The 57671-nt window shown below is 59.4% G+C and carries 51 protein-coding genes and 1 pseudogene (2 of these 52 running past the window's edge); 22 read left to right on the plus strand and 30 right to left on the minus strand.

The features are described 5' to 3' along the window. Positions 1–330 carry the 5' portion of a nucleoside deaminase gene (locus WNZ14_RS09675; protein ID WP_342868352.1) on the minus strand. 117 nt of this gene lie to the left of the window's left edge, so only the first 330 of its 447 coding nucleotides appear in the window; the start codon lies at positions 328–330; its stop codon lies off the left edge, out of view. Between the two features lie 200 nt (positions 331–530). Here WNZ14_RS09675 and WNZ14_RS09680 point away from each other — a divergent pair, with 200 nt between their 5' ends. From WNZ14_RS09680 to WNZ14_RS09690, 3 genes and pseudogenes are all read left to right on the plus strand, one after another. Further along, on the plus strand, positions 531–2048 hold the full coding sequence (locus WNZ14_RS09680) for a pseudouridine synthase (RefSeq protein WP_342868353.1): 1518 nt from the start codon (positions 531–533) through the stop codon (positions 2046–2048). After that, positions 2029–2577 (plus strand): annotated as a pseudogene (rsmD, locus tag WNZ14_RS09685) (16S rRNA (guanine(966)-N(2))-methyltransferase RsmD); the annotation flags it as partial. The gene WNZ14_RS09680 and the pseudogene rsmD, both read left to right, overlap by 20 nt. Positions 2578–2641: 64 nt before the next feature. Then, the gene (locus WNZ14_RS09690) at positions 2642–3520 is read left to right on the plus strand and encodes a patatin-like phospholipase family protein (protein WP_342868354.1); all 879 of its coding nucleotides are present in this window, start codon (positions 2642–2644) and stop codon (positions 3518–3520) included. Positions 3521–3523: 3 nt separating this feature from the next. On the opposite strand, the gene WNZ14_RS09695 is transcribed toward WNZ14_RS09690, so the two are convergent. From WNZ14_RS09695 to WNZ14_RS09705, 3 genes are read right to left on the minus strand one after another with little or no spacing between them, the layout of a single operon-like run. After that, positions 3524–4978, minus strand: coding sequence for an MATE family efflux transporter (locus WNZ14_RS09695; protein ID WP_342868355.1), 1455 nt, complete (start codon positions 4976–4978; stop codon positions 3524–3526). Next, complete coding sequence (locus tag WNZ14_RS09700) at positions 4975–5391, minus strand: VOC family protein (RefSeq protein WP_342868356.1); 417 nt, start codon at positions 5389–5391, stop codon at positions 4975–4977. Before WNZ14_RS09700 ends, WNZ14_RS09695 begins: the two co-directional genes overlap by 4 nt. A 26-nt stretch (positions 5392–5417) precedes the next feature. Continuing rightward, a complete protein-coding gene (locus tag WNZ14_RS09705; protein WP_342868357.1) occupies positions 5418–7235 on the minus strand; it encodes a monovalent cation:proton antiporter-2 (CPA2) family protein in 1818 nt (605 codons plus the stop codon). A gap of 102 nt (positions 7236–7337) precedes the next feature. On the opposite strand from WNZ14_RS09705, the gene WNZ14_RS09710 reads away from it, so the two are divergent. The 6 genes from WNZ14_RS09710 (at position 7338) to lpxK (ending at position 12948) form a co-directional block, all read left to right on the plus strand. Further along, complete coding sequence (locus WNZ14_RS09710; protein WP_342868358.1) at positions 7338–8672, plus strand: TldD/PmbA family protein; 1335 nt, start codon at positions 7338–7340, stop codon at positions 8670–8672. Further along, positions 8672–9481: a 3'(2'),5'-bisphosphate nucleotidase CysQ gene (locus WNZ14_RS09715; RefSeq protein WP_342868359.1), complete on the plus strand. Its 810-nt coding sequence runs from the start codon at positions 8672–8674 to the stop codon at positions 9479–9481. Before WNZ14_RS09710 ends, WNZ14_RS09715 begins: the two co-directional genes overlap by 1 nt. Before the next feature lie 66 nt (positions 9482–9547). Beyond that, complete coding sequence (locus WNZ14_RS09720) at positions 9548–9796, plus strand: DUF4170 domain-containing protein (protein WP_342868360.1); 249 nt, start codon at positions 9548–9550, stop codon at positions 9794–9796. 19 nt (positions 9797–9815) lie between these two features. Further along, positions 9816–10586 (plus strand): lysophospholipid acyltransferase family protein, encoded by a 771-nt coding sequence (locus WNZ14_RS09725; RefSeq protein ID WP_342868361.1) that lies wholly within the window; start codon positions 9816–9818, stop codon positions 10584–10586. Continuing rightward, entirely contained in the window at positions 10583–11926 is a 1344-nt protein-coding gene (waaA, locus tag WNZ14_RS09730; protein ID WP_342868362.1) for a lipid IV(A) 3-deoxy-D-manno-octulosonic acid transferase, read from the plus strand. Before WNZ14_RS09725 ends, waaA begins: the two co-directional genes overlap by 4 nt. Next, positions 11920–12948, plus strand: a complete 1029-nt coding sequence (gene lpxK / locus WNZ14_RS09735; RefSeq protein WP_342868363.1) for a tetraacyldisaccharide 4'-kinase — start codon at positions 11920–11922, stop codon at positions 12946–12948. Before waaA ends, lpxK begins: the two co-directional genes overlap by 7 nt. Before the next feature lie 11 nt (positions 12949–12959). Here the strand turns inward: lpxK and WNZ14_RS09740 are convergent, their stop codons facing one another. Both WNZ14_RS09740 and mutL read right to left on the minus strand, forming a co-directional pair. Further along, positions 12960–13184, minus strand: coding sequence for a DUF2093 domain-containing protein (locus tag WNZ14_RS09740; protein WP_342868364.1), 225 nt, complete (start codon positions 13182–13184; stop codon positions 12960–12962). Positions 13185–13279: 95 nt separating this feature from the next. Continuing rightward, positions 13280–15121: a DNA mismatch repair endonuclease MutL gene (mutL, locus tag WNZ14_RS09745; protein WP_342868365.1), complete on the minus strand. Its 1842-nt coding sequence runs from the start codon at positions 15119–15121 to the stop codon at positions 13280–13282. 231 nt (positions 15122–15352) lie between these two features. Between mutL and WNZ14_RS09750 the strand changes: the two genes are divergently transcribed. Next, positions 15353–17095: a response regulator gene (locus tag WNZ14_RS09750; protein ID WP_342868366.1), complete on the plus strand. Its 1743-nt coding sequence runs from the start codon at positions 15353–15355 to the stop codon at positions 17093–17095. A 144-nt stretch (positions 17096–17239) separates the two neighbouring features. Continuing rightward, the gene (locus WNZ14_RS09755; RefSeq protein WP_342868367.1) at positions 17240–18586 is read left to right on the plus strand and encodes an EAL domain-containing protein; all 1347 of its coding nucleotides are present in this window, start codon (positions 17240–17242) and stop codon (positions 18584–18586) included. On the opposite strand, the gene WNZ14_RS09760 is transcribed toward WNZ14_RS09755, so the two are convergent. Further along, the gene (locus WNZ14_RS09760) at positions 18576–19493 is read right to left on the minus strand and encodes a LysR substrate-binding domain-containing protein (protein ID WP_342868368.1); all 918 of its coding nucleotides are present in this window, start codon (positions 19491–19493) and stop codon (positions 18576–18578) included. The two genes, WNZ14_RS09755 and WNZ14_RS09760, sit on opposite strands and share 11 nt — an antisense overlap. A gap of 85 nt (positions 19494–19578) precedes the next feature. Here WNZ14_RS09760 and WNZ14_RS09765 point away from each other — a divergent pair, with 85 nt between their 5' ends. The 3 genes from WNZ14_RS09765 to WNZ14_RS09775 all read left to right on the plus strand — a co-directional run bounded on the left by WNZ14_RS09765 (position 19579) and on the right by WNZ14_RS09775 (position 23755). Continuing rightward, positions 19579–21150 (plus strand): trimethylamine methyltransferase family protein, encoded by a 1572-nt coding sequence (locus WNZ14_RS09765; protein ID WP_342868369.1) that lies wholly within the window; start codon positions 19579–19581, stop codon positions 21148–21150. 28 nt (positions 21151–21178) lie between these two features. Further along, positions 21179–21622, plus strand: coding sequence for a hypothetical protein (locus tag WNZ14_RS09770; RefSeq protein WP_342868370.1), 444 nt, complete (start codon positions 21179–21181; stop codon positions 21620–21622). 66 nt (positions 21623–21688) lie between these two features. After that, positions 21689–23755: an NADH:flavin oxidoreductase gene (locus WNZ14_RS09775; RefSeq protein ID WP_342868371.1), complete on the plus strand. Its 2067-nt coding sequence runs from the start codon at positions 21689–21691 to the stop codon at positions 23753–23755. 345 nt (positions 23756–24100) lie between these two features. Here the strand turns inward: WNZ14_RS09775 and WNZ14_RS09780 are convergent, their stop codons facing one another. From WNZ14_RS09780 to WNZ14_RS09800, 5 genes are all read right to left on the minus strand, one after another. Continuing rightward, complete coding sequence (locus WNZ14_RS09780) at positions 24101–24991, minus strand: SMP-30/gluconolactonase/LRE family protein (protein WP_342868372.1); 891 nt, start codon at positions 24989–24991, stop codon at positions 24101–24103. Next, positions 24988–25626 (minus strand): 2-dehydro-3-deoxy-6-phosphogalactonate aldolase, encoded by a 639-nt coding sequence (locus WNZ14_RS09785; RefSeq protein WP_342868373.1) that lies wholly within the window; start codon positions 25624–25626, stop codon positions 24988–24990. The genes WNZ14_RS09780 and WNZ14_RS09785 overlap by 4 nt, the downstream gene beginning before the upstream one ends. Continuing rightward, complete coding sequence (locus WNZ14_RS09790; RefSeq protein ID WP_342868374.1) at positions 25623–26555, minus strand: 2-dehydro-3-deoxygalactonokinase; 933 nt, start codon at positions 26553–26555, stop codon at positions 25623–25625. Before WNZ14_RS09790 ends, WNZ14_RS09785 begins: the two co-directional genes overlap by 4 nt. Further along, complete coding sequence (locus tag WNZ14_RS09795; protein WP_342868375.1) at positions 26552–27322, minus strand: SDR family oxidoreductase; 771 nt, start codon at positions 27320–27322, stop codon at positions 26552–26554. Before WNZ14_RS09795 ends, WNZ14_RS09790 begins: the two co-directional genes overlap by 4 nt. 261 nt (positions 27323–27583) lie before the next feature. After that, complete coding sequence (locus WNZ14_RS09800; protein ID WP_342868376.1) at positions 27584–29212, minus strand: long-chain-fatty-acid--CoA ligase; 1629 nt, start codon at positions 29210–29212, stop codon at positions 27584–27586. Between the two features lie 315 nt (positions 29213–29527). Here WNZ14_RS09800 and WNZ14_RS09805 point away from each other — a divergent pair, with 315 nt between their 5' ends. Continuing rightward, positions 29528–30262, plus strand: a complete 735-nt coding sequence (locus tag WNZ14_RS09805; protein WP_342868377.1) for a LuxR C-terminal-related transcriptional regulator — start codon at positions 29528–29530, stop codon at positions 30260–30262. A 40-nt stretch (positions 30263–30302) separates the two neighbouring features. On the opposite strand, the gene WNZ14_RS09810 is transcribed toward WNZ14_RS09805, so the two are convergent. The 3 genes from WNZ14_RS09810 to WNZ14_RS09820 are packed head-to-tail and all read right to left on the minus strand — an operon-like array spanning position 30303 to position 34681. After that, positions 30303–31964 carry a CRTAC1 family protein gene (locus WNZ14_RS09810; protein WP_342868378.1) on the minus strand — a complete coding sequence of 554 codons (1662 nt, stop codon included), beginning with the start codon at positions 31962–31964 and terminating at the stop codon, positions 30303–30305. Then, positions 31961–33397: a di-heme oxidoredictase family protein gene (locus tag WNZ14_RS09815; protein ID WP_342868379.1), complete on the minus strand. Its 1437-nt coding sequence runs from the start codon at positions 33395–33397 to the stop codon at positions 31961–31963. Before WNZ14_RS09815 ends, WNZ14_RS09810 begins: the two co-directional genes overlap by 4 nt. A gap of 60 nt (positions 33398–33457) precedes the next feature. Beyond that, on the minus strand, positions 33458–34681 hold the full coding sequence (locus tag WNZ14_RS09820) for an ROK family transcriptional regulator (protein WP_342868380.1): 1224 nt from the start codon (positions 34679–34681) through the stop codon (positions 33458–33460). A gap of 212 nt (positions 34682–34893) precedes the next feature. Here WNZ14_RS09820 and xylF point away from each other — a divergent pair, with 212 nt between their 5' ends. From xylF to WNZ14_RS09835, 3 genes are all read left to right on the plus strand, one after another. Next, positions 34894–35928 carry a D-xylose ABC transporter substrate-binding protein gene (gene xylF, locus WNZ14_RS09825; protein ID WP_342868381.1) on the plus strand — a complete coding sequence of 345 codons (1035 nt, stop codon included), beginning with the start codon at positions 34894–34896 and terminating at the stop codon, positions 35926–35928. 86 nt (positions 35929–36014) lie between these two features. Beyond that, a complete protein-coding gene (locus tag WNZ14_RS09830; RefSeq protein WP_342868382.1) occupies positions 36015–37316 on the plus strand; it encodes a sugar ABC transporter permease in 1302 nt (433 codons plus the stop codon). After that, a complete protein-coding gene (locus tag WNZ14_RS09835) occupies positions 37313–38089 on the plus strand; it encodes an ATP-binding cassette domain-containing protein (RefSeq protein WP_342868383.1) in 777 nt (258 codons plus the stop codon). The genes WNZ14_RS09830 and WNZ14_RS09835 overlap by 4 nt, the downstream gene beginning before the upstream one ends. A gap of 426 nt (positions 38090–38515) precedes the next feature. Here the strand turns inward: WNZ14_RS09835 and WNZ14_RS09840 are convergent, their stop codons facing one another. From WNZ14_RS09840 to WNZ14_RS09880, 9 genes are all read right to left on the minus strand, one after another. Beyond that, positions 38516–39409: a LysR family transcriptional regulator gene (locus WNZ14_RS09840; RefSeq protein WP_342868384.1), complete on the minus strand. Its 894-nt coding sequence runs from the start codon at positions 39407–39409 to the stop codon at positions 38516–38518. A 6-nt stretch (positions 39410–39415) separates the two neighbouring features. After that, positions 39416–40270, minus strand: coding sequence for a formyltetrahydrofolate deformylase (purU, locus tag WNZ14_RS09845; protein ID WP_342868385.1), 855 nt, complete (start codon positions 40268–40270; stop codon positions 39416–39418). Between the two features lie 106 nt (positions 40271–40376). After that, positions 40377–41804 carry a gamma-aminobutyraldehyde dehydrogenase gene (locus tag WNZ14_RS09850; protein WP_342868386.1) on the minus strand — a complete coding sequence of 476 codons (1428 nt, stop codon included), beginning with the start codon at positions 41802–41804 and terminating at the stop codon, positions 40377–40379. A gap of 17 nt (positions 41805–41821) precedes the next feature. Next, positions 41822–42637, minus strand: a complete 816-nt coding sequence (locus WNZ14_RS09855; protein ID WP_342868387.1) for an ABC transporter permease — start codon at positions 42635–42637, stop codon at positions 41822–41824. Further along, the gene (locus WNZ14_RS09860) at positions 42627–43583 is read right to left on the minus strand and encodes an ABC transporter permease (protein WP_342868388.1); all 957 of its coding nucleotides are present in this window, start codon (positions 43581–43583) and stop codon (positions 42627–42629) included. Before WNZ14_RS09860 ends, WNZ14_RS09855 begins: the two co-directional genes overlap by 11 nt. Next, positions 43580–44569, minus strand: a complete 990-nt coding sequence (locus WNZ14_RS09865) for an ABC transporter ATP-binding protein (RefSeq protein WP_342868389.1) — start codon at positions 44567–44569, stop codon at positions 43580–43582. The genes WNZ14_RS09860 and WNZ14_RS09865 overlap by 4 nt, the downstream gene beginning before the upstream one ends. Before the next feature lie 141 nt (positions 44570–44710). Then, positions 44711–45877 carry an ABC transporter substrate-binding protein gene (locus tag WNZ14_RS09870; RefSeq protein WP_342868390.1) on the minus strand — a complete coding sequence of 389 codons (1167 nt, stop codon included), beginning with the start codon at positions 45875–45877 and terminating at the stop codon, positions 44711–44713. A gap of 183 nt (positions 45878–46060) precedes the next feature. Continuing rightward, entirely contained in the window at positions 46061–46783 is a 723-nt protein-coding gene (locus WNZ14_RS09875) for a hypothetical protein (RefSeq protein ID WP_342868391.1), read from the minus strand. Positions 46784–46793: 10 nt separating this feature from the next. Continuing rightward, positions 46794–48677 carry a VWA domain-containing protein gene (locus WNZ14_RS09880; protein WP_342868392.1) on the minus strand — a complete coding sequence of 628 codons (1884 nt, stop codon included), beginning with the start codon at positions 48675–48677 and terminating at the stop codon, positions 46794–46796. 114 nt (positions 48678–48791) lie between these two features. Between WNZ14_RS09880 and WNZ14_RS09885 the strand changes: the two genes are divergently transcribed. Continuing rightward, positions 48792–49517, plus strand: coding sequence for a LuxR family transcriptional regulator (locus tag WNZ14_RS09885; protein WP_342868393.1), 726 nt, complete (start codon positions 48792–48794; stop codon positions 49515–49517). 8 nt (positions 49518–49525) lie between these two features. Here WNZ14_RS09885 and WNZ14_RS09890 read toward each other — a convergent pair whose 3' ends face one another. The 6 genes from WNZ14_RS09890 to WNZ14_RS09915 form a co-directional block, all read right to left on the minus strand. Further along, the gene (locus WNZ14_RS09890; protein WP_342868557.1) at positions 49526–50434 is read right to left on the minus strand and encodes a LysR substrate-binding domain-containing protein; all 909 of its coding nucleotides are present in this window, start codon (positions 50432–50434) and stop codon (positions 49526–49528) included. Positions 50435–50590: 156 nt separating this feature from the next. Further along, on the minus strand, positions 50591–50881 hold the full coding sequence (locus WNZ14_RS09895) for a hypothetical protein (RefSeq protein ID WP_342868394.1): 291 nt from the start codon (positions 50879–50881) through the stop codon (positions 50591–50593). 127 nt (positions 50882–51008) lie between these two features. Beyond that, the gene (locus tag WNZ14_RS09900) at positions 51009–51746 is read right to left on the minus strand and encodes a type 1 glutamine amidotransferase domain-containing protein (RefSeq protein WP_342868395.1); all 738 of its coding nucleotides are present in this window, start codon (positions 51744–51746) and stop codon (positions 51009–51011) included. A 24-nt stretch (positions 51747–51770) separates the two neighbouring features. Further along, a complete protein-coding gene (locus WNZ14_RS09905) occupies positions 51771–52331 on the minus strand; it encodes an antibiotic biosynthesis monooxygenase (protein WP_342868396.1) in 561 nt (186 codons plus the stop codon). After that, entirely contained in the window at positions 52331–52717 is a 387-nt protein-coding gene (locus tag WNZ14_RS09910; protein ID WP_342868397.1) for a GFA family protein, read from the minus strand. The genes WNZ14_RS09905 and WNZ14_RS09910 overlap by 1 nt, the downstream gene beginning before the upstream one ends. A gap of 1 nt (position 52718) precedes the next feature. Beyond that, positions 52719–53366: an NADPH-dependent F420 reductase gene (locus WNZ14_RS09915; RefSeq protein ID WP_342868398.1), complete on the minus strand. Its 648-nt coding sequence runs from the start codon at positions 53364–53366 to the stop codon at positions 52719–52721. A gap of 91 nt (positions 53367–53457) precedes the next feature. On the opposite strand from WNZ14_RS09915, the gene WNZ14_RS09920 reads away from it, so the two are divergent. The 3 genes from WNZ14_RS09920 to WNZ14_RS09930 form a co-directional block, all read left to right on the plus strand. Continuing rightward, positions 53458–54414 carry a LysR family transcriptional regulator gene (locus tag WNZ14_RS09920; RefSeq protein ID WP_342868399.1) on the plus strand — a complete coding sequence of 319 codons (957 nt, stop codon included), beginning with the start codon at positions 53458–53460 and terminating at the stop codon, positions 54412–54414. 88 nt (positions 54415–54502) lie between these two features. After that, entirely contained in the window at positions 54503–55963 is a 1461-nt protein-coding gene (locus tag WNZ14_RS09925) for an MFS transporter (protein WP_342868400.1), read from the plus strand. A gap of 166 nt (positions 55964–56129) precedes the next feature. Beyond that, a protein-coding gene (locus tag WNZ14_RS09930) for a DEAD/DEAH box helicase (protein ID WP_342868401.1) crosses the window boundary here: on the plus strand, positions 56130–57671 show its 5' portion. 630 nt of this gene lie beyond the right edge of the window; the window shows 1542 of its 2172 coding nt (coding positions 1–1542); it begins with the start codon at positions 56130–56132; the stop codon falls past the right edge of the window.

A 57671-nucleotide genomic window follows, 5' to 3' on the forward strand; every position in this document is an offset into this window, starting at 1 on the left:
TGTTACCGCCCCGCCTTTCTCATCTTCCGCCCCGAAATAGAGCCGCCGCAATCTGGCAAATGAGATCGCCGCAGCACACATGGTGCAGGGCTCCAGCGTGACATAGAGATCGGCATCTGGCAGCCGTTCGCTTCCAAGTGTTTCAGCCGCTTGCCTTATCGCCAGAATTTCGGCGTGGGCGGTGATATCGTTGAGCTCGCGGGTGCGATTGCCTGCTCGCGCCAGGATAACGCCGTCGCGCACGATTACGGCTCCCACCGGGACTTCGCCGCGGCCAGCCGCTGCCTGCGCCTCTTCAAGCGCCAGATCCATATATCCGTTGCTGATCATCAAACGTTCCGCCGCAACACAACCATGCATGAAACCCCTTAACCCGGCACGTCCAACCTGATAGACAGCGATCTAAGCGGCCATACCCCATGACAACAGAACCGATCTGTCGAGCGACGTATCGCCAAACCAAACATGTTACAGTGCGCGTGTGATCCTGAAGGAACACGAAACGCGCTGTAGAGGCAGGCAGACAACAAATGACAGAACAAGACAAGCCCAAACGCGGCAATCCAAAACCGGCCAAGGCCGCCCCGGCCCCCGACAGCGCCCCCGAAAGCGGCCGCATCGCCAAGATTCTGGCGCGTGTGGGTGTCGCATCACGCCGCGATGTCGAGCGCATGGTTGCCGAGGGTCGTATCAAGGTCAACGGCAAGATCCTCGAAAGTCCGGCCATCGTGGTTTCCATGTCCGACCGGATTGAGGTCGATAACGAGCTGATCGGCGGTATCGAGCGCACCCGGCTTTGGGTTTACAACAAGCCCGCGGGCCTCGTGACAACCAACAAGGATCCCGAAGGCCGCGAGACCGTTTTCGACCGGTTGCCCAAGCATTTGCCGCGTGTCCTCACCGTCGGCCGGCTTGATATCAACACCGAAGGGCTGTTGCTTCTGACCAATGATGGCGGTCTGGCCCGGACACTGGAATTGCCGCAGACCGGCTGGCTGCGCCGGTACCGCGTTCGCGCCTATGGCGACATCGATCAGGCACGGCTTGATGAACTTAAAGACGGTATCGCGGTCGAAGGCGTGCTCTATGGCGGCATTGAAGCAACGCTTGACCGCAAGCAGGGCCACAATGTCTGGATTACAATGGGTCTGCGCGAAGGCAAGAACCGCGAGATCAAGAATGTGCTCGGAGCGCTTGGCCTCGATGTGAATCGGCTGATCCGTATTTCCTTCGGACCCTTCCAGCTTGGCGATATCCGCGATGGCGAAGTTGTCGAGATCAAGAGCCGTACCCTGCGTGAGCAGTTGGGCGAGCGTATGATCGAGGAATCGGGCGCCAATTTCGATGCGCCCCTGAGCGAACATGTTGCCGCGCCGAAAGCTGAAGCCAAACCCAAGCTAGCAGCCAAGCCGGCCCAGCGCGAATGGATTTCAAGTTCGGAGAAAACCGAACGTGCCCGCGCCCGGCTGGATACAAAGCCTGGTCGTCCCGACCGCGACGGCAAGTCTTTCGGCAAGGATCGTGACCGGGATCGGGCACCCGACCGCGAACGTGGCGATCGCAAGCCTTTTGGCGCGCCGAAAGGCGACAGGCCGAGCGGAGGCCGCAACGAGGAACCTGGTGGCAAGCCCGCCAAGCGCAGCTTCGTGCAGCGCAGCCGCGCCACCAATGTCTGGATGGCGCCAGGCGCCCGTCCGGTCAACGAGAACAAGAAGGACGAAGCCGAGCGCGGCGGAGAGCGGCCCGCCCGCAAGCCTGCTCGCTCGGATGAGCGCGCCGAAACACGTCGTGGCAGCTTCCCCAAGGGGCGCGCCAAGCCGCGTCCGCCAAGAGAGGCTGATGAAGCGCGCCCGGCTCGGGATTTCAAGAAACCAGGCGGCAAGCCGGGCATGAAGCCGTCCGGTAAACCAGCTGGCGCTAGGGCTTTCGATGGCCTGTCAAAGGGAGCGGGCAAGCCTGCAACTGGCGGCCGGCCATCTTCAGACAACCGCAGCGGCAAGCCGTCTTCGGGCAAGGGACGTGGACCTGGTGCGGATCGTCGGCGGTGAATTCCGCGGCAGGGGGCTGGCCGCACCAAAAACGCAAAGCATCCGGCCGACAACCGACCGGAGTCGCGAAAGCCTGTTCAATATCCTGAGCCACGCTTATGCGGAGGCGCTTGACGGTACGCGCGTGCTGGATCTGTTTGCAGGAACCGGCGCGGTCGGGATCGAGGCACTGTCTCGCGGCGCTCGCTCGGCATTGTTTGTGGAAAGCGGCGTCGAGGGCAGGGGCATCATCCAGAAGAACATTGAAACGCTTGGACTGCAGGGCCGAGCGAGGCTTTTCCGGCGCGACGCCACCAAACTTGGCGCGGCTGGCACAATGGGACCTTTTGACCTGGTCTTTGCCGATCCGCCCTATGGTCAGGGCCTGGGCGAAAAGGCGCTTGCCTCGGCTGCGAGGGGAGGCTGGATCAGTGCTGGTGCCCTGATCGTGCTCGAGGAAGAGGCCGCCGCCGAACCCCTGCTGGAACCAGGCTTCAAGCTGCTCGACAGTCGCGCGTTTGGTGACACGGTGATGCGGTTCTTTCGCTATGATGCAACTGCGTCGCTTGATGATCGATCGTTGGCGGAAGCACCCACGGAAAGCGGTTCGGAAAATGAGTGAAACGAAGATAGCTGAACCAGACCTGCCGGTCCGTTTTTCTGAGCCGACTGTTGCGGTTGCCTTTGGCGGCGGCGGCGCGCGGGGCATCGCTCATATTCATATCATCGAAACGCTCGATGCGATGGGCATCAAGCCGGTGGCGATTGCCGGATCCTCGATCGGTGCGATCATGGGCGCTTCTATGGCCTCTGGTTTGTCAGGTGAGGAAATCCGTGCCCACACTTTGGAGACCATGGGAAAACCGTCGAGTGCCTTCGGCCGCATGTGGAAGGCGGCCCGGCCCCGCGGCGTCAAGGACGCCATGGAAGGCGGTCTGCGTCTTGGCCAATTCAATGTCGAGCGCATCCTTGATGCGTTCTTGCCCGATACGGTGGCGCGGCAGTTCGAAGACCTGATCATTCCAACCAAGATCATGGTGACCGATTACTACGGGCACTGCGAAGTCGTCTGCACGCAAGGCGAACTGCGCCCGGCGATTGCAGCATCTGCCGCGATCCCGGCGGTATTTCGGCCGGTAATTCTCGACAGCCGGATCATGATAGATGGCGGCATCTTCAATCCGGTGCCGTTTGACCAGTTGGCAGGTCTCGCCGATATCATCATCGGCGTCGATGTGGTTGGCCTGCCTGCGGGAGTTCCCGGACAACCGCCAGCAACCATCGACATGATGTTCGGTGCAAGCCAGTTGATGATGCAATCGATCATCGAAATGAAGCGCCGTGCCTATCCGCCACAGATTCTTCTCAGGCCGGAAGTTCACCAGTTCCGCGTTCTGGATTTCCTCAAGGCCAAGGAAATCCTGGCGGAATCCGAAGGCGTCACCGAGCAGCTCAAACGTGATCTCGACGCAGCGTTCGCTTTTTTCAAATAAGCCTTACAGTGTCGACGCCTTGCCGCTGGTAAAGGCGGACTGTCCAGCTGGCGGCGTATGCACGACAATCTGGCCAGGACCGCCGGCGTCCCTGTCTTCGATTTTCGTGATGACACGGAAGCAGACGACGATGGAAGCCAAACCGAAAACCACGGCGCCGAGACCGTAACCGGCCAGCGCGCCCGGCGCCCCGTACCAGAGCGAACCGAGCCAGACGAACGGGATCACGCCAAGCGTCGAGCGGCTCCAGTTGAACACGGTTGAGTACAGCGCATAGCCCAGATTGTTGAATGCGGCATTGGCCACGAACAGCATGCCGTTGAAGACGAAGCTGCCGGCCACAAACAGACAGAAGAAGACGATAACGTCCCGGGCCTCGCCCGTTGCGCCGAACAAATCGGCAATCTGATTGCGAAACAGCGCGAGCACAGCCCATGTGACAAGCGTGTAAATCGTGATGAAGAGCAGACTGTCCCGCATGGTCGAGATCAGACGGTCATAGCGCTTGGCGCCGTAGTTCTGGCCAAGAATGGGCCCGACAGCGCCCGAGAGTGCGAACAACGCTCCGAAGGCAACCGGTATCAAGCGCCCGACAACAGCCCAGCCGGCAACAGCGGCATCGCCGTGCTGTGCCATCGTGGTTGTCACGAAGGTATTGCCCACTGGAGTTGCGATCTGCGTCATCAAGGCGGGCAGCCCGATGGCCAGGAAGGGCCGGAACTCGCGCTGAATGATTGCCAGTGAAGGCATTGCCACAAGATTGTGTATCTTCAAAAGCGCATAGAGGCCGATGCCGACCAGCGCAAAACGCGAGATCACCGTGGCAATGGCAGCGCCATGTATGCCGAGATCAAAGCCGAAGATGAAAATCGGATCGAGCACCGCAGTGAGCGCACCTGCGCCGAGCGTCACATACATCGCCCGCTTGGCGTCGCCGACTGCGCGCAGCACGGCCGACAGACACATGCCAATCCCCAGAATGGGCAATGACGGCAGCACGATCTGCATGAATTCCGTCGCAAGCGTCGCAGTGTTTCCCCGCGCGCCCATCATCAGCACCAGGTCACCCAGGAACGGATAGGTGAAGCCCACGGTCACCGTCATGATAATGATCATATAGGTGATGGATGCGCCTGCGATCTCGCGCGCCTCGCTGCGATTGCCGCGGCCAAGGGCGCGTGCTGTCAGAGCGGTTGCCGCGATCGAAAGCCCGATCGCGATGGAGGTGGAGAAGAACAGCAATGTTCCGGCATAGCCAATAGCTGCCGCGAGTTCCTGCTGCCCGAGCAGCGAAATATAGAACAGGTTGAGCGCGTCGACGATAAAGACTGCGACCAGCCCGATCGAGCCGGTGGCTGTCATCACCACGACGTGCCGCATGGTGGAGCCAGTGACAAACTTTCCCTGTTCGCGGCGAGCGGCGAGCGGCTCGGTCGCTGCCGGTTTTTCGCCGGTCATGCGGCGAAGACCTGGCCAAGATCGGCGAAGCCTTTGAATTCGAGAGCATTGCCGGAAGGGTCACGCAGGAACAGCGTCGCCTGCTCGCCCGGTTGGCCTTCAAACCGCACCGTTGGCTTCATGATCCAGTCAATGCCCTCCGCAGTCTCGAGCCTGGCGGCCAGCGCCTTCCAGTCCTCCATCTGCAGCACCGCGCCGAAATGCGGGATCGGGACCGAATGACCATCGACCGTGCCCGAAGCAGCGCCGCTACCAGCATCTGCACGTACATGGCCTGACATCTGGTGGCCGAAAAGGTCGAAATCGATCCAGTTGTCCGTATAGCGTCCCATCGGGCAGCCGAGCACTTCGCCATAAAAACGGCGGGTCTCATCTATATCTCTGATCGGGAAGGCGAGGTGGAACGGCGTCATCGTGTCTCTTTCTTTCAACCTGACCGTCACGCAGGATCTGACAGGGTGATATCGTCTTTGAGCGGTTTGTCCAGACGCTCGGATTCGCGTTTGGGCTTGATCAATGGTTCCGGTGTGACCGGCCTTGTATGCAGTTTCTCCCGTCCGGCCAGCAGGCCTTCCACAGCCTGAATGGCCAGCCGCTCCTCATCTCGGTGACGAACATCCTGGCTGATGGCCGCCGCCTGGTCTTCCGACGTCCCCAGCGCTTCAAGTGTCTTGCGGCCAAACAGCATTCCGGATTCGAAAGTTTCCCGCGCCTCGTAATCTACGCCTCTGGCGCGCAACGACAAGGTGTGCGTCCTGTCATAAGCCCGTGCAAAAATCCGCGCATTCGGGAATTCCGCCTGAATCATGTCCACAATCTTGTCGGTGATCTCCATTTTGTGGGTACAGACGGCAACGATCTTGGCCCGCCGGATGCCTGCTGCCACCAGCACATCCTTTCGAGTGCCGTCACCGAAATAGATCTTGAAGCCGAACTTCGAGGCTGAGCGGATGCGATCGGCAGACTGGTCTATGATGGTAACGTCTGATCCGCCGGCAAGCAGGATTTGCGATGCAATCTGGCCGAAACGCGAAAACCCGATCATCAGGACATCGGAGCCCGCACCCGCAAAGTCCTCGTCCATCTGCTCGTCGGTCGATTCTCGCATCAGCCGTTTTGCCAGTAAAGCCGCCAGCGGTGTAAGCGCCATCGAGATGGTGACGATCGCCACAAGCAAAGAAGCCGTTGACGGAGTGAAAACCCCGGCTGCTGCCGCAGCACTGAAAATGACAAAGCCAAATTCGCCGCCTTGCGGCAAAAGACCGGCGATCTGGACACTGTTGTTGTGGCTTGAGCCGAAGGCCCGGCAGGCGCCGTAGATCACAAGCCCCTTGATCATCATCAGCACAGGCACGGCAATAACGATAACGCCCAGGTTGTCTGCAATCACAGTGAGATCGAGCGAGAGGCCCACTGCCATGAAGAACAGACCGAGCAGAATGCCGCGGAAAGGTTCGATATCGGCTTCAAGTTCATGTCTGTAGGACGATTCAGCCAGCATCACACCGGCGATGAAGGCGCCGAGCGCCATCGACAGGCCTGCGACCTGCATCAGCGATCCAGAGGCCAGCACCACAAACAGTGCAGCCGCGATCATCGCTTCCTTGGCCCCGGTTCCGGCGATGAGCTGGAATAGGGGGGTGAGCAGATAGCGACCGGCAACCAGCAAAGCGAGGATTGCGCCGATGGTAATTGCGATGTCGGTCAGGATGGAGCCGCCGCCGTCGCTTGTTGCAGGTGCAACCAGTGGAACCAGGGCCAGGATCGGTACGATTGCGATGTCCTGAAACAGCAGAATCGAAAACGACTGTTGCCCGTACCGTGTGTTGAGATCGCCTCGTTCCTCGAGGATCTGGATGCCGAATGCCGTCGATGATAGCGCCAGCCCGAAGCCGATCACGACAGCAGCCGCCCAGGCCTGCCCGCCGAGCGCAACGGTTACGCCCACAATGGCCATAGCCGAAACCAGAACCTGCACCAGCCCAAGCCCGAAGATATCTCGTCGTAATTGCCACAACCGCGATGGCTTGAGCTCAAGCCCGATGATGAACAGCAGCAGCACCACACCGAGTTCGGCAAAATGCAGGATTTCCTCGCCATCGGTTATGATCCTGAGCAGTGGGCCGATCACAATGCCGGCGGCAAGATATCCGAGAACCGTTCCAAGCCCGATTTTCTTGAACAGCGGTGCAGCAACAACCGCTCCGCACAGCAGCACGAGGCCTTCAGTGTAAAAGGTGGCTTCGACTGCAGCCATTCACAGCGCTCCTTTGTCGTTTAAAGGTCGGCACGGACCATGTTGGGCTTGATGCTTGACCGCCGGGACAATACATGAGAGCCAAGCGAAAGGCCAAAAAACATGAGTGATACACAACAATCCGAAAGCTTGCTGGCGACAGCTGAGCGTCTGATCGGGCGCGCCCGTTCCGCAGGCGCCGATCAGGCCGATGCGCTGGTGGTTCGTAGCCACTCCCGGTCGGCTTCGGTGCGCAATGGACAGGTTGAGAACACACAGTCCGCCGAATCAGATGATTTCAGCCTTCGCGTATTCGTGGGCCAGAAAGTCGCCACCGTTCACGCCGGGCAGGGGATTGATGAAGCCGCACTGGCCGAACGCGCAGTGGCCATGGCGCGCGTGTCTCCCGAAGATCCCCATGCCTGCCTCGCAGACGCAGACATGCTGGCCAAGACCTGGCCCGATCTCGATCTCTATGATCCGACCGAGCCTTCCGCCGAGAGCCTGATAGAGGCAGCGACGGTAGCCGAAGCAGCAGCGCTGTCGGTTCCCGGCGTTGCAAGCTCAATTGGCGCTGGCGCAGGCACCGGGCTTTTCGGCATGGTCCTGGCCACCTCGCACGGGTTTTCGGGCGCTTTCGAGCGCTCCGGCTTCTCCCGCTCCGTCAGCGTGATTGCCGGCGAAGGCGTCAAGATGGAGCGCGATTACGATTTTGACAGCCGCGTCTTCTTTGCCGATCTGGATGATTCCGCAGAGATTGGCCGGCGTGCCGGCGAGCGTGCCGCCGCGCGGGTCAATCCGCGCAAGGTCAAGACCGCCTCGAACGTCACCGTGGTTTTCGACCCGCGCGCTTCCCGTGGCCTGATCGGCCATCTGGTCTCAGCCATCAACGGTGCATCCGTCGCCCGCAAGACATCCTTCCTCAAGGACATGACGGGCAAGAAGGTGGCGATTGACGGTCTAACGCTGGTCGACAATCCGTTTGTCCCTCGCGGTTCCGGCTCGCGTCCGTTCGACGGCGAAGGCGTCTCGACTGGTCCCTTGACAATGGTCGAAGACGGCGTTTTGCAGCAATGGTACCTGACCACTGCCGTGGGGCGTGAACTGGGCCTTAAGAGCAATGGACGCGCGAGCCGCGGCGGCCCCTCTTCAACCAATGTCATCATCAATCCCGGCCCGCAAACGGCAGAAGAGCTGATTGCTTCGGTCGGCAACGGGTTTTATGTCACCGAATTGATCGGCCAGGGCGTTAACGGCGTAACTGGCGAATATAGCCGCGGCGCATCGGGCTTCTGGATTGAAAACGGCAAACTCACCTTTGCGGTCTCCGAGGTGACCATCGCGTCCAACCTCAAGGACATGTTCAAGCGCATGACGCTTGCCAATGACATCGACGCCAAATTTTCGATCGCAGCGCCGACCATCGCCGTCGAAGGCATGACCCTTGCTGGTGATTGATGAATCCTGAGGCCAGGCCATATGCCGATGACCTTGCCCTGATGGTAGAGGCTTCGCGTCTGGCCGCAGACATTGCCATGTCACATTTTCGCAAGGATCCGGAGGTCTGGTACAAGCATGGCGGCCGCTCTCCCGTCAGCGAAGCCGATATTGCGATCGATGAGCTTTTGAAAAAACTGCTGCTCGCAGCCCGCCCTGATTATGGCTGGCTCTCCGAGGAAGCAGAGGACAGTGAACACCGCCTCGCTTACAGCCGGGTGTTCATTGTTGATCCCATTGACGGCACCAGGGCCTATGTCGCCGGCCGTCCGGACTGGTGCGTGAGTGTTGGCCTGGTTGAAGACGGCAAGCCGGTCGCTGGAGTGCTGGCCGCGCCGGCGCGGGGTGAAATCTGGACGGCCCATGCAGGTGGTGGCGCGTTTCTAAATGATGTCCGCCTGGCTGCAGGTGATGCCAATCCGGAAAATACTGCGTTACGCGTTGCTGTTCCCGATATGGTTTTGAAGGAAATGCGCCCGGGCGCAGAGGCCAGCCTGAGGAAAGTTGCCGGGGGGCCGTCACTTGCGCTGCGGGTCGCGGCTGTGGCGCAAGGAGAACTTGACGGGGTATTCGTTCGGCCTCATGCCAGCGAATGGGATCTCGCAGCGGCCGACACGCTGCTTGGCGAAACCGGCCATGTTCTTGTTGATCGGTCTGGCGCGCGCATGGGCTATAATGCGCCCGATCCATCGCGTGGCCTTCTGCTGGCGACATCGAGCAAGCATGTCCCGGGATTGCTGTCGCTGCTTCAGTCGACCGACGGGCATTGACCTTTCAACCGAATTGCCGCAAACCGCGCTCTGATAAATGACACCGTTTATTCTTGGAGTGGTCCCATGGCTGATGGCAACAACAAACAGCTTTTGCACCTTGTATTCGGCGGCGAGCTTGAGAGCTTGAAGTCGATGAACTTCAGAGATCTGGATGCGCTGGATATCGTCGGCATCTATCCCAATTATGCCTCTGCCCACGAAGCCTGGAAATCAAAGGCGCAAATGACGGTGGACAATGCCCATATGCGGTATTTCATCGTGCACATGCACCGGATGCTTGATCCAGCTGATGAAAGCAAGACTGCGTCCTGAGGCGTGGGCGAAAGACGAGATGATCAAACCGGACGCCGACACCGCGCCAAAGCTCAGGCAGCTTGGTGATACGTTTAACAGGCGGCGTCTGAGCAAGAAGCTGTTACGGTCCGAGTTGGTCCAACGGGCTGGTTCGGCCCTGATAGGCTGGACCCTGGGTTCGATCTGGCAGTCCAATCGCGACAACGGAACCTCGACCGATTGGGAAACGATGCTGGACGGCGAATGGCCGGCGATCTTTGCCCTGTGGCATGGCCAGCATCTGCTCGTGCCCTATGCCAGCCCGTCTGACAGGAAATTCACATCTCTGGTGTCGCGCAGCGCCGACGCGGAAATCAACGCGCGCGTGCTTGCGCGGGCCGGTATCGACGTGATCCGCGGCTCGGGCGGCCGTGAAACATCCAGAACCAATATCGACAAAGGTGGTGTCAAAGCCCTTATCTCGATGCGCAATGCACTGAGGCTTGGCGTCAACGTGGTCATGATCGCCGATATCTCCAAGGGGCAACCGCGCCAGGCGGGCGAAGGTATTGTCACGCTGGCCAAGATTTCAGGGCGCCCTATCGTGCCTGTGGCTCTGGCGACGAGCCGGCGAAAGGTTCTGGAAAAAACCTGGGACAAGACGACCATCAACCTCCCGTTCGGCACACGCAGCGTGCGCCTTGCGCCGCCAATCTATGTCACGGCGAAGGCTGATGAGCAGGAAATGGCGGGAGCGCGGGCCAAGGTGACAGCGGAGCTCAACCGCGTCACGGGCGAGGCGATGCGTGCCGTCGAGGAGCACAAATGAGTCGTGGCTGGGCAAGAGCGGCGCTGGTTGGTTACCGCTGGTTCGGTGCGGGAATCTATCCTCTGCTGGGACCTTATCTTGCCATCCGGGCTGCCAAGGGAAAAGAAGAGCGTTCCCGCCGCAATGAACGTTACGGCCGCTCCAAGATCGACCGTCCGGACGGGCCTCTTGTCTGGTTTCATGCGGCCAGCGTTGGCGAAACCACTGCTGTCGTTCCATTGATCAATGAAGTCCGTCGACGTGGCATCGCTGTCGTGCTGACCACCGGGACGGTGACTTCAGCCGGTGTCGCGCGCGAACGGCTCGGTGACAATGTGATCCACCAATACGTGCCGCTGGACCTCAAGCCGGCTGTTTCCAGGTTCCTTGATCACTGGAAACCTGATCTGGCCATTATCGCCGAATCCGAAATCTGGCCGATGACCATCCTCGAGCTGGGCGCACGGCGCACGCCGCAGGTGCTGGTCAATGGCCGACTGTCGGATCGCTCTTTCGCCAGGTGGAGCAAGCGACCGAGCCTTGCCGATGCATTGTTTGAAAACCTGTCCCATGTTGTCGCTCAATCGGAGCTCGATGCGGAGCGGTTCGTGGCACTCGGCGCGCGTCCTGTTTCCGTTTCGGGGAACCTCAAGGTCGATACGACTGCACCGCCCTGGGATGCCGAGGAACTCGCCAAGCTCAAGCAACAGATCCTCGACCGTCCAACATGGGCGGCCATTTCAACATTCGAAGGCGAGGACGAGATCGCTGCTGCGGTCCACAAGGCTTTGTACCCGCGTCACAGGCAACTGACCATTCTGGTCCCCCGTCACCCGGATCGGGCCGATGCGATTCAGACCATGCTGCAGGGACGTGGGTTGAAGGTTGCACGCAGGTCCAAGGGTGAACTGATTGAACCGTCGACCGATGTCTATCTGGGCGATACCATCGGCGAAATGGGGCTCTTTCTGAACCTGACAGAGATTGTCTTTGTCGGAAAATCGCTGAAGGGCGGTGGCGGGCAAAACCCGCTGGAGCCTGCCATGCTGGGATGCGCGGTTCTTTCCGGCAACAACGTCGAGAACTTCCGGGAGAGTTACGCGAAGCTGCTAAAGAACGGCGGCGCACGCTATGTTCGTGATGGCGAGATGCTGGCAAAGGCCGTGCATTTCCTGCTGTCCAATCCGCAGGCCCGCAAGAGCATGGCTGAGGGTGGCGACAAGACACTCAATGACATGCGCGGCGCATTGAAAGCCACAATTCGCGCGCTTGAACCCTATATCAATCCGCTGACCGTCAAGGCCCGTTTGCTGCCTCGTGAGAACGAGAATGCGGAGAGCCGCGGAGGCGGGCAATGGTGAGCGAAGCCCCACCATTCTGGTGGCAATCTTCCGGCATCCAGTCCGCACTGTTATCGCCCTTCGGCTGGGTCTATGGCCGGGTCGCGCGCCGCATCATGGATCGGCGCGTCCGCAAGGCAGTAGCGGTGCCGGTCATCTGCGTCGGCAATTTCACTGTCGGCGGGTCTGGCAAGACCCCGACTGCGCTGGCGCTTGCCGATGCGGCGATTGCCCGGGGATTGAAGCCAGGGTTCTTGTCCCGAGGCTATGGTGGCAGCGTTCACCATGCAACGGTCGTGGATCTGTCCAGGGATACGGCCCGGCTTGTCGGTGATGAACCCATGTTGCTTGCCGCCCGGGCGCCGACCGTGGTGTCATCCAACCGCCCGGAAGGCGCCGAGCTTCTCGTGCGCGAGGGGGCCGACCTCATCATCATGGATGACGGTTTTCAGAGTGCCCGATTGGTGTTTGACCAGGCATTGCTGGTGGTGGACGCGCGTCGTGGCGTTGGCAATGGCTGCGTGTTCCCCGCCGGGCCGGTGCGCGCCCCGGTGATTGATCAGCTTCGCCACGCCGATGCCCTGATTGTGGTTGGGGCGGGCGATGGCGCCGATCCGATGATCCGGCTGGCCGCGCGTGCCGCCAAGCCAATCCATCTGGCCCGGTTTCAACCCCGCAACGGCGCGCAGTTCAGGGACAGGAATTGTCTGGCGTTTGCAGCCATCGGCGATCCGGAGAAGTTCTTCAAGACGCTTGAAGATGCGCATGTCCGGCTGGCGCGGAGCCAGAGCTTTCCCGACCACCATCCATTCACCGAAGACGAGATAAATGAACTGCTGGCGGAGGCCGAGCTCTATGGTCTGGATCTGATCACCACCGGCAAGGACTATGTGCGCCTTCAATCCGGACATGGTCGCGCGCAGGAGCTTCTCGAAAAAACCTCTGTTCTGGAAATTGACCTCGCCTTCGACAGTCCGGATGTTCCGGGCGTGCTTATCGAAGCGGCATTGGCAGCCTTCAAAAGGCGCAGGGCTACCCTCTAGAGCGGGCTCTCTTACTTAGCCGGCAACAATCCGGCCCGCTGATCGGCGGTTACCGACGCGTGGACGTCGGCATAAGGTTCTTGCCGCGCCACGCTCCAGTATTTCAGTTCCTCAATCGGAATGAAATCACCTGTGACAGCGCAAATGACATGATTGCCTGGCATGAGAATCTGAAAATCGCCGTCCAGATAGCGTATTTTCGCCGGACGATCGCCGGGGCCTTCAAAACGGTTCATGGGGAACTGCTCCGGTTTCAGTGTTGGCAGTTGTATGCCGCTTCGGTATCGAAATTGCAAGATTTGGTGATCAATCCCTGCTGGCCGGTACACGGTCAGCGGCGGGAAAACAGCTTCTCGATGTCTGCGAGTTTCAGTTCGATATAGGTCGGGCGACCATGATTGCATTGCCCGGAACCGGGAGTCCGCTCCATCTCGCGCAGCAGCGCGTTCATTTCTTGCGGCACAAGGCGTCTGCCGGATCTCACCGATCCATGGCACGCCATCGTCGAGGCAACCGCCTCAAGCCGGTCGCGCAAGGCACCGGAACTCTCCCATTCAGCGATTTCGTCAGCCAGATCCCGCACCAGTCCGGCAATGTCCGTTTCGCCAAGCATTGATGGCGTCTCCCTGACCGCGATAGCGCCAGGGCCAAAACGCTCCAGCACCAGCCCGAGCTCGGCAAGATCCTCAGCCCGTTCCGCCAGACGATCACAATCGTCCTCCGGCAGGTCTACGATTTCGGGCAGCAGCAGAATCTGCGAGGCAACCTTGCCTGCCTTGAGTGCGGTCTTGAACCGCTCGAAAACCAGCCGCTCATGGGCGGCATGCTGATCGACGATCACCAGCCCGTCGCGGGTCTGTGCCACAATGTAGTTCTCATGGATTTGCGTCCGCGCAGCCCCAAGCGGATGCTCGACTGCGGACAGATCATTGGCGGCGTCATCCATGCGCGCCGAGGGCGACGCGGTGTGGCTTATCTCCGGCTGAGACGGTTCCGAAAATCCGGATCCGAAACCATTCAGCGGCCGCGATGGCGATGCCGTAGCTTGCCAGGCGCTGGTCGGGGCTCTGGTCGGGAAGCCACCGGAATGATCTCGGGCATACGGGGCGTTCGCAGCCGCGCCCCTGTTGGTTTCTGGTGAACTGAATGCCCCGGCCAGACCGACACTGGCGGAAGGCGAGGCGCGATCTCCCCCGGCAAGCAGCGCCTGACGGATAGCGCCGACAATAAGCCCTCGCACCAGCCCCGGGTCACGAAATCTGACATCGGACTTGGCTGGATGCACGTTGACATCCACCAGTGCCGGGTCAAGCGTGATCCAGAGGACGGCCACCGGATAGCGTCCACGCGGCAAGGTGTCTGAATAAGCGGCCCTGATTGCAGACAGGATCTGCTTGTCCTGCACCGGGCGGCCGTTGACGAAGGCGTATTGCGACAGCGAATTAGCCTTGTTCCATGTCGGCAGGCCAATGTGGCCGGCGAGACCGACATCTTCCCGAGCGGCGTCCACCTCGATCGTGTTGGCCGCAAATTCCTCGCCCAGCACCTGGGCGATACGCGCCAGCCTGTCCTCTCCGGTCGACGGCAGATCGAGCGTCGACCGATCCGGACCCGAGAGCGTAAAACGGACCGAAGGGAAGGCAATGGCGATGCGCCTGACGGTTTCGGTGATCGCCGCAGTCTCCGCGCGATCGGACTTGAGGAATTTCAATCGCGCCGGTGTGGCAAAAAACAGATCGCGGACTTCAACTGTGGTTCCCTGATTGGCCGCTGCCGGCCTGAGTTGCACCGGTACGCCACCGGCCAGCGAAACTTCATTGGCATGAGGCATGTCTTTGGGCCGCGATCTGATCGTCAGTCGTGCCACCGAGCCGATCGAAGGCAAGGCTTCGCCTCGGAACCCCAGAGTGCAGATGTCATCAAGCCGCTGATCAATTTTCGACGTGCAATGGCGGCGGATCGCCAGTGTCAGATCCTCCTCATCCATCCCCAGGCCATCGTCAATGACCCGGATCAGTGCCTTGCCGCCGGCAGCCGTGGCGATCTCGATGCGGTGCGCCCCAGCATCGATGGCATTTTCGACGAGTTCCTTCACAACGCTTGCCGGCCGCTCGATGACTTCACCGGCGGCGATCTGGTTGATCAGGGTTTCTGGCAGTTGATGAACGCGCATGATGTCATGTTGAGGGATTCGGGCTTCAGCGCAATGCGTGTCAGTGGATTGAAGCGGGAAAAAGGCTGCAATTGGCATCTGGTCTTGTCGCCCTGCTTCCCAAAGGCGAGCCTAATTCCGCGTTATCCCTCTTCAAATTGCATTTGTGGTTAAGCGGGGCTTAACTCTCCAATGCGATAGTCGGCCAAAGTCTGTGGTGGCAATCACACAGTATGGTCAGATCGAAGTAGAATGGCGTTAAACGAAACCGACACACCGCAAACATGTGGCGAGGCCAAGAGCATCGAAGGCCTGGCTTCGGCGCTTGATTGCGGCATCATGATCTATGATCGAAATGACAGACTGATTGCTGCCAGCTCGCGTTTTCTGAGCTTCTTTGATATTTCCCCTGAACTGCTGCAACCCGGCGCTCGGCTGCGGGATCTTTTCAACGCGACATTTGACGTTGGCGCAGGGAATTTGGGCTCGTTGGGTGCGAAAGCACGCTACATTTCGCGTGAGGACTGGATTGCTGAGCGGATAGCCATTCATTGGCGTGAACGCTACGAAAGCGTCGAAAAGCTCGCTGATGGGCGTTGGGTGCGGATGTGCAAGCGGCGGATGCCGGATGGCATGCTGATTTCCACAATTCAGGATGTTAGCGATCAGAAACGCCGGGATGAAGAGATGGCGGCGGTCCTGAAGAAGGCCGAACTCGCTCAAATGATCCTCGACAATCTGGCAACACCAGTGGTCGTCAAGGATTCAGAGCTGCGCTATGTGCTGGTTAATGACGCTTACTGCCGGATTCCGGGATTGCATCGTAAGCAGATTTTGGGAAAGCGGGCCGCCGATCTGGTGGCCCCGGAACTCGCTGAACGTTTCGAGGAAGTGGAAGGCCGCGTCCTTGAAACCGGAATTCAATACGAGGTACTAGAGGACATCTTCAAGGCAGATGGCACGGTAATGCACGTCGTTACCCGTGTTGGGCGCTCCGGAACGCCCGGAAATTACCACATCACCGTGTCGTTCGATGACGTCAGTGCGTTAGCGGAAGGCAAGAAGGTTGCATCGGACTACCGCACCTTGGCAACAGCAGCAGCAGTTGTTGAGGACAGGACTGCTGCGCGCGCCCCGTCAGAGCCCAAAGGACGTATTTTGGTTCTCGATGAGGACGGCCACCGCTCGGCGCAACGGGTATTGGCATTAAAGCAGGCAGGCTATGACGCAGTGGCGACTGCAAGCGCCAGCGAAGCCATGACCTTCCTTGATGCAGCAAGGTCGATGAAGCTGACTGTCAGCCAAGTGGAAATTACCGCCCATTGGGCAAGGGCCTTGTCCGGCAAGACCAGGTCCGGCAAGCACGACGTTCTCAGGCAGGCCATCGAGCAAAAGAGAGCCGAAGAAGCCGATAGACGGAATCCAACAGCTTCAGAGCCTAAGCAGCTTGAACCGCCACGGTCTCCTGAAGTGTCTGGTGACCGGTCTGTGCCGCTACCACAAGCGCCTGTTCCTGCACGAAATGAACCGGTCAGGGCGACATCTCCATTGTCAGAAGGAACAAACCGCAAGGCTGCTCCGACCCGTACTCGCGTCCGCGTACTCGTTGCTGAAGACAATGACGTCAACCAGATCGTTTTCGAGCAGATCCTCGAGGGGATCGGGGTGGATTTCCGTATTGTTGACAACGGCCAGGAGGCTGTTGCAGCTTGGCGCGCAGCGGCCCCAGATCTCATCCTGATGGATGTTTCCATGCCTGTCATGAATGGCCTTCAGGCTACACAGGCCATTCGGGATGCTGAAGCCAACGATCCCGACAACCATACGCGCGTTCCAGTCATTGCCGTCACTGCCCATGCGATGAACGGTGATCGTGAGCGCTGCCTGGCTGCGGGAATGGACGACTATCTTTCCAAGCCGGTCAGCCCGGAAAAGCTCGAGGCGATCATTCAAAAATGGGTCGACAGCCCGCAGCACTTGCTGGCCGCCGGATAGATCTGCAATGGCCGAAGAAATGTTGAGTGTTTTCTTGCCGGTCCCGCAATAGGACAATCTTAAGACATCTGCCCCATTTTGTTTTCAAAAGTTACATTCATACCTGCGGACCAGTTTTCATTGATGACTCCAGACGATTCAAATATGGACGCATTGTCCCCGAACCCGAATTCTGTGGCTTACACGGATCCATTGACCGGGTTGGGAAATCGTCGTCGTCTGATGGACAAGATCCGCAAGCTGGCCGCTGAACGCGCTGACGATCCTGCTCCATTTACCATCGGCATCGCCAATATCGACGGTTTCAAGCCGATCAACGATCTTTTCGGACACGCCGCAGGTGACGAAATTCTGTGTCAGGTGGCGCACCGGTTGCGGGCGTGCCTGCCGGATGGAGGCTTTGTCGCCCGAATTGAAAGCGATGAGTTCGCGTTCATCCTGCCTCTGGTTTTCGAGAAAAAGGGTGCAGAGAAAATCGGTCGGATGTTCAAGGACGTGCTGTCTGCACCCTATGATCTGGGTGACCGCAATGTACGCCTGTCCGCTTCTTTTGGCTTTGCCGTCTACCCGTTCGCCGGTGAGCAGTTCGCAGAATTGCTCAAGAGTGCGGATACTGCGCTGTACCGCTCCAAACGTCGCGGCCGCGGCCAGATCACTGTCTATTCCGAGGAAATCGCGGAAGAGATGCGTCGCGGTACGCAGATCGAACAGGCCCTTCGCCGCGCGATCATCGCCGATGAAGTGGCGGTTCACTTCCAGCCGATCGTAGACCTTGCCGATGGCTCGATTCAAGGCTTTGAAGCGCTGGCCCGCTGGACAGACAAGGAACTCGGTTTTGTCTCGCCGGCAATGTTCATTCCGCTCGCCGAAGAGCGCGGCTTTATCGATTCGCTCACGGAAACCTTGCTCAAGAAGGCCGCAGAAACGGCCAAGCACTGGCCTCCAGGCATCTTCCTTTCGTTCAATCTCTCTTCAGCCCAGTTGATTGATCCGGCGACGGCGTTCAATGTTCTCGCCGTCATCAACCGGGTGGGGCTCGATCCCCGTCGTCTGGAACTTGAAATCACCGAAACGGCGATGATGAGTGACCCCGAGGTTGCCGCCAAGGTGGTGACCGAGCTCAGCAGCGTCGGGATAAGGGTGTCGCTTGATGACTTTGGCACAGGCCAGTCCAGTCTGGGACGGTTGCGCGACTTCGCCTTCAACAAGGTCAAGATTGACCGCAGTTTTGTGAGCGAAATCACCATCGACAAATCTGCAGAGCATATCGTGCGGGCCATTTTGGCTATGTGCGAGGGGCTCAACCTCAAGGTTATCGCCGAAGGCATCGAGACCGAGGAACAGGCAGCCAAACTCAGGGAGCTTGGCTGCAAATCGGGGCAGGGCTGGCTCTATGGCAAGGCTGTCGATGCAACAGCGACCTTTGCGCTTCTCGAAGCCGAGGAAATTTCCCGTGCAGGTGCGTCCAGGCAGAATATGGTCATCCGCTGACGTCACGCCCCTCCTTGGTCAACCAGTTCAAGACCAGCTCCGTTTGTGCAGAAAGCGCGCGTCCCTTCGGCCAGATCACGTGAAATGCTGCTCCGGTGACCAGCCGGTGATCAGTCACTTTCTTGAGCAAGCCTGACTTTACCAGCCGCTCCGTCAGGTGCTGCCAGCTCAGCGCCACGCCTTGTCCTTCCATCACCGCCTGTATCACCAGCACGTAATCATTGATTGCAAGCCCACGGTTCGCTGTTACCGCGTTGACGTCGGCGCTCTTGAACCATTGCCTCCAGTCACAAGCGCTGCGAAACGGCTCCTCGAGGTGAATGAGCCTGTGTTGCGTGAGGTGGGCGACACTTTCCGGCATGCCGTGCTTTTCTAGATAGGCAGCACTCGCCACCGCCTCGATCACTTCCGGTGCGATTAGTGCGCTTTCATAGTCAGGCCAGTCTTCCGGCCTGCCGCCCCGCACGCCAAGCTCGACATTCTCAGTGCGAATGTCGAGATCGCGATCAGCAGTCTGGATACGAAGATCGATGTCGGGAAGTTCATCCCGCAGTCGGTGGAGCCGTGGCAGCATCCAGAGCGAGGCGAATGCGGTTGACGCCGCGAGCGTGACACTGGCGGCCCGGCCTCGCGCCCGGATGTCTTCCGCTGATTTGCGGATATGGCTCAGGCCAAGCGTCACATCTGCATGAAACCGACGTCCTGCTTCGGTCAGCGACACCGCGCGGTGCGCTCGATGAAAAAGGGGAGTGCCGAGCTGGTTCTCGAGCGACCGGATCGCATAGCTGACCGCTGCCTGTGTCATGCCGAGTTCTTGTGCGGCTTTGGTGAAGCTGAGCTGTCGTCCCGCCGCTTCAAAGACGATGAGATTGCCAGCCGAGGGAAGCAGGTGACGAAGGTTATCCATAAGTCCAGCTTATCCAACGCAATGGAATTTTCCAGCATTACATGCGGTCAAACCAAACCTAGACTGAAGGCTCGGAGGGTTTGCCATGGACGCTGCAGAAATGATTGATCCCAAGGCTGCACTCACGCGCAGGCGTGAACGCGCTGGCGGTCGTGATGGTCGCAGGTCCGGTCATGGCACAGCGCCGCCCCATCGCGCGGCGCCCTATATCATCCGCAACATTCCGACCTATGACATAATGGGCGAGGAAAACCTGCTCAAGATCGAGGCTGCGGCAGACCGGATCCTGGCAGAAGTCGGTATCGAATTTCGTGATGACGCCGCAGCGCTCGAGCATTGGAAGGCAGCCGGCGCCCGCGTCGACGGCCTGCTGGTAAAGTTCGAGCCGGGAATGTTGCGCGAGATCCTGAAGTCCGCGCCGGCAAGCTTTACCCAGCACGCCCGCAATCCGGCCAACAATGTCGAAATCGGCGGCAAGAGCGTCATCTTTGCGCCTGCCTACGGCTCTCCCTTCGTGATGGACCTCGATAAGGGTCGTCGCTACGGAACGATCGAGGACTTCCGGAACTTCGTCAAACTGGCGCAATCAAGCCCATGGCTGCACCATTCCGGCGGAACCATTTGCGAGCCGGTCGATGTGCCGGTCAACAAGCGCCATCTCGACATGGCCTATGCGCACCTGAAATACTCCGATCGCGGTTTCATGGGATCTGTCACAGCCGAAAGCCGCGCCGAAGAATCGATCGAGATGGCGCGGATCGTCTTTGGCCGCGATTTCGTCGACCAGAATTGCGTCATCCTCGGCAATGTCAATGTCAACTCGCCCTTGGTCTGGGATGGCACCATGACCAATGTACTCAGGGCCTATGCCCGCGCCAACCAGGCCGCGGTCATCGTGCCGTTTATCCTTGGCGGCGCCATGGGGCCGGTGACCAATGCCGGCGCAATCGCGCAATCGCTTGCCGAAACCATGGCCGGATGTGCCCTGACCCAGCTTGAGCGAAAGGGCGCGCCGGTGATCTTCGGCAATTTCCTCTCATCAATGTCGCTCAGGACAGGTTCGCCGACATTTGGAACTCCTGAACCTGCCATAGGCTCGATGGTGATCGGGCAATTGGCGCGCCGCCTCAACCTGCCGCTCAGGTGCGCAGGCAATTTCTCCAACTCGAAACTGCCTGACGCCCAGGCGATGAACGAAGGCACCATGTCGATGCTCTCTGCTGTGCATTGCGGGGCAAACTTCATCCTGCATTCCGCCGGATTCCTCGACGGCCTGCTGTCGATGTCCTACGAGAAATTCGTCATGGACGCGGATTTCTGCGGCGCGCTGCACCCTTATCTCGCCGGCGTCGTGGTTGACGACAATTCGTTGGCCATCGACGCATTTCTCGAAGTGGGCGTCGGCAAGCATTTCCTCGGCTGCGCCCATACGATGGAAAATTACCAGACAGCGTTCTGGGATTCAGAGATCGCTGACAATGAGCCGTTCGAAAAATGGGACGTTTCCGGGCGAACGGATGCAGCAACGCGCGCCAATGCGCGCTGGAAACGGATGCTGGCCGACTATCAGGCGCCTCCGATGGATGAGGCGATGGATGAGGCGCTTGTGGATTATGTCGATCGGACCAAAGCGGGGTTGGCCGACGCATGGTATTGAGGGGCGTCATTCCAACAGGAGTAGTAAAATGCTAAAGTCCCTTGCTGTGCTGCCTGTGTTTTTTATGATTGCCACCGCACCTGTCCTTGCTGGCGAACCCGCTGATGCGGTCAAGTATTTCTACGACAATCTCGGTTCCGAAACGCAACCAGAGAACCGTGACCGCTTCACCGGGCCGGCGCTCGAGTTCCTCAATGCCGCCAACGCTGCCTGGGAGAGGGATGAAACGAATTGCATCGAGTTCATGTTCCCGGTTGATGGCCAGGATTTTGACGATGCCGAAATCGCCAAGACCCTCAAGCTCGATGAAACCGTCAATGGTGATAGCGCAGACGTGACAGCGAGTTTCAGTAATTTCGGTCAGGCCACGCAGGTGGAATGGTCATTGACCAAGACTGCAGCAGGCTGGCAGGTTGCAGACATCGCGTCTGAAGCCAATCAGTGGCGAGTTTCGCGCATGACCTGCGACTGAAGTAACAATGGACCGGGGAGTGGTCGATCCGTCCCCGGACTATCCGGAACCAAGGAGCCGTCACCGATGGTGCAAGTCAACGATCCGCTGCTGCAGCCCTACCAGCTCAAGCATCTGACGCTGAAGAACCGGATCATGACCACCAGTCATGAACCGGCCTATCCGGAAGACGGCATGCCAAAGGATCGCTACCGCGCCTATCATGTCGAGCGTGCCAAGGCCGGCATTGCCATGACCATGACTGCGGGCTCTGCGGCGGTCTCAAGAGACAGCCCGCCGGTGTTCAACAATGTGCTGGCCTACAAGGACGAAGTCGTGGGCTGGATGAAAAAGCTTACCGACGAATGCCATGAGCATGGCTGCGCGGTGATGATCCAGCTCACCCATCTTGGCCGCCGCACCCACTGGAACAAGGGTGACTGGTTGCCGGCGCTCTCGACCAGCAATCAGCGCGAACCGGCGCACCGGGCATTCCCCAAGAAGATGGAAGACTGGGACATCGCCCGGGTGATTGCCGACTATGCAGATGCCGCCGAGCGCATGGCTGAAGCCGGCCTCGATGGCGTCGAGCTCGAATGCTACGGCCACCTCATGGACCAGTTCATGTCGCCGCTGACCAATGAGCTCGAAGGCCCCTACGGCGGCAGCCTCGAAAACCGGGCCCGCTTCGCGCTTGAGGTGGTAGCCGCCATCAAGGCGCGGGTTGGCGACAAGCTGCTGGTTGGCGTGCGCTACACCGCCGACGAGACTGCCAAGGATGGCATAAGCGAAGACGACGGCATCGCGATCGGCCACCTGTTCAAGGCATCAGGCAACGTCGATTTTCTCAACGTGATCCGCGGCCAGATCCACACCGACCCGGCGATGACCGACGTCATCCCCGTGCAGGGCATGAAGTCCGCCCCGCATCTGGATTTCGCCGGACGCATCCGGGCTGAAGTCGGCATGCCGACATTTCACGCCGCGCGCATACCCGATGTGGCAACGGCCCGTTATGCCATTTCCGAGGGCAAGCTCGACATGGTCGGCATGACCCGAGCTCACATGGCCGATCCGCATCTGGTCAGGAAGATCATGGAAGGACGCGAGCACGATATCCGTCCCTGCGTTGGCGCCACCTATTGCCTCGACCGGATCTACCAGGCCGGCGACGCCCTCTGCATCCACAATCCGGCGACGGGCCGCGAACTGACCATGCCGCACACGATTGCGCCCGCGCCTGAGAAAAAGCGGGTGGTGATCATTGGGGCAGGGCCTGCAGGACTGGAGGCTGCGCGGGTTGCCGCCGAGCGCGGGCACCATGTCACGGTCTTCGAGGCGCAGCCCGATCCGGGCGGACAGATCCGCCTGACCGCGCAGAACCAGCGCCGCAAGGAGATGATCGGCATCATCGAGTGGCGCATGGCCCAATGCGCGGCGCGGGACGTCGAATTCCGGTTCAACACTTGGGCCGAGGCCGAAGATGTAACCGCTGAAAATCCGGATGTGTTGATCATAGCTACCGGCGGCCTGCCGCACACCGAGGTGCTCGAGCAGGGCAACGATCTGGTGGTCTCGAGCTGGGATCTGATTTCCGGAGACATCAAGCCGGGCAAGTCCGTATTGATCTATGATGACGCCGGTGACCATGCGGGACTTCAGGCGGCGGAAGTGGCTGCAATGTCCGGCGCCAGCGTCGAAATCATGACACCCGATCGTAGCTTCGCACCCGATGTTATGGCGATGAACCTGGTGCCTTACATGCGTTCGCTGCAGGACAAGGATGTCACCTTCACCGTGACCTACCGGCTGACCTCGGTCGAGCGTGACGGCAACCGCCTCAAAGCCATCATCGGCAGCGATTACATGCCGCTCGCCAAGGAGCGTCACTTTGATCAGGTCGTCATCAACCACGGCACCCTGCCGCTGGATGAGCTCTATTTCGAGCTCAAGCCGCACGCGAGCAATCTCGGTCAGGTTGACTACGAGGCGTTTATTACCGGCAAACCGCAGACCCTGAATGGCGGCCCTTCGTCTTCGCCGGAAGGGGGTGGCACAGATGGTTTTCAGCTGTTTCGCATTGGCGATGCGGTGGCGGCAAGGAACACCCACGCTGCGATCTACGACGCGCTGAGGCTGATGAAGGATATCTAGAACCTTGGGTACGGCTCACAGATAGCCAATACCCTGGGTACGCTTGTCCGAAATAGTGAGGGCAAACGGCGAAACCATACGTTCCTCAGCTTGATCGCGGCCCATCGGACTCCGCACACTCATTTACCTGAAGTGCTGCGACCGAACCCGGAGTCCGGACAAAAAACGAAGAAAACCACAAGATGGTGCGCTTCAAGACCCGGCGCGTTGATGAGCACGAAGTCCGGCGACCCGGCACGGTATGGCTATACGTGGCGGCGTCGGCCGATGGGGTGTTCAAACCGGTGTTCGTGCTGATAACAAACGCCGTGCGGGCGGGGCCGTCAGGGCAACCGCACGGTAACCTCAAAGAACATAGTCAGGCTCGAACCGGCCCTTGACCGGATGGTTGAGCAGGAAGGTTGAGCCGGCATCGGGGTCGGCGGCAAGCTCTTCTGCTGAAAGTCCCTGTTGGGCCGATGTCACCATCAGTTGGCCAGCATCTGCTCCGACAAAGGCCGGGCAAGTGGATAGACTGGCAGGAACCTTGAGCGTGGCGATCCGCTTGCCCTCAGTCGAATACGCGTCGATGCAACCCGCGCCCCATCGGGCGTTCCAGATAACGCCATGCTGATCACACACGGCACCATCAAGCCCGCCGTTCCCGCCGCGATGATCGAAGAAGATCTCGGGCGCGGCTGTGGGCAATGCAGTCGACGGGTCAATTGCCACCCGCATCAACTGGCCCGACATCGTATCGGTGTAGTATGCGATACTTCCGTCCGGCGAGAAGCAGATGGCGTTCGGGATCGTGATCTCCGGGAACAGCTTCGTCACCTTGCCGCGCGCCACGTGGTAGATAGCACCCGCTTTTTTCTCGGCGTTCTTTCCCATCGTGCCGAACCACAGCGCGCCGCATGGATGAACCCGTCCATCGTTTGACCGGGTCACTTCATTGTCCGCTTCAATAGCCGTGATCAGCTCCAGCTCGCCTGTCGCTGTATGGCGCATGTGCAAGCCGGTCTCGGTGACCATTACCTGCCGGCCATTGTCAACCCGCGCCAGAACGCTGCCCATCTCGGGAAGCTCATGGGTTCTCAGGCTGTTTGAAACGAGCACGTATTCGAACAGCTTTTGGCCGATGATATCAAACCACCATGCGATGCCCGTATGGGGGTCATAGGTGGGACCTTCGCCAAGTGTGCCGGCGGGCGCGTTCAACTTTTCCCCCGAAAACGCAATCAGATCTGTACTCACGTATTGTTCCCCTCAAGTGCGTCATAGGCCTTTATCGACGCTAGGGCGCGCAGCTTGACTTCGCTCGCCTGCATGCCTGCCTTGTAGAGGCTGGAGCCAAGCCCGAACGTCCGGACGCCAACTTTGGCATAGGCAGCAAAATCATCGTCTGAAACGCCACCAACCGCGCCCACCGGCACATCCTTTGGCAAGACCGCGCGGATGGCGTTTATGCCGGTTGGACCGAGTACGCTGGCTGGAAAGAACTTGAGTGCCGAGGCGCCCGCGGCGCATGCGACGAGAGCTTCGGTCGGCGTGAAGACGCCTGGCATGGTGACCATGCCGTGAGAGGCGGCTTGGCCGATCACGTCGCTGTCGACATTGGGGCTGACCATCAAGCGCCCACCAACGCCATCGAGCCGATCAACGTCCTCGACAGACAACACCGTGCCTGCACCGATCAGCACGCCCTTCGGTGCGCGTTTGACCGCGATCTCGATTGAGCGGAACGGGTCGGGCGAATTGAGCGGGATCTCGATCGCCGTGAACCCCGCGTCGACAAGAGCGTCGACGATATCGGCGGTTTCGTCGGATTTGATGCCGCGCAGGATCGCAACCAGATTGCGCTTCATGGAAGGAAACTTGATCCGTATCATGGGTGTGTGACATCCCCGTTGGTATTGGAAAATCCGTGCCAGGCTTCCACCAGGCCACGTCTGACTGCCGCATCGGCGTTGATGTCGCGAACCTTGACCCCGCACTCGGAAAGCGCTGCATGGTAGAGGCGCTGCATCGCGCCGCTCGCCACCAGCCCGATCTGTTCGTCGCCTCGCACGCCGGCACCGGCAAGTTCCACCCCGATCAGCAGGCCCGAAAGCCTCGCCCGGTTCTCGTCAATCCCGTGGCTGTGAAGCAATTGGCCTGCCCGGATGGAAAAGAGATGGTGGGTGATCTTTGCAGCCTGAGCCCAGCCATCCCGGACACCGGTGAGAAACGCCGGATCATTGGCATCCACGCCGCCTTCGCCGCCGGTCGAATGAACAAGAATGGTCTTTGCGCTGATGGCGGCAAACAACTCGCCCGTCATGAAGGTTTCAAACCCGGTGACGGTTGCCCCGTCCATGCTGACCCATTTCGAGTGCGTTCCGGGCATGCAGTAGCGCGCGCCGCCAGGCATATCGAGGTAAGCACCGAGCAGTTGCGTTTCCTCGCCGCGCATCACATCCGGTTCGCCCTCCGAGCGGACTGCCAGGCCGGGAAGAATAATGACCGACCGCGCCGCGTGAGGCACAATCGTTGCGCTCTTGCCGATGGTCGTCACATCGGCCGGAGTGTCAATGTATCCCGCTTCGACCCAGCCTTGCCGGGATCCTGCCATACCGCAGATGACAACCGGCAAGTGCCCGGGTACGGAAAGAGCGGTGAGATGATTTTCGAGCACGGTTTCGAAGCCGAGCGCAGCAACCTCGGTCATTCCCTCGTTGCTGCGGTGCTCGGCAAGCACTGTGCCGTCGCGTGACATCACCCAGAGGCGAAAACTCGACGTTCCCCAGTCGACTGCCACGATGCTGGGCGCTGTACTCACATCATGCCTCCGTCTGCGATCAGAACCTGTGCTGTTATCATGGCCGAAGCACTGGACGCCAGAAACAGGCAGGGCCCGACCATGTCTTCGGGTTGAATTTCCCGTTTGAGGCATTGTCGATCAATCATGGCAGAGAGGCCGTCCTCGGTCACCCAAAGTCGCTTCTGCCGCTCCGTCATCACCCAGCCAGGTGCGATGGCGTTGACCCGGATGCCATCCGGGCCCAGCCGACCTGCAAGGCCTTTGGTCAGTCCGACAATCCCTGCCTTTGCCGCGGTGTATGCGGGCATGGCACCAATGTTGAGCATGTAGGATGTCGAGGTGAAATTAACGATCGTGCCGCCACCAGCTGCGATCATGCCAAGCGCAACGGCCTTGGCGGTAAACGCAACCGGTCTCAGATTGATCGCCTGATTGCTGTCCCAGTACTCGCCGCTCATCTCGAGAAGCTCGTGCCGGTCATCGAGCGCGGCATTGTTGACCAGCACGGTGGCTGCACCATGGGCGCTTTCCGCCTGTGCAACGGCTTGCGTGATGGCGTCGAGATCAGTGAGATCGGCAGGGATGAACAACGGCGCATGGCGGCTGCCAGCTGCCAGCCTAGTGGCAAGTTCCCGGCTTGGCGCCTCGGCGATATCGATGAAGGCAACTTTGGCCCCTTGCGCAACAAAGCCCTCGGTCAGCGCCGCGCCGATACCAGTGCCACCGCCGGTGATAAGAACTGCCGCATCCACAAATTCGGGGAATGTCGCTGTCTGCTTGGTCATCAATGGTCCTTTGGTCCGAATCGTGGCCTTCCAATAGCAGTCATGGAGGCGCCAGCCGAATTGGGCAAGTAGACTCCACAGCTCTCCAGCCATGGCTGCCCTGTAAAGACACGGACCGCTCGGCTTTATGATCACGTTGGTATCGAACATATGGGCAGCTGGTCTGTTGCCTGTTCGATCTCACAAATGGAACTGCACCTTACTATTGAAAAGGCCCGGACAAATCCTGCGCCCGGGCCCCTTATTTGAACGGCCTTGCCCTTAGTTGGTCGGCAGTTGATAGTCCTTGAGGGTTTGGCGCAATGCGGTTTTCTGGATCTTGCCGGTTGCCGTGTGCGGGATTTCGTCAATGAACACCACATCGTCCGGCATCCACCACTTGGCGATCTTGCCTTCCAGGAAGTCCAGAACGGACTGTTTGCTCGGGCTGCGACCTTCCTTGACCACGATGACCAGCAGTGGCCGCTCGTCCCACTTCGGGTGGACGACGCCGATCACGGCTGCTTCCGCCACATCGGCATGTCCCACCGCCAGGTTCTCGATCTCGATCGACGAAATCCATTCGCCGCCCGACTTGATCACGTCCTTGGCGCGGTCAGTGATCTGCATGTAGCCATGGTGATCTACATGGGCGACGTCGCCGGTGTCGAACCAGCCTTCGGCATCAAACTGCTCTGCGCCGCGGCCCTTGTAATAGGAGGAAGAGACCGCCGGGCCGCGCACCTTGAGCCGACCGAAGGTCTTGGCGTCCCAAGGCAGGTCGTTGTTTTCGTCATCGGTGATTTTCATTTCGACCGTGAAAGGCGGGTGTCCCTGTTTGGACTGCAGGTCGAGTTTTTCCTCGCCGGTAAGGTGGCTGTACTCCGGTTTGACGGAACACAGCGTTCCCAGCGGGCTCATTTCGGTCATGCCCCACGCATGAATGACTTCCACGCCATAGTCATCCTGGAACGCTTTGGTGATGGCGCGCGGGCAGGCCGATCCGCCGATCACAACGCGGGAAAGATCGGGCAGCTCTCCGCCATGTTTTTCCATATGCTGGAGAAGCATCAACCAGACAGTGGGCACTGCCGCGGTGATGGTGACCTTTTCCTGCGTCAGGATCTCGTAGATTGATGCGCCATCCATTCCTGCGCCGGGCATGATCATCGTGCATCCCGACATCGGGCCGGAAAAGGCAGTCGACCAGCCATTGGCGTGAAACAATGGAACAACCGGCATCAGGCTATCGCGCGATGCCAGGTTGAGCATATCGGGCTGAAGCGCTGCCATTGCATGAAGCACGTTGGAGCGGTGAGAATAGACCACGCCCTTCGGGTCACCGGTGGTGCCGGAGGTGTAGCACATCCCTGCCGCGGTCCGTTCGTCAAATTCTGCCCAGGCAAAGTCGCCATCGGCTTCTGCGATGTAACTCTCGTAAGACACCGCATTCTTCAACGACGTTTCCGGCATGTGTGCATCATCCGTCAGGATGACGATGCGCTCCAGGCTGGGGACTTTTGGCGCGATCATCTCGACCAGTTTGACAAAGGTGAGATCGACGAACAGCATCTTGTCTTCGGCATCGTTCATGATCCAGGCAATCTGGTCAGGAAACAGCCTGGGGTTCAGGGTGTGATAGACCGCACCGATCCCCATGATTCCGTACCAGGTTTCCAGATGGCGCCAGGTGTTCCACGCCATTGTCGCGATGCGGTCTCCCAGGCCGCAGCCATCGCGCTCCAGGCGTTGCGAAAGTCTAAGCGCGCGGCCGCGAATCTCCGCGTAGTTGGTTCTGTGAAATGGTCCTTCGATGGACCGCGAAACCACCTCTCTCTGGCCGTGATAGATTGCCGCATGGTCAATGACCTTGTGGCAAAGCAACGGCCATTCTTGCATCAATCCAAGCATATGATCCCCTTTGGTTTTCATCCTCTTCCAGTGGTGACAGTAGCGCTTCAGGACGAGTGGAGACAACATCAAATCACTGCCAAATTGATGTTTTGCATCTTCGCAAAATTAGTATAATCTTAAGTATACCAAAACTTGGATTTTGGTCTTGATGGCGGATTGAGTGGCAATATTCGACTTCCGCTTGGGGTTGTTTCTGTGGGCTGCGAATTGGAATGGTAATTTGAAATTTACCGAATTCCCAAGGGAATATAGAAACGGAAAGGCGTCATTTCTTTTCGTACCAAAGATCAGTGCGCCCAATATGGGGGTCATATGAACGCGCAGGGTAAGCAAAACAAATTTGCCTTGAGTATTGTTCAGCGCTTGCATGCTTGTAAGACGCAATTGGATATTCTCAGGTTGTTGCGGGAGATTACCGCCGATTTCGGATACCAGCATTTTTTCGTGGTAAACGGGCCGACGACAGCAGCTCCGTGTTTCTCTGAGGCCATAGTCATCACCTCGGCACCCTCCGAGATGGTACAGACTCATGAAGCCAGAACCTCTGCTGCTAGCAATCCTTTGGCGAGCATTCTTCAAAAAATAGGCGCGCCATTCGAATTCCGTCTTGATGGTTCAAATGTAGATACCCCCGCCGATTTCAGGTTGTTTGCGGAGGGCGTTTTCAGCAACGACGATCTGGATTGCGCGTTCATTGTGCCGGTCTACCATCCAGACCACGGCCCGGCGGCGGTATTCTTTCTGGGCAAGCGTTTGCCCATCGGCATGGAAGATACCGCCATATTGTCGCTTTATGCTCATCTTTTGCATCAGAAATTGCGACAGGTTTCAGCCAAGCCGGCCAAGCCCGGTTCGCCGCTGACCGAGCGCGAGCGGGAGTGCCTGGTCTGGACGTCAGTCGGCAAGACCTCTGTCGAAATTGCCAAGATTCTCAATCTGTCGGAACACACGGTCAACCATTATCTGAACAACGCTGCCCGCAAATTTGATGCGGTCAATCGAACGCAAGCCGTGGCTCACGGCTTGCGTCTTGGCTATATTGACTGATCAGATAAGCGCACACGACACTTTCCGATACTGCCTGCTACTACTGAGCGACCGGATACCAGTAGCGGGCATTGGCCTCGCCACGAATGATCCTGACATGCTGATTGGCGAAAACGCGGTACGGATGGCTCCATTCGCCGTCCGGCCACTGAACCCGGATGGTCGCGCGCTCGGAAACCCCCAGCCCGACATGCACGAAACCGGTCTGGCCTGAAGCGTGTCCGCCGCCAACCTGGATCCGGCGGGTCTGGGTGCGTGTCCCCGTTCGAACCGAAATGAGCGATCCCACGGCCGCCGGATTGATCTTGCCGTTGTCGAGTTCAATCTTGACCCAATTGCCCAGCGCCCTGTGCCCCCAATCCGTTGCCGCACCCAGATTGCGGAAAAGACTGGCGGGATGCTCGCGATTGACGACAAACAGGTCGAGCATGCCATCCATGTTGAAGTCCTCGACGATTGCCCCGCGTCCACGCGTGTTGAGCGCAATGCCCGCTTCCATGCCTTTTTCGTGGAAGCTGTCATCAAAACCGCCAAGCAGAAGGTTGTCCGGGTCGAAACTCGCGAAATCCGGCATCGCCTGCACATTGCCCTTGGCGATGAAGAGATCGGTTTTGGTGTCGTTGTTGATATCGGCAAACTGACTGTGCCAGCCCGTCGAGGGTTTCGCGTCTCCACCGGTATAGGGACGGTGTGCAGTTGCGCCCTTTTCAAAGGCGATGTCACGATAGGTTGGCCGATCTTCTCCGGCTTCGTCGTCAAGCTTCTGGATCTTGGTGTCGCCCATCGAAGTCAGGGCATATTCGGGCAATCCGTCAGCATCGAAATCGGTTTCGGCGATCCCCATGCCCCAGATCGTCAACCGCTGCCAACCTTGCGAGGATGAGTAGAGCCGGGGCGCGCGCCCCTCGGCCATGTCCCACAATTGCTCCTCACCGCCACGGTAATACTGCCGGTCGTTGGTAATCCTAAGGTCTGGCCGTCCGGTGCGGTTCCAGTCGGTAAACAGCACCGACAGGGCGCAATATCCCGGCTCGAGCGTTAGCGGTTCGGAGTAATCGGGTGTTTCGCCGGGTCGGGATCTGAGCAACTGGTTGGGCTCGCATGTTCCAAACGGGGTTCCCGGCGCTGAACGATCTACATAATTGCCGATTGCGATCGTCGGAAATTCATTGCCCTTTTCCCAGATTGCCGACATGGCAGTTGACCAGGCGCGTCCGCCATCAATTGAAAAGCTCCTGTTGGCTTTCTCGAACTTGCAATCGGCCCCACCCTTGAGCACCAGATTGCGCCCGAGCCGCAAGAGCACGAGATCCATATGCCGGTCGTTGTCGATGTCCAGCGGATAGGCCCCGAGAATGCCGGTCAGATCCTCAGCTTCCAGCCCCGTGTCGAGGGTTTTGAATGCCAGCGCACCACCTGTCTGGCTTTCATTGACATAGAATTGTGCCGGCGATGAACCGCCCGCAATCACCAGGTCGGGAAGGCGGTCGCCATTGCAATCAAAACTCGCCGCACCACCTCCGACGAAAAATTCCCATCCGCCGGTATAGCTTTGATTGATGCCTGCGTTGGCTGCTTCCTCTTGCAGTATCGGCACATCGGCGGTGAAGTCGGTCTGTGCCTGCGCCTGTGCAGTGACGGGCAGGCTCAACGCTGTCAGCCAGATTGCACTGAACGAGAGGAGTGAGCTCATTTTCATCATGGGACAATCACCAGGGTCTTGAGAAACGCGATCAATGCCGATTTCTCTGCGTCAGGAGCAGCCGCATAGGCGTCACGCGCCTCGCGTCCGTTTCCGCCATGGGCAAGAATGATCTCGTTGAGAGTGCTGAAATCATTGCGGTGGCCATAGGGCTGGGTGGATCCGACGCCCCATAGTTCCGCCGTCTGGAAGATGTTGCGGTCGACAAAGCGCTGCGAGAGAAGTTCGTTGCCGAGCGCATCAATCTGGTTGTCGGTCATGACATGCCGTTTGAGGTCGCCAAACAGCGGCACGAGAACCCGCCCTTCCGCATCGCGAGGTAAGTCTTTGGCCCAGTTCAGAAGGGAAATGTCATAAACCGCTTTTGCGCCAACTTGCCCGTCATTGAGCGTACCGGCCAGATCGAACGGGCCGGGGTCTGCAAAGGAAAGGGTCTCGAGTGGAAGGGCAGGGCGGTGGCAAACGGTGCAGCCGAAATCGGTGAAGCTCGCTTCACCGCGTTCCGCAGCTTCCGCCCAGCCCGCCGCTTCCGGAACCATCCGCACCGGCGCGGGAAGCGTTGCCTGCCAGGAGACAAGTGCGGACACATCGGCAGACGAGATCTCCGCCGTTTTACCGTCGCCATCGAAATCATCGGAGCCCGTCCAGCGCGCACCGAAACGCTCGCTGGCCTGCATGCCATGGTGCTGGTTGAGCGCGTTGATGCTGAACTGGCGGAGCGAAGTCATCACACCTTTCTGGGTGAAGGGCCGGATAACCAGATCGGTGTCAACGCCATCAAGTTCATCCAGATTGACCGAGCCGTCAGGTTCGGCGGAAATGTATCCGAATTCAACGCCCTTGGCTTCAAGCGGCAGCCGCACGGCAGCGCCGCCCGCCCTGGCCTGAGACAGAACGTCACCGCGGATGGCTTGCAGCTCAGCACTCATCTCGCGCGCAAGCAATTCGACCAGCCCCGCGCCGAAGAGATGGTTGGTGCCGCGCTCGCTGGAAAACTGCGGATCGAGCGAATCGAAATCGGCGCTCTCAAAGCCTTCCGAGGCAAACACGTTGGCGACAAAGTCACCGGCGCCGCCGATAGCGGGCTGATTGTGGCATGCAGCACAGGATCCGGCATCCGGACCTGCCGTCCGGAAGAACACCTGTTCGCGTGGATGCTTGCGCCGGGTCGGGTCAATGGCCTGGGTTGCCTGTGGCCGGCCGACACCGTCAAGCGTGGTGAAATGCGCTTCAAACAGAGCCTTTCCGGTATCGATAAGTCGCAGGAGTTCGTCCTTCGGCAAGACGCCTGTCGGCATGTCCTCGCTGGCACCCAGCGCCTGCGTCCGTTCAGCCCACGGCTCGTCGGCCAACACAGATCCCGCCGATCCGATTTGCAGTCCCAGAACAAGGGCGAGGGACGCCACACCGGGCATCCTGTTCACTGAAATCATGCTGCATTCCTCCTTACCAATGGATTTCGCGTACTCTCTCCCGGCCAACTTGCCACGCTTTCAGTCCCTCGTGTTTTCCCAAACCCGGTCGGCCTGTGTGGCGTCGATCTCGGAGAGCGCGCCGATACCGCAGCCGTCGAACACCAGTGGCATTTCGTCAACAAACAGATCGATCGGCATGGAGCTTGCCGCAGAAGCGTTCGAGTTCTCTAGAACATCGCGCAACGCCGGCTCCATCAGATCGAAGGCTGCCGCACCATGGCCGACAAAAGCGACCCTGAAGGGATCGACAAGCGCGAAAATGCCCGCAAGGCCCGATCCCAGCGCACGACCGGCGGACGCGAATGCCTCGGCCGCAAGGACGTCGCCGCTTCTAGCGGCCTCGGCAATTCGGGCAATCTCGATCGGCTCGACATGGCTTTGCGGTGTTGCGTGGACGGGTTGGCCCCGGTAGCGGCGTGTGATCGCATAGTCGCCGGCATCGGCTTCTATGCATCCGTTCGAACCGCAGCGGCACAGGGCGCCGTCGGTCTGATGCAGCATGTGGCCGAATTCCGTTCCCGAGGACTGCGTTCCGTTGATGATCTGTCCGCGCAGGAACAGGCCCATGCCAACGCCGTGGGCCAGAAGGATGGCGGCGAAATTGTCGCTGTAACGCTCTGGATCACGCCAGTTCAGCGCTCGTGCGATGAGGTCGCAATCATTGGCGAGCCGCACCGGCACGCCGAACGCCTCTTCCAGCCAGAACGCCACCGGAATATCGGTCAGCGGCGTCATCGGCGAACGCAGCAGCCGAAGCCCGGCGATGTCAGTCGTGCCCTGAACCCCGATCGAGATGTGTCCGAGCTTGCCGGCTGCAAGCCCGGAGGCATCCCAGGCCTTGCCGATCTCGGTGGTCAGCGTGTTACGGAATTCCTTCTTGGTGACATTTGCCATGTCGAGGTGGAAATTCTGACGGGCGATTACCGTACCGGCATAATCGACAATGGCGATATTGACCGCCCCGATCTTGAGAATGATCAGAACCGCATGACAAAACTGTGGATTGACCGACAGGCCGGTACTTGGACGGCCGCGTCCGGCGTTCATACCGATTTCTGCGCTGCGGGGGACGAGAACACCCTCGGTGATCAATTCACTCGAGATCGTTGAAACAGTGGCAGGGCTGAGCGATGCCGACTGGGCGATTTCCCCACGGCTGACCGTCCCCCCGCGCCGCACGATCTGGATGATGCGCAGGCGGTTGCGTCTTCGCATGTCATCTGAGCGAAGTACGATTGTCATCCTCCCGGGCCGCCTCCTCACAGCCGGGTGCAATGCAAAATTTACGTTGCATTGCAGCAACTTGCTTCCATTGCGTTTCATGTTGACATGCAAGCTGTTTTGAGTCACGATTTTTTTCGAGACCTGAATTAATAAGTCTCAGAGACATGTCTGGCTGCTGATTGCCAGCATGTTAGTAAATTTTGCATTTGGTATGCACCCGGGAGGATTACATGAAAAAGTTACTCAGCACGCTCGTTGCTGGCGTCGTCTTGACAGCTGGAATGGCCGGAGCCGCACTGGCTGAAGGCAAGACCATCGGCGTTTCTTGGTCGAATTTCCAGGAAGAGCGCTGGAAGACCGATGAAGCCGCGATGAAGGAATCGATCGAGGCCGCTGGCGACACCTATGTGTCGACCGATGCGCAATCGTCTGCCGCCAAGCAGCTGTCCGATGTGGAAAGCCTGATGGCGCAAGGCGTCGACGCGCTCATCATTCTCGCCCAGGACACCCAGGCGATTATTCCTGCCGTGACTGCAGCCGCTGACGAAGGCATTGCAGTCATCGCCTATGACCGCCTGATCGAGGACAGCCGCGCATTCTACCTGACCTTCGACAATGTCGAGGTCGGCCGCATGCAGGCGCGCGCCGTTCTGGCCGCCGCCCCCAAGGGCAATTACGTGATGATCAAGGGCTCGCCAACCGATCCCAACGCCGATTTCCTTCGTGGTGGCCAGCAGGAAGTTCTGCAGTCCGCCATCGATGCCGGCGACATCACCATCGTTGACGAGGCCTATACAGACGGCTGGCTTCCCGCCAACGCCCAGCGCAACATGGAGCAGATCCTGACGGCCAACGACAACAAGGTCGATGCCGTGGTTGCCTCCAATGACGGCACAGCCGGCGGCGCCGTCGCTGCGCTGACCGCGCAGGGCATGCAGGGCATCCCGGTCTCCGGCCAGGACGGCGACCACGCCGCGCTCAACCGCGTCGCCAGTGGCACCCAGACCGTCAGCGTCTGGAAGGACGCCCGTGAACTCGGCAAGAATGCCGGCGAAATCGCCGCCAAGCTCGCAGACGGCACGGCGATGGCCGACATCGAGGGCGCCCAGGAATGGACTTCGCCTTCCGGCACTAAGATGACGGCCCTGTTCCTTGCTCCGGTTCCGATCACCAAGGACAATCTTGCCACGGTCGTCGATGCTGGCTGGATCAGCAAGGAAGCCCTGTGCCAGGGCGTTTCCGGCGGCCCCGCTCCCTGTAACTAAGCTCCACGCTCTGTTACTGATTGTGCAAGTAGCGTTCCCATCCTTCGGGATGGGGACGTATTGATGCTCTTTACCCGGATACGGCCATGACCGACACCACCTCAGCAGCGAGTACGCCGGCGAAGCCGCGCAAGTTCTTCGCCGCGCTCGAAATTGACACCCGCCTTATCGGCATGATCGGCGCCTTCGTCGTCATCTGCCTGATTTTCAATTTTCTCACCGACGGGCGTTTCATGACGCCGCGCAACATCTTCAACCTGACGATCCAGACCGCCTCGGTGGCGATCATGGCGACGGGCATGGTGTTCGTGATCGTCACCCGCCACATCGACCTTTCGGTCGGGTCGCTGCTGGCGACCTGTTCGGCGATGATGGCAATGATGCAGACCGTGGTCACGCCGGAATGGCTGGGATTGGGTCTCAACCATCCGCTGACCATGCCGCTTGCGATTCTGGTCGGCGTGGCAACCGGCCTGGTGATCGGCGCCTTGCAGGGCTGGCTGATTGGCTATCTGGCGATTCCCGCCTTCATTGTCACTTTGGGTGGCTTCCTGGTGTGGCGCAACGTCGCCTGGCACCTTACCTCGGGCCAGACGATCGGCCCGCTCGACGAGAATTTTCAGCTTTTTGGCGGTATCAACGGCACCCTGGGTGAGACCTGGAGCTGGATCTTTGCCGGCCTCGCGATTCTGGCGGCGTTTTATGCGTTGATCCAGTCGCGCCGAAACAAGATACTGCACGATTTCCCGGTCAAGCCTGTCTGGGCCGAATTCTTCATGGGCGGCATCATTGCGGCGGCGATTGTTGGTTTCGTTGCGGTCCTCAACGCCTATGAGATCCCCACAGGACGATTGCAGCGGTTGTTCGAAGAGCGCGGAGAAGTGATGCCCGAGGGCCTTGTTCAGGGCTACGGATTGCCGATTTCGGTTCTGGTGCTGATCCTGATCGCCTTTGTGATGACGATTATCGCCAGGCGCACCAGGCTTGGTCGGTATATTTTCGCCACCGGCGGCAATCCCGAAGCGGCGGAACTGGCAGGCATCAACACCCGTCTGTTGACCGTCAAGATTTTTGCCATCATGGGCGCGCTGTGCGCCATCTCCGCAGTCGTCGCCTCGTCGCGGCTCACCTTCCACTCCAATGACATCGGCACGCTCGACGAATTGCGCGTCATTGCGGCGGCGGTGATCGGCGGCACGGCGCTGTCTGGTGGTTTGGGCACCATCTACGGCGCCATCCTGGGCGCGCTGATCATGCAGAGCCTGCAATCGGGCATGGCCATGGTCGGCGTTGACGCGCCCTACCAGAACATAGTCGTGGGCATTGTGCTGGTTCTCGCCGTCTTTATTGACATCCTCTACCGCCGCCGCACGGGAGACAAGACATGACTACGCCTCTCGTTGAAATGCGCGACATGCGCAAGTCGTTCGGCGGTATCAATGCTGTCGATCATGTCAGCATCGATCTCTATCCGGGCGAAGTCGTCGGCGTTCTGGGTCACAATGGCGCTGGCAAATCCGTGTTGATGAAAATGCTGTCGGGCGCCTTACCACGCGATGGCGGTGAGATATTCATCAATGGCAAGAAGGAAGAGATTCAAAACCCGCGCGACGCGCGCAACCTGCAGATTGAGACGATCTATCAGTACCTGGCGCTTGCCGACAATCTGGATGCCGCGTCGAACCTGTTTCTGGGGCGTGAACTGACTACGCCCCTTGGCTTTGTCGACGATGCCTTGATGGAGGCGGAGACGCGCAAGATCATGAATCGCCTGAACCCGAATTTCCGGCGTTTCCACACGCCTGTGAAGGGGCTTTCAGGCGGTCAGCGGCAATCGGTCGCCATTGCCCGTGCGGTCTATTTCAACGCCAAGATCCTGATCATGGATGAGCCCACCGCAGCACTTGGCGTGCAGGAGACGAAGATGGTCGCCGAACTGATCGATCAGCTGAAATCGGAAGGCATCGGCATCCTGCTGATCGACCACGACATTCACCAGGTCAAGGCTCTGTGCGACCGCGCCAATGTCATGAAGAACGGTCAGCTGGTCGGAACCGTCAAGGTTTCCGACGTATCGGAGGACGATCTGCTCGGCATGATCGTCGCCGCCAAATGCCCGCCGTCGGGGATACCCGGACCGGGAGCGGTTCAAATCGCCTGAACAGTCCATGAGCCGGGGCCTTAGGCCCCGGTTTTTTGTTGCGCTGCCATATAATTCATTTGCCTCGGCAAAGGCGGGTATCAAGGATATGTCTAAAAAGCGCTGTATTACAAAGAGTTAATTAAGTTTATCAGGCGATCAATTTTTTCGGTTTTTCCTATTGCAATGCAGCATAAACTCATCCATATATTGTTCAACGCCAAGCCGAACACCTCCTCCTCCCAGTTCGGATTGGCAATAGTCGGGGCGATAAGAGCCGGGATCCTCCTCCCAAGCACCGGTTCAGACGCCACGACGAACTAAAAGCGCCTGTCGGGTTCTGCCCGGCAGGCGTTTTGCATTTCAGGTGAAGCGATCCGCTAATGCAGCCTCAGCCGAGGCTTGGCAATTGCCTCTCCCGCCGGACGTGTCCGGCGATGAGCAGCGTCATTTCTGCTCTGGAAAGAAAGTCGCCTTGTGGTCCTGCGCAATGGCCGAGATGTAGTCAGCCACGGTGCGCACCCGCGCGAGATCGCGCGCTGATTCATGATAGACGATATAGTAGGATCGCCCAATCTGATGCTCCGGCAGCACGCGGACGAGTTCAGGGTCGAGACAAGCGATATAATCATGCAACACCGCAATACCTGCGCCCGAGCGCACGGCTTCCGTCTGTCCGGTGGCGCTTGATATCTCGAATTGCGCCGTCCAGTTGCGCAGGATCTCACGGGTGAACTGCAGCGATGGCGAGAAGATGAGATCTTCGACATAACTGATCAGACGATGCTGCTTGAGATCATCCGCTGTCTTGGGCGTGCCGTGCTCACCCAGATAGGAGCGTGAGGCGTAAAGCGACAGTGAGTAGTCAACCAGCTTGCGCGCCACCAGACGACCTTCCACCGGCCGTTCGACCGTGATGGCAATGTCGGCTTCGCGTTGCGGCAGCGAAAAGCTGCGTGGCACCGGCACCAGTTGCAGCCTCAGGTCGGGATGTCGGCCAATCAGCGCGCCGAGCCTTGGCGCCAGAAACGAAACGCCGAAGCCGTCCGGCGCGCCTATCCGCACCGTGCCGGATATGGCACTGTCGGTGCGCCCGAGATTGGCCTGAGCCGCCAGCATCTCCGCTTCCATGCGCTCAGCGTGAGTGAGGAAGGCCTCACCTTCACCGGTCAGCCCGCAGCCATTGGTGCGGCGGACGACTAGTTGCGCGCCAAGCGCCGTCTCGAGTGATGTGATCCGTCTTGCGGCGGTGGCATGGTTGATGCCCAGGCGCCGGGCCGCAGCCAGGATCTGTCCGGACCGGGCGACAGCAAGAAAAACCCTGATGTCATCCCAGTTCATAGGCGATTATCCGAACACCACTGTCTTGTGGCCATTGAGCATGACGCGCGATTCAAGATGCATTTTCACCGCACGTGCCAGAACGCGGGCTTCGATGTCGCGGCCTGCTGCAACGAAATCATCTGCGGTCATGGTGTGGGTCACGCGCTCGGTTTCCTGTTCGATGATCGGCCCTTCATCGAGATCGGCGGTCACGTAGTGGGCGGTCGCACCGATCAGCTTTACACCGCGCTCATGCGCCTGGTGGTAGGGCTTGGCGCCCTTGAAGCTTGGCAGGAACGAGTGGTGAATATTGATCACCTTGCCGAAGAGGCGGCGCGACAGGTTGTCTGACAGCACCTGCATGTAGCGCGCCAGGATCACCAAGTCAGCGCCGCTCTTGGTGGCCAGATCGAGCAGCTGCTCTTCCTGTTCTTTCTTGGTGTCTTTGGTCACCGGCCAGTAATGGAAGGGAATGCCTTCGATTTCGGCGGTACGGCGGCTGTCCTCATGATTGGAGACGATGCCAACCACTTCCGCGTCCAGCCAGCCGACACGGATCTGGTAGATCAGATGCAGCATTGCGTGGTCGAATTTCGACACCATGATGATGATCTTGGGACGCTTGGCAACGTCGTTGATTTCAAGCCGCAATTCAAAACGCGCCATAGGCGCCTTGAGCGCGCGCTTGACGGCCTCGGCATCGACACCGTCCGGCGTTTCGATGGCAATCCGCATGAAAAACCGGTTGCTCTGGCGATCCCAGAACTGGCTCGATTCAGCGATATTGGCGCCGATCGCGGCAAGCTCGGTGGTGATGGCTGCGACGATGCCCGGCTGATCAGCACAGGCAATGGTGATGACAAAATGCGGTTGCGCCATGACAGTCTCCGGTTTTAGGTGGCCCCGATTGTCGGCCACAAACCAGCGGCTTTGCAGCATCGTTCCGGGACGGTCAAGTCCGCCCCGGAGTTGGATGTAAGTCCAGTTAGCCGTGGGCAATCATTACATGCCGGACCGCAGTATAATCCTCAAGGGCGTAAAGCGACATGTCCTTGCCATAGCCCGACTGCTTGATGCCGCCATGCGGCATCTCGTTGACCAGCATGAAATGGGTGTTGATCCAGGTGCAGCCATATTGCAGCCGCGCAGCGCAATTCATTGCCTTGGAGATGTCCTTGGTCCAGACCGACGATGCGAGGCCATATTCTGAATCATTGGCCCACGTGACAGCATCCTCAGCCTCTGTGAAGCGGGTGACGGACACGACGGGACCAAACACCTCGCGCTGGACGATTTCGTCTGATTGCAGGGCGCCCGCGATCAAGGTCGGCTGGTAGTAAAAACCATTTCCGTCGCCCGGCTTGCCGCCAGTGGTGATTTCGATGTGCTTCATTTCGGATGCGCGTTCAACGAAGCTCGCGACCCGGTCCCGCTGCCGTTTGGAGATCAGCGGTCCGATCTCGTTCTCGGCATCGTCGCTCTGGTCGTACTTGATGGTCGACACTGCGCTCGAAAGACTGGCGACGAGTTTGTCGTAGATCTTTGGGCCGGCGTAGATCCGGCAGGCCGCGGTGCAGTCCTGTCCGGCATTGTAGTAGCCAAAAGCCCGAAGCCCATCGACCACGGCATCAAGATCGGCGTCGTCGAACACGATGACCGGCGCCTTGCCGCCGAGTTCCAGATGTGTGCGCTTGACCGATTTGGCTGCCGCCTGCAGCACTTTCTTGCCGGTGGCAACGTCGCCGGTGATAGAGACCATGCTGATCTTGGGGTGATTGATCAGCGCATTGCCAACGCTTTCGCCACGGCCGAGAATGACGTTGACGACGCCTTCGGGCAGGATGTCGGCAAGGATCTTGGCGAATTTCAAGGCTGTCAGGGGAGTCTGCTCGGAAGGCTTGAACACCACCGTGTTGCCCCCGCCGATTGCCGGGGCCAGCTTCCACGCCATCATCATCAACGGATAGTTCCACGGCGCGATCGAGGCGATGATGCCAACGGGATCGCGACGCACCATCGACGTGTGACCTTCCATGTATTCGCCGGCGGCCTGGCCAGGCATGCATCGCACTGCACCGGCGAAAAACCGGTAGCAGTCGACGATCGCCGGGATCTCGTCATTCCTGACCGAATTGATCGGCTTGCCGCAATTGAGCGCTTCAAGCGCTGCGAAGCCATCGGCTTCCGCCTCGATCCGGTCGGCAATCTTCAGCAGATAGGCCGAGCGTTGCGCAGGTGTGGTGCGCGACCAGCTGGCAAACGCCTTCTCGGCGGCATTGACCGCGGCTTCAATCTGGATCGAGGAGGCCTCAGGAAGATTGAGAATGGTCTCGCCGGTGCGCGGATTGAAGATCTTTTCTTCCGCTTCCGTCCCGGCCTCGAAGCGATTGCCGATCAGCATTTGGGTGTCCATGGCGTTTCTCCCGTGAGTTATTTGCCCTGTCCGGAGATCTGGTCTCCGTCCCGGGTGAGGTAATAGGCGGCAAGGATGGGCAGGAAGGTGACGATCACGACGACCATCGCCACAACATTGGTGACCGGGCGCTGGCGCGGCCTGACCAGTTCTTCAAGCATCCAGATCGGCAGTGTGGCCTGCTGGCCGGCGGTAAAGGTGGTGACGATCACCTCGTCAAACGACAGCGCGAACGCCAGCATGCCACCCGCCAGCAACGCCGTGCCGATGTTGGGCAGAATGACATGGCGGAAGGTCTGGAACCCGTCGGCACCAAGATCCATCGAAGCCTCGATCAGCGATCCCGACATTCGCCTGAACCGCGCCACCGCGTTGTTGTAGACCACGACCACGCAGAAGGTGGCGTGGCCTAGAACGATGGTCCAGAACGAAAACGGGATCTCGGCAAGGTTGAAGGCCGAGCGCAGCGAAATGCCGGTGATGATGCCGGGCAGGGCGATCGGCAGGATGACCAGCAGCGAGATCGCCTCGCGCCCGAAGAACTTGGTCTGCGAGATCGCCGCGGCGCAGAGCGTTCCGAGCGTCAGCGCGATCACGGTCGAAATCGAAGCGACGCGGACCGACAGCCCAAGCGCCTCCCAGACATCGGGCCGGTTCCAGGTCACGGCGAACCATTTGAGCGTCAGGCCGGGAGGCGGGAACTGGTAGCTCTTTTCCTCGGTGGTAAACGCATAGAGGAAGATCAACAGAAGCGGCAGATGCAGGAAGGCGAGGCCCACGCCTGCAGCTATCTTCAGCCCCATCGGGGTGCGATTTTGCTTGTCAGAGCGCATTGAAGGCTCCCGCACGTTTGGCAAGCCAGAGATAGATCCCCATGATCACCACCGGCACCACGGTGAAAGCTGCTGCGAGCGGAATGTTGCCCGCCGTTCCCTGGTGCGCGTAGACCGCCATGCCGATGAACAGGTGCGACGTGCCGATGATCTGCGGAATGATGTAATCGCCCAGTGTCAGCGAAAAGGTGAAGATCGAACCGGCAATGACGCCCGGCAGCGCCAGCGGAAGCAGCACATTGCGGAAGGTCTGGCTCGGTGAAGCCCCGAGGTCTGCGGAAGCCTCCAGGAGATTGCCGGGCACCCGCTCAAGAGCTGCCTGCACCGGCAGGATCATGAACGGCAGCCAGACATAGACGAACACCAGGAATGTTCCGGTCGGGCTGACCGAAAGCGAGTTGCCGCCGACCACCGGCAGGGCGAGCCAGCCGTCAATCAGAAACGTCAGGTGAAGTCTCTCGAACACCCAGCTGAGGATGCCTTCCTTGGCCAGGATCAGCTTCCAGGCATAGACCTTGACCAGATAGCTCGACCACAGAGGCAGCATCACCCCGAGATAGAACACGGCCTTCCAGCGCCCGCGGGCATAGCGTGCCGCGAAATAGGCGATCGGAAAGGCAATGATCGCCGAAGCGATTGTTACCAATCCCGCCATGGTGACGGTGCGGACAATGATGTCGAGATTGGAGGGACGCAGCAGTTCGCCATAGGTCTTCAGCGTGAATTCACGCACCACCATGCCGGAGAATTCATCGATCGAGAAAAAGCTCTGCAGCAGCAGCGCAAACAGGCTCCCGAGATAGATTACCCCGAGCCAGAGAAGCGGCGGCGTCAGCATCAGGAACAACAGCAGTTTCGGATTGCGCCAGAAGGCATCTGACATCGCCCCGCCAATGCCGCCACGTCCGGCCAGAATGGCGCCTGACTGAACGGTCGCGGTGCTCATACGTTCGTACCCATCAGGTGCAGGTCTTGCGGTTTCCATGAAAAATGGACGCGTGCGCCCTGTTCGGGCACAGCGGAACCGGACGGCAGCAGAACGTTGAGTTTTTCGCCCGCCACATCCAGCGTCACGCGAGTGGCGCTGCCAAGGAAACTCGTGCCGGTGACTTGGGCCTCATGGCCGCCTTCTGCGCCGAGACGGATGTCCTCCGGCCTCAGGCTCGCCCATTCGGCCGGGCCGCCAAGCTGAGTGGTGATGTGAGGTGGGAGCACGTTGGAAGAGCCGACAAAATCGGCCACGAAACGGGTTTTCGGGCGACGGTAGATTTCTTCAGGCGTGCCGGTCTGCATGATCCGGCCCTCATTGAAGACCGCGATCCGGTCCGCCATCGAAAGTGCTTCGCTCTGATCATGGGTGACGAAGACGAAGGTGATCCCCAGCGCCTTCTGCAAGACTTTCAATTCTTCCTGCATCTGCTCGCGCAGCTTGAGATCAAGTGCGCCGAGCGGCTCGTCGAGCAGCAGCACTTTGGGCTTGTTGACCAGAGCCCGGGCAAGCGCCACGCGTTGTCGCTGGCCGCCGGAGAGCTGTCCCGGTTTGCGCGCGCCGTAACCGGGCAGCTTGACCATCTCGAGAGCTGCTTCGGCGTCACGCGCACGTTCCGCCCTGCCAACGCCGCGGATCATCTGTCCGTAAGCCACGTTGTCGAGGACATTGAGATGCGGAAACAGCGCATAGTCCTGAAACACGGTGTTGACGTTGCGCCGGTAGGGCGGAACGCCTTCCGCTGTCTCGCCAAAGATTTCGATGTGCCCGGCAGTCGGTTGTTCGAATCCGGCAATCAGCCGCAGGCAGGTCGTCTTGCCCGATCCCGAAGGACCAAGCATGGCGAAAAATTCGCCCGGTTCGATCTCCAGATCGACGGCGTCGACAGCGCGAACAGTCCCGAAGTGGCGGGAGACCTGTTGGAATGAGACAGCATACGACATGGCAAATCCAGATCAGTCCTGATCTGCCCTGCAAAGGGCAACCAGTCCCGGCAAGAGTACTTCACGATAATTGAGCGGGGCACTGCACTCCCTCCCCGCACAAAAAGGGGAGGGAATGGTGGTTCTATACGTCAGACTGGCTTAGCGGCCGCCAATGACGCCGATGTAATCCGAGACCCAGCGATAGTAGGGAACGCACTCACCCTGGCTTTCGCATTTCGAAACCGGAGTGGTCCAGAAGCTGATCTTCTCGAAATCATCCAGACCATTTGCGGTGCAGCCCTCGGCTGTCTGCATGCCGCGACCGTCTGTGCAGGCGGCAGGGACGGACGGGTTGGCGCCAAACCAGACCGAGAGATCGGACTGCAGGTTGGAAGCCAGCGAATGCTCCATCCACTTGTAGGCGCAGTTCGGATTGGCGGCCTCGGAGTGCATCATCGTGGTGTCGGCCCAGCCGGTCGCACCTTCCTGCGGAATGACGGACTTGACCGGCACCTTGTCGGCCTGAAGCAGGTTGACCTGGAACGGCCATGAGCCGGACGCCACAACGCCTTCGTTCTTGAAATCGTCGATCTGGATGAAGGCATCATGCCAGTAGCGGCCCACAAGCGTCCGCTGCACGCGCAGCAGGTCGAGCGCTTCCTTGTACTGGTCTTCATTGAGCTCGTAAGGGCTCTTGATTCCGAGTTCCGGCTTGTGGAACATCAGGTACTGTGCGGCGTCTGCAATGTGGATCGGGCCGTCATAGGCCTGGACCCGGCCCTTGTTGGTCTTGCCGTCCGGCAGGTCCATTTCCTCGAACACCACGTTCCATGATGTGGGAGCGGCGTCCTTGAAGGCTTCGGCGTTGTACATCAGCACATTCGGGCCCCACATGTAGGGAGTGCCGTAATGAACGCCGTCGACAGTGTGCCAGGGGGCATCCTTGAGGCGGTCATCGACCGTCGACCAGGATGGAATGAGATCAGTGTTGATCGGCTGGACCCGTTTGCCGGCGATCAAACGCAACGACGCGTCGCCAGACGCGGTGACAAGGTCGAAGCCGCCTTCGTTCATCAGCGCCACCATCTCGTCGGATGTATTGGCGGTCTTGACGTTGACCTTGCAGCCGGTGGCTTCCTCGAACTTGGTGACCCAGTCAAATGTCTTGTCGGTTTCGCCGCGCTCGATGTATCCGGCCCAGGCAACGATGTTGACCTGGCCTTCGCCGGCCCCGACTTCCGTCATCATTTCGGCTGAGGCAAATCCTGGCGCCATCACCGAAAGCGCCATTGCCATAGCCGTGCATGTATTCAAGATCTTTTTCATGTGCCTGGGCTCCCACCGTTGGTGGCCGCCAAAATGGCGACCAGCGTCAGGAACCGAGAGTGATACGGCCTCTGTGACTCCGCAAACACTTTTATCAGAATTGCGATATCGGAAAAACCGATAGCGGAGGTCGATATTCGATTTGGCGAAGCTGTTGCGGTCAAAGCAGCTATCGCGTCTGCCTCAGTCGCCGATCCAGGTTGAAACGGAATCGGTGATGACGCGGCAGTCGCCGGAAATGTTCAGCGTCTTCTGGGCAATGGCAGGCAGCGATATCTTGACCGAACCGGAGTTTCGGATTTCGGTCTCCGAGATCAGCTCCATGGTCAAATTGACGCTGGTTTTCTGACTGCCTCCGGCTCCAAAATCGATGCCCTGGTTGAAGATCGAGGCGGTCCAGCGATTGTCGCCTGCAGCGCTCCAGCTGTGGCCGGGATTGAAATCCCGTGGCAGCTCGTTTGGGTCAAATGGTTTGGGGAAATTGATGCGCCTGGTTGTGGTCTGCGGCGCCTCGGTCTTTGCTGCAATCGCACTTGCAAGCATCTGCGGGCAGCCTTGCGCGCGTGCCGCTTTAACCGTCGTGCGCCAGTTGCCGTCGCGCGGCTGCAACCCGCCTGGAAAAAGCTCAATCTCGTCCTGGCCATCTCCACCACAATCCTTGTCGATCTGTTTGCGCGCCGCGAAAGACCAGTAGGGCCTTTCACCGACACCGACGATCAGGACGCCGTCAGAGCTCGACGGCACATTGGTGCCGGCTGATACCGATGCCTCGGTGATGGTCAGATCCGAAAGGAAGAACCGCGCACCACTGCCGGTACACTCGGCGACCAGCGCCTTTTGTTCAGCCATTGCGGGGGATGCGACAGCGCATGCGGCAGCCGCCATCAAGAGTGAAATCATACGCATGGTCTTGTCCTCAATTGGCTGGTTTGCGGTCGGGAACAAGCCGGTCGAGCAGATCGGCCACGCCTTCCTCGGTCAATGGTCCGCCGGGATCCGATCCGGGTTCAGGCGCCAGGCCGATCTCGAACACATTCGGACCTTCCGCGGTGATTTCGACATCGCCAAGAAACTGCATGTCTCCGGCGTTCCCGGTCACCCGGTACCGCCCTGGCAGGAAGAATCCACTCATGCTGGGCGCATAGTCATTGGGTGCCCAGGCATCAACCGGCAGGTGATCGTCGAGAGGCACCGCCGACCATTGGGGTTGGAAGCCTTGAAAGACTTCGGCGATCTTGAACGTCGCCTCAACCTCGTCCTGAGGCATGCCTTGAGCTGCAGGCTTCTGTTGCTGTTGAGCAGCAGGTTGGTTCAATGGGCCGACCTGAAACGAGATCCGGGCCTTTTCGATCCTGTCGTTGCCCATCTTGTAGACGAGCTCATAGGCTCCCTCCTGTTCAGGCGCCAGCAACGGGTTGCCTTCGGCGATGCTTGAAAGCGTCAAAGCCCATCCGACATCGACACCGCCTTTCTGAACCTGGACAAGATCGCTGCTACCTTGCCCGCCAAAACTCTTGAAGGTGATTTCCGTCCCCGGAAGCACGACAGAGGGCACTTCAAGGCGAACAGCAGGATCAACCTGTGTTTCAATCCGTGTCGAGCCAACGACTGTGCCATCCCCGCGCTCTAGTGTGACAATGAACTCACCTGGCTCAGACGGCAGAGCCAGCGCGTTGGCTTTTCTGCCGACTTTGCCGTCGACGTAGGACCAGGTGATCGCCGCGCCGTCGGGGTCGCCGTTGGGCATTGCCTTGTAGAGCGTCAATTGAAAATCGGCGCCGCCAACGTTCAGTCCCTCGCGGTTGATGGTAAGGTCGAAAAGGCCATTGTGTCCGGCAAGATAGGGCCCGCGATTGATCAGCGTGATATCCGGAAGATCACCCGCCAGCGCCACCTGTATGGACTTTGGATCCGGCTCCCTGCTCTCGAAACTTGTTTCCCCCGCCCCGTTGGCAGTTGAAAGCAGTGCTGTGTACCGACCCTCATCCAGATTGAGCGGGAAAGGTGAATAGCGCGCATCACCGGTCATCTCTCCGAGCTCGGTCACCGCGCCGGTATCATCGTTTCGAAGAGCCCAGGAATAACGCTCGGGCATTCCGTTGTTTCCAAGCAGAATCATCAGATTGACTTGCGCTGATATCGCCAGGGCCTCGGGTGGTGCTTGCGTTTCTGTCTGCCTGAGCGCCTCCGCCAGTTCCTGTCCGGTGCCTGGTCGCAGCAGCTTGCCCCCGGTCCGCTCCGGTATGCAGGCGAGAGTGTCAGCCTCGGCTTCCGACAACCCGAAGCCAACGACATGGGCTCGTATCTTGATGCCCGATTCCGCCAGTTCATCGGCAATGGCGCAAACGTCAGGAACGCAGGTTTCAATCCCGTCGGTGATAAGGATGATGTCTGCCTCCTCGGCCGTGCGGGGTATTTGTCTTGCCGCTTGCCGCAGCGCATCGCTGATAGGGGTCTTGCCTTTCGGGTTGAGCGAATTGACCCGGCTTGAAACGTCGCCCGCGCTGTGGACGCCAGAGGGAAACAGGGTTTCGATATCCGCGCAGTCACCGCGCCGCCGGTGCCCGTAGGCGATCACGCCGAGTGGCCGGCTCATGTCGCGTCCGGCGAGATATTCGGAGAGCACGTCACGTGCGACTTCAATGCGCGTGCGGCCTTCCAACTCCGCCCACATCGATCCTGATCCGTCAAAGACAAGGATCGTGGCACTGTCGTCGGCGGCCCGGGCAGGCGAATGCAAAAACAGCACAAGCGCAGCGGCAAAGGCAAGTTGATTGTGAAATACTTGATTGAATAACATGACAGTATCCGGTTCCATTTATTGGTGCAGATCGTTGCCAAGCTTCGCCGTCTTCGCAATATATGGATATCCTTAGGTTCATCACCGGGCTGTCCGGAACAGCAGGAGCGTTGAATGCATGCGAACGCCGTTGAAGATCTGCTGACATCTTTTCAGACCGCGACGGGGCCTTCAGGGATATGGGAGTCCGCTGCCACCTTTTTTGGATCGTACGGTTTCGACCGCATCATCTATCTGGACGTGGGGCCGGTCCATGAGCGTGTTCTGACGACCATGCCGGATGCGTGGATGGCGCATTACACCGAGCGAAATCATGCCCGGATTGACCCGTTCATGCGCTATTGCGCAGCCACCCTGGATCCTGTCGGCACTGGCATCGATTTTCTTGACGATCACGCCTACCTCGACCCGCGGGAACGTGGATTTATCCGGGAGGCGGCTGAGACCGGATTTCGAGCGGGCATGACCTGCATGATCCGCGTAAAGGGGCCGATGGGCGCCGCCGGCTGGAACCTGGGCTCCACCATGCCTCGTGAGCAACTCGAGACTGTGTTCGCCGAGCACGGCAATCTCCTGAGGCTTGCAGCGCATTTCAGTCATGAAAAACTATCCCGATCCGACACAGGTGCTGAAGCATCTACCCGAGCCCTGTCGGTTCGCGAAACCGAGTGTCTTCAGTGGATCGCCGGTGGTTTCCGCACCAAGGAGATTGCAGACCGGATGGGCATAAAGCCGATCACGGTTGAATTGCATCTGCGCAACGCGCGAAACAAGCTGGGCGCCAGAACACGAGAACATGCACTGGCCCGCGCGCTCGCCGAAGGTGTCCTGAAACTCTGAAGTCTTGATCAGCGTTGCCGAATGGCCCTCTGGGCTTGGGACAGATCGATGAAGTCACGCGCGGCTTGCGTCATCTGACTGCCGCGCCGCCATGCGACGCCAACCTGCACCATTGGCAGGCTTCCCGATACGTCACGGCTTTCAATGCGGTCACCTTCCAGCGACCAGGGCCGGTAGACAAGGTCGGGTAGCAGCGCCACGCCTGCGCCAGTGGCAACCAGACTGCGCACCGCTTCCACGGAGCGAGTCCTGAAGGCAATTTTTGGACGTGAGCCGATCGCATTGAGCAGTTTGGCTGTGCTTTCCTCGATCTCGTCAATGGTCAGCATGATCACCGGTTCCTCCGCCACATCTGCCACATTGATGCTTTCGGCAGACACCAGCCGGTGGCCGAGCGGCAACCAGAGCCGGTAGGGTGAGACTTCAAGGATCTCGGTTTGCAATGCCATGCGGTTGCGTAGGTTCGATATCACGATCACCGCGACGTCCAGTTCGCCACCAATCAGCAGATGTTCAAGATAATCGCCATTGTCCTCGATCGCCGAAACGGTGACACCGGGAAAAGCCCTGCGGTATCGCGCCAGAAGGTCGGACAGCACGTAACCCGCCACGAGCGAGGTGACACCGAGATTGAGTGTGCCCGTGAGGTTTTCCTTGTCATCGGAGAAGGTCCGGCGTGCGTCCGAGACGTCGGACAGGATCTTGGCCGCGTGGCGCAGGAACTGGTGGCCTTTGTGGGTGATCGTCAGTCCGCGCGAATGGCGGTCGAACAGCTCGACGCCGAGATCGCCTTCGAGTTCCTTGATCGCTTCTGTGACCGCCGATTGGGAAATTGAAAGGTTTTGCGCGGCCCCCGAGACGGTGCCTTGGGCGGCGACGGCGACAAAATACTGCAATTGGCGAAGCGTGAAGGCCATGCTCCAAACAATCAGCATTTGGCGCGGCTGACAACCTTGAACTCATTCAGTTCTGGCGTCAGCTGCTGTCTGACAATCTCATGCAGCTTTTTGTCTTTAAAACGCTGAATCTTTTCCGGAATTCAGCCCGAATTCAATGTTCGAAATGCAGCCTGTTTAGAGACCGACCGTTTCGATGCGTTCGAGACATGCACCCGGATAATAGGGCCAGTAGGCCGCTTCACATGAATCGACTGGTCGAATTTCGGAGGACACCAGACGAACCTTCTGCGCGATAGGATGTGCGACAACCCTGTTGCCACGCAGGCTCATATCGTCGCCTACAGTTGATGCGGACGCGGTGGTGAAGTTGGTGGCGCTTGAGTAATGCATCCCACCTGCGTCGGCGGCAATGGATGCCGCGCCCAGAACGAAGACCGATGCGGATATTAGAGCAATCTTTTTCATGACACACTAACGCCGCAAACGCGCCTTGGTTCCCAAATGGCGTTTCACGTCTCGTCCGGAAAGCACCGAGGCTTTGTTCCATTTGTCGCCAAACCCATGTTGATCAGGCAGGACGCAGCTTCGAACGTCACCTGCCCAGCGTGTCGATTACCAGCTCCGCTGCGGCCGTACCTGAAAACTGTTGCTGACCTGTGATCAGGTTTCCATCCCGCACCGCAAACGCCTTGAACATCGACTGCACAATGAAGTTGGTATCAGGCAGCTTGCGGGCTTCGTCCTCGATCCAGAACGGCTGGATCTTCTTTCCGACAAAGCTGTCTGCAAACGCCTCCTCCGAGTTGGCGAAACCGGTCCAGGTCTTGCCCTTGACCAGGAGATCCCCGTTCGAAAGCCTGGTCTCGAGCAGGATGCAGGTGCCGTGACAGACAACGGCCACCACCTTGCCGGCTTCATAGGCGCGGGCAACGAAGGCGTGAAGCGCCTCGTCATCAATCATGGTGATCATCGGCGATTGACCGCCGACCACGAAGATCGCGTCATATTCGTCAATCGAGACGTCGGCGATAGCCTTGGTGCCAGATAGAAGTGCTGCATGGGCCGGCGATTTCTTGAAGCCGAGCGAAATCAGATCGGATGCCGAATAGCCCGATTCATCTTCGGGATCGGAATAGCTGTCGGTGGAAAGGTCACCGCCCTTGGGCGAGACGATGTCAACCTTGTATCCGGCTTCGGAAAACACCCAGTAAGGATGGGTGAGTTCCGCCCACCAGAAGCCGATCGGCCAACCTGTCGTCGGCGATACGCTCGGGTTTGCGGCGATGATCAGGACGCGTTTTTCAGAGAAGATGTCGGTTGCTGCGGACATGGTTTTTCCCTTTGGGTGAGTGTTTCAGGTGGCTGTGCGGCTCGCCGGGTAAATCCACCGAGCAAGCATCCGGGTCAGACGCGGCATGATCAGGTAGGTCATCAGCAACACCTGCAGCGTGACGGTCAGAAGGATCCGTGCGGGTAACGGCCACGAAGCGATCAACGGCCCGAGCACAAGGTTGAGTGCCAGCACAAGTACAAAGACCACGAGGATCAGGAGCAGAGCCATCCGGTGCGGCGAGGGCTGCGCCACGACCGTTCCGGGCGGCGGCTCGAACCAGAATTCAAGTCCTGTCATCCGCTGCCAGATAGCGTCGCCCTGAACATGCGGGATCACCTTGGCAATCATGCGAGAACGAAGTTCCGATCGCTCGAACGCTTGCAGGTCCGCGAGTGTTGCGAACCTGAACCCGCTGATCCAGGGATCGCCGGCCTTGGCGGGCCGATGGAACTCGGCGCCCAGATAGCCGCTGAGTTCATGGGCGGCGGTGGTCAACTCGGTGAGCCAGCTCTCGTACTGGCTCTCATGGCCAGGCTTGACCTGCCGCCTGGCAACCACGGTCACCGGCTCGTTCTTGGCCATCATAGTGGTCCCGCGGTAGTATCTGGCAGGTCGTACCAATCGCCCTTCGACTGTTCCCAGAGGTTGCGGATGATGCGTTTTCCAGTCGCGCCGTCGATCACGCCAGCCGACACCATCAACCGGTCGGAGCCGAGATTGTCCTTGAACAGCCGCGACCCGCATGTTGTGCAGAAGCCGCGCTTGACCTTGTCGGAACTGTCATACCAATGAAGCGTCGTCTCGCTTTCGAAGCTCACTTCATGGCGCGGCGCGGCCAGCATCGCGTTGTAATTGCCGTGCATCTTGCGGCAATCAGTGCAGTGACAGGCGACAACGCCGACGCTGTCAGCGGGGATTGAGAAAGCCACGCCGCCGCAATGGCAGCTTCCGTGCAGCATGGATGCCATCTCAAGTCTCCTTTGTCGGGCGGCGCACCGCAGCGAAGGCCCAGTCCCGGCCATGGCCGCGGGCGAGTGCCTGATTGATCCACACCAGCGCGAAGGGTTCCAGCAGTCGCGCCTTCTCGATCCCGCCGGCGTCGAGCGGCTCAAAACCGAGGTCAGACAGGAGATCATGGACGATCTGTTTGGCGTCCTGATCTTCCCCGGCCATGAACATCACCGGCGCGACCGGCATGTCATGCGCGCTGGCCATGATTTCCGCGCCGACCTGATTGAGCGTCTTGACCACACGGGCTTTCCGGAGCCAGGCCTGAACCGTCTCTCCGCCGGAGGTTGTGTGACCGCGTTCGAGCGCCATGCCTTGGGGCCCCATGGTGATAGGGTTCATGCAGTCGATGATGATCTTGCCGGTCAGGTCGCCCAGCCCGGAAATCAGGGTTTCGGCTGCATTCCACGGCAGCGCGAGCACGATCACGTCACCCGCCGCAGCCGCATCCTTGGGCGTCATTGGTTTGACTTCGGTGCTCATTGCCAGATGCCTTGCATGGTCGCTGGCGGGATCCCGAACGCCGAGAAGAATGGTGTGACCTTTCGCTGACCAGGCTCGCGTCAGTGCGCCGCCAACCCGTCCGCTGCCCATGATCGCAATCTTCATCTCTCATCCTTGTCCAGTTGCCGGGAGCCTTGCCGCCAGCCCTGTGACAGTGGTAGTGGGGAGATAAATCAAATGAAAACGAATATGCTTCATGTCTGATATCGAAGAAATCAAATTACGGCGACTTGATCTGACCGTCCTGTTGGTCTTTCTCAATCTGTTGCGGCTTCGAAAAGCAGTCGATGTCGCCGCACATATGGGTTTGACCCAATCCTCGATCAGCCATTCCCTCAACCGCTTGCGCGCGATCTTCGACGATCCGCTTTTCCTGAGGCGGCCGCAGGGGCTGGAGCCGACCGCATTTGCGCTGGCACTGGAACCGAAAATCCGCATTGCGGTTGAAGCGCTTGGGCTCGCGCTTTCCAAGCCGGAAGCCTTCAGTCCTGCAGAGGCGCAAGGGGTGGTCCGCATAGCGGCCTATGATGCGCAGCTGGCTGTGCTGGTTCCGGGCCTGATTTGCGCCTTGGACAGATTGGCGCCGGGCTTGCGGATCAGCGCAACAGCAATCGGGCGGCGCGAGGCGTTGCGGGCGCTTGAGGACCGGCAGGTTGATCTGGCATTCGGCTACTTCTGGGATGTATCGGACAATTTTATCGCCGAAGAGCTCGGTCAGGAAACCTACCGCGTCGCTGCAAGGCATGGCCATCCGCTGTTCGACAGCGATATGACGCTCGAATCCTATGTCGCGCAACGCCACTTGATGGTTTCGATGTCGGGCGATTTCAACGGTGTTGTCGACCGCAGTCTCGAACGTCTCGGCCTATCGCGCCATGTGGCGGCGGTCGTTCCGTTGTTCTTCCCCGCACTTGCCACTCTGTCCCAGAGCGATCTCATTGCGACGCTTCCCACGAGGCTGGTTGATCGTCACGGCGCGTCCTTCGGTCTGCAATCCTGTCTGCCACCACTTCAGATCAGGCCATTCACTGTTTCAGCCGTTCGCCATGCCCGCGATGCCCGCAATCCGATGGTTGACTGGGTGGTGTCGCAGGTGCGCGCCTTTTCAACCCTGCGTGCTGACACTTCCGTTGGAGCGGTTGAAGCCGGTTGAAGTGTCATAAAAGATTGTTCATTCCGGACTTGTCGCCCGGATAGGGAAAGACTAGGTCTCCACAAAACAACATCGGAGCCATGGCCACATGAGCGTTGCAACGACAAGGGCCGATGGCCATCACGAGCATCATGAACGGCGCTGGATCGCGATGGCGGTTTTGCTGATCGCGGGCTTCATGAACCTGATCGATGTCACCATCGTCAATGTGGCTCTTCCCAGTCTTCAAGCCGGCCTTGGCGCCACCAGTTCCGAGATCGAATGGGTGGTCGCGGCCTACATCATGGCCTTTGCCATCGGCCTGTTGCCGTTTGGACGTCTGGGCGACATGCTTGGCCGTCGCAAAATTTTCCTGGTCGGCGTGGGCGTCTTCACGATCGCATCGACCCTTTGCGGTCTGGCTCCGAGTATCGAGACGCTGATTGCCGCCCGGGTACTGCAAGGGGTCGGCGGCGCTATGATGTCACCGCAGACGCTTGCCATTGCCCAGGTGATTTTCCCGCCGAATGAACGCGCTGCAGCGTTCGCGCTCTTTGGCGTCACTGCGGGGCTTGCCGCTGTTTCGGGACCCTTGATTGGCGGTCTGTTGATCAATGCCGACATCATGGGACTGAGCTGGAGACCGATTTTTCTCGTTAATATTCCGGTTGGCTTGTTCGCCATTCTGGCGGGCCTGAAATTTATCCCCTCGATGGCAGGCAACCGTGATGTCGGAATCGACATCGGCGGCATCGCTCTGGCGGCGCTGGCGCTCCTCCTGGTGGTATTCCCGTTGATCGAGGGACGCGAAGTCGGCTGGCCAATCTGGATATTCGGGCTGATGCTGGCTTCAATCCCTGCGGCCTGGTTGTTTGTGAGGTGGCAGTATCGCCAGGCAGCTTTGGGCGCGCCGCAACTCTTGCCGGTGACGCTGATGACCAACGTCAGTTTCATGGGAGGGGTCTTGATGGCGAGCTTGTTCTTTTCAGCTGTTCCTGGCTTCTTCATGGTGTTCGCGGTTTTTCTGCAGACCGGTTTCGGGCTGACGCCATTGCAGTCAGGCCTGACTACCGTTCCGTTTTCCGCAGGGGTGTTCGTCGCATCGATGTTTTCGGGAAAAATCGGGGCCCGTTGGCAGCGGCAGCGCATTTTCGTTGGCTCGATGATGCTGTTTTGCGCGATGTTGTGGCTGCAATTTCTTGTCAGCGGACTTGATGGCACCGTGCGCTCGATCATGTTGCTGCCGCCGCTGCTGATTGCCGGCCTTGGGCTTGGAACGGCGGTATCGCCGCTGTTTCAGTTGGCTTTGGCCAACGTGCCGGACCGGGACGCCGGCTCAGCTTCAGGCGGAGTGCAATCTTTCCAGCAGGTTGGCGGCGCGATGGGAGTAGCCATCATGGGGCACCTGTTTTTCACGCGTCTCACGCAGGACGGTGTGACGGATATCGCCTCGTCAGCCTATATAGCCTCGCTCGACCATGCTGTGTTCTACCCTGTTGTTGCCTTTGGCCTGACGGCTGTGGCGGTGTTTTTCGTCAAGCCCCAGGCGGCTGCTGAAAAGGCCAGGTAGCCGGACAGCTATCGTCGGGCGTATTTATGCTAAAGCAACTTTCTTGCTTGGCCCCGTTTCTTCTTGCTACAATGTGCTTTATGAGAGCCGCAAAGCCGTGGCTGGATGACACCCGCGCACGGCGCCCGCTTCAGCGGGCTCAAACACGAAGTCCGAAAGATCCGACATGACAGACCTTGCGACCATCCAGCCGGCAATAGCCCGGGCTCTGGCAAAACGCGGCTATGAAAAGCTCACTCCGGTACAGGAGGCAGTGCTCGCGCCCGAGCTGCGCGATGCCGACCTCCTGGTGTCGGCCCAGACCGGATCGGGCAAGACGGTGGCCTTCGGGATCTCGCTTGCGCCGACGTTGATGGGCGACGAAGAAACCCTGCCGCGCGCCGAAGCGCCGCTGGCTCTTTGCATCGCACCTACGCGCGAACTGGCGCTTCAGGTCGAGCGTGAACTGTCCTGGCTCTACGGTGACGCCGGTGCGCGCATCGCAACCTGCGTTGGCGGCATGAACATGACCACCGAGCGCCAGAACCTGAAGCGGGGCGTGCATATCGTCGTGGGAACGCCGGGCCGGCTGCGCGATCACATCGACCGCGGTTCGCTCGATCTGTCTGCAATGCGCGCCGTTGTGCTCGATGAAGCCGATGAAATGCTCGATCTCGGTTTTCGCGATGATCTTCAGTTTATTCTCGATGCAGCCCCCGATCAGCGCCGCACTCTGATGTTTTCGGCCACTGTACCGACAGGTATCGCCAATCTCGCCAAGCGCTATCAGACCAAGGCGGTTCGCGTCACAACCGCTGGTGACGCAAAGCAGCATCTCGATATTGAATACCGCGCGCTTACGGTTGCGCCAAATGACCGCGAGAATGCCGTCATCAACGTCTTGCGCTATTATGACGCCAAGAACGCGATCGTGTTCTGCAGCACCCGCGCGACGGTCAATCATCTGACCGCGCGCTTCTCCAACCGTGGTTTCTCGGTTGTGGCGCTGTCGGGCGAGTTGAGCCAGAACGAGCGTACCCACGCACTGCAGGCATTGCGCGATGGCAGGGCCAAGGTCTGTGTGGCCACCGATGTTGCAGCCCGTGGGCTTGATCTGCCCGACCTCGAATTGGTTATTCATGCCGATTTGCCGAAGAATCAGGAAGGCTTGCTGCATCGGTCAGGCCGGACCGGACGCGCCGGGCGCAAAGGTGTTTCCGCACTGATCGTGCCCTACAACGCCCGCCGCCGCACCGAACGTTTGCTAACAGACGCGCGCATCACCGCCACCTGGGCTCGCCCGCCATCGGCCGATGAAATCCTGGCCCGCGATGACGAACGTTTGATGGGTGATGCCTCGTTCGAAGCCGAAGTGGCTGAAGATGAAGCCGCAATGGTCGCAGCTCTGCTCGAAAAGCATGGGCCTGAGAGAGTTGCCGCAGCACTGATGCGCTTGCATCGTGCCGGTCGCTCGTCGCCGGAGGAACTCAATGACGTCGGGCCTGTCGCAGCACCTGGCGGAACCTATGCCGAACGTGCGCCGCGTGGTGAGCATGTGCCTATCAAGGATGCGGTCTGGTTCTCCCTGTCGCTCGGCCGCAAACAATCGGCCGAACCGCGGTGGCTTCTGCCAATGATCTGCCGTGCAGGCGACATCACCAAGACGGACATCGGTTCGATCAAGATCCATGATCTTGAAACCCATGTCGAAATTTCGGGTGCCGCCGCC

Origin of the sequence: Hoeflea sp. AS60, assembly GCF_038900115.1 — a bacterium.
GTDB lineage: Bacteria > Pseudomonadota > Alphaproteobacteria > Rhizobiales > Rhizobiaceae > Hoeflea.

Coding starts and splice junctions, on each gene's coding strand:
- WNZ14_RS09680 (WP_342868353.1), top strand. CDS start 531: ATGACAGAACAAGACAAGCCCAAACGCGGCAATCCAAAACCGGCCAAG.
- WNZ14_RS09690 (WP_342868354.1), top strand. CDS start 2,642: ATGAGTGAAACGAAGATAGCTGAACCAGACCTGCCGGTCCGTTTTTCT.
- WNZ14_RS09695 (WP_342868355.1), bottom strand. CDS start 4,978: ATGACCGGCGAAAAACCGGCAGCGACCGAGCCGCTCGCCGCTCGCCGC.
- WNZ14_RS09700 (WP_342868356.1), bottom strand. CDS start 5,391: ATGACGCCGTTCCACCTCGCCTTCCCGATCAGAGATATAGATGAGACC.
- WNZ14_RS09705 (WP_342868357.1), bottom strand. CDS start 7,235: ATGGCTGCAGTCGAAGCCACCTTTTACACTGAAGGCCTCGTGCTGCTG.
- WNZ14_RS09710 (WP_342868358.1), top strand. CDS start 7,338: ATGAGTGATACACAACAATCCGAAAGCTTGCTGGCGACAGCTGAGCGT.
- WNZ14_RS09715 (WP_342868359.1), top strand. CDS start 8,672: ATGAATCCTGAGGCCAGGCCATATGCCGATGACCTTGCCCTGATGGTA.
- WNZ14_RS09720 (WP_342868360.1), top strand. CDS start 9,548: ATGGCTGATGGCAACAACAAACAGCTTTTGCACCTTGTATTCGGCGGC.
- WNZ14_RS09725 (WP_342868361.1), top strand. CDS start 9,816: ATGATCAAACCGGACGCCGACACCGCGCCAAAGCTCAGGCAGCTTGGT.
- waaA (WP_342868362.1), top strand. CDS start 10,583: ATGAGTCGTGGCTGGGCAAGAGCGGCGCTGGTTGGTTACCGCTGGTTC.
- lpxK (WP_342868363.1), top strand. CDS start 11,920: ATGGTGAGCGAAGCCCCACCATTCTGGTGGCAATCTTCCGGCATCCAG.
- WNZ14_RS09740 (WP_342868364.1), bottom strand. CDS start 13,184: ATGAACCGTTTTGAAGGCCCCGGCGATCGTCCGGCGAAAATACGCTAT.
- mutL (WP_342868365.1), bottom strand. CDS start 15,121: ATGCGCGTTCATCAACTGCCAGAAACCCTGATCAACCAGATCGCCGCC.
- WNZ14_RS09750 (WP_342868366.1), top strand. CDS start 15,353: ATGGCGTTAAACGAAACCGACACACCGCAAACATGTGGCGAGGCCAAG.
- WNZ14_RS09755 (WP_342868367.1), top strand. CDS start 17,240: ATGGACGCATTGTCCCCGAACCCGAATTCTGTGGCTTACACGGATCCA.
- WNZ14_RS09760 (WP_342868368.1), bottom strand. CDS start 19,493: ATGGATAACCTTCGTCACCTGCTTCCCTCGGCTGGCAATCTCATCGTC.
- WNZ14_RS09765 (WP_342868369.1), top strand. CDS start 19,579: ATGGACGCTGCAGAAATGATTGATCCCAAGGCTGCACTCACGCGCAGG.
- WNZ14_RS09770 (WP_342868370.1), top strand. CDS start 21,179: ATGCTAAAGTCCCTTGCTGTGCTGCCTGTGTTTTTTATGATTGCCACC.
- WNZ14_RS09775 (WP_342868371.1), top strand. CDS start 21,689: ATGGTGCAAGTCAACGATCCGCTGCTGCAGCCCTACCAGCTCAAGCAT.
- WNZ14_RS09785 (WP_342868373.1), bottom strand. CDS start 25,626: ATGATACGGATCAAGTTTCCTTCCATGAAGCGCAATCTGGTTGCGATC.
- WNZ14_RS09795 (WP_342868375.1), bottom strand. CDS start 27,322: ATGACCAAGCAGACAGCGACATTCCCCGAATTTGTGGATGCGGCAGTT.
- WNZ14_RS09800 (WP_342868376.1), bottom strand. CDS start 29,212: ATGCTTGGATTGATGCAAGAATGGCCGTTGCTTTGCCACAAGGTCATT.
- WNZ14_RS09805 (WP_342868377.1), top strand. CDS start 29,528: ATGAACGCGCAGGGTAAGCAAAACAAATTTGCCTTGAGTATTGTTCAG.
- WNZ14_RS09810 (WP_342868378.1), bottom strand. CDS start 31,964: ATGATGAAAATGAGCTCACTCCTCTCGTTCAGTGCAATCTGGCTGACA.
- WNZ14_RS09815 (WP_342868379.1), bottom strand. CDS start 33,397: ATGATTTCAGTGAACAGGATGCCCGGTGTGGCGTCCCTCGCCCTTGTT.
- WNZ14_RS09820 (WP_342868380.1), bottom strand. CDS start 34,681: ATGACAATCGTACTTCGCTCAGATGACATGCGAAGACGCAACCGCCTG.
- xylF (WP_342868381.1), top strand. CDS start 34,894: ATGAAAAAGTTACTCAGCACGCTCGTTGCTGGCGTCGTCTTGACAGCT.
- WNZ14_RS09830 (WP_342868382.1), top strand. CDS start 36,015: ATGACCGACACCACCTCAGCAGCGAGTACGCCGGCGAAGCCGCGCAAG.
- WNZ14_RS09835 (WP_342868383.1), top strand. CDS start 37,313: ATGACTACGCCTCTCGTTGAAATGCGCGACATGCGCAAGTCGTTCGGC.
- WNZ14_RS09840 (WP_342868384.1), bottom strand. CDS start 39,409: ATGAACTGGGATGACATCAGGGTTTTTCTTGCTGTCGCCCGGTCCGGA.
- purU (WP_342868385.1), bottom strand. CDS start 40,270: ATGGCGCAACCGCATTTTGTCATCACCATTGCCTGTGCTGATCAGCCG.
- WNZ14_RS09850 (WP_342868386.1), bottom strand. CDS start 41,804: ATGGACACCCAAATGCTGATCGGCAATCGCTTCGAGGCCGGGACGGAA.
- WNZ14_RS09855 (WP_342868387.1), bottom strand. CDS start 42,637: ATGCGCTCTGACAAGCAAAATCGCACCCCGATGGGGCTGAAGATAGCT.
- WNZ14_RS09860 (WP_342868388.1), bottom strand. CDS start 43,583: ATGAGCACCGCGACCGTTCAGTCAGGCGCCATTCTGGCCGGACGTGGC.
- WNZ14_RS09865 (WP_342868389.1), bottom strand. CDS start 44,569: ATGTCGTATGCTGTCTCATTCCAACAGGTCTCCCGCCACTTCGGGACT.
- WNZ14_RS09870 (WP_342868390.1), bottom strand. CDS start 45,877: ATGAAAAAGATCTTGAATACATGCACGGCTATGGCAATGGCGCTTTCG.
- WNZ14_RS09875 (WP_342868391.1), bottom strand. CDS start 46,783: ATGCGTATGATTTCACTCTTGATGGCGGCTGCCGCATGCGCTGTCGCA.
- WNZ14_RS09880 (WP_342868392.1), bottom strand. CDS start 48,677: ATGTTATTCAATCAAGTATTTCACAATCAACTTGCCTTTGCCGCTGCG.
- WNZ14_RS09885 (WP_342868393.1), top strand. CDS start 48,792: ATGCATGCGAACGCCGTTGAAGATCTGCTGACATCTTTTCAGACCGCG.
- WNZ14_RS09890 (WP_342868557.1), bottom strand. CDS start 50,434: ATGGCCTTCACGCTTCGCCAATTGCAGTATTTTGTCGCCGTCGCCGCC.
- WNZ14_RS09895 (WP_342868394.1), bottom strand. CDS start 50,881: ATGAAAAAGATTGCTCTAATATCCGCATCGGTCTTCGTTCTGGGCGCG.
- WNZ14_RS09900 (WP_342868395.1), bottom strand. CDS start 51,746: ATGTCCGCAGCAACCGACATCTTCTCTGAAAAACGCGTCCTGATCATC.
- WNZ14_RS09905 (WP_342868396.1), bottom strand. CDS start 52,331: ATGGCCAAGAACGAGCCGGTGACCGTGGTTGCCAGGCGGCAGGTCAAG.
- WNZ14_RS09910 (WP_342868397.1), bottom strand. CDS start 52,717: ATGGCATCCATGCTGCACGGAAGCTGCCATTGCGGCGGCGTGGCTTTC.
- WNZ14_RS09915 (WP_342868398.1), bottom strand. CDS start 53,366: ATGAAGATTGCGATCATGGGCAGCGGACGGGTTGGCGGCGCACTGACG.
- WNZ14_RS09920 (WP_342868399.1), top strand. CDS start 53,458: ATGTCTGATATCGAAGAAATCAAATTACGGCGACTTGATCTGACCGTC.
- WNZ14_RS09925 (WP_342868400.1), top strand. CDS start 54,503: ATGAGCGTTGCAACGACAAGGGCCGATGGCCATCACGAGCATCATGAA.